The sequence below is a fragment of the Roseivivax sediminis genome (genome assembly GCF_900112685.1).
GTDB classification, from domain to species: Bacteria; Pseudomonadota; Alphaproteobacteria; order Rhodobacterales; family Rhodobacteraceae; genus Roseivivax; species Roseivivax sediminis.
This window is the reverse complement of sequence record NZ_FOMS01000012.1, coordinates 53,580-108,967: the sequence shown is the minus strand read 5'-3', so window position 1 is coordinate 108,967 and position 55,388 is coordinate 53,580. Positions and strand designations below refer to the sequence as shown.

General features: G+C 69.4%; 55 protein-coding genes (2 of these 55 cut by a window edge). 28 read left to right on the top strand and 27 right to left on the bottom strand.

All coding sequences use genetic code 11. The features are described from left to right. The 6 genes from betB to F3H57_RS17645 all read right to left on the bottom strand — a co-directional run. A protein-coding gene (gene betB / locus F3H57_RS17670; RefSeq protein ID WP_149757486.1) for a betaine-aldehyde dehydrogenase crosses the window boundary here: on the bottom strand, positions 1–452 show its 5' portion. The gene continues 1,006 nt to the left of window position 1, outside the view; the window shows 452 of its 1,458 coding nt (coding positions 1–452); its start codon is at positions 450–452; its stop codon lies off the left edge, out of view. 3 nt (positions 453–455) lie between these two features. Further along, a complete protein-coding gene (gene betC, locus F3H57_RS17665; protein ID WP_149757484.1) occupies positions 456–1,964 on the bottom strand; it encodes a choline-sulfatase in 1,509 nt (502 codons plus the stop codon). 149 nt (positions 1,965–2,113) lie between these two features. Further along, positions 2,114–4,186: a phosphatase PAP2 family protein gene (locus tag F3H57_RS17660; RefSeq protein ID WP_149757482.1), complete on the bottom strand. Its 2,073-nt coding sequence runs from the start codon at positions 4,184–4,186 to the stop codon at positions 2,114–2,116. 216 nt (positions 4,187–4,402) lie between these two features. Beyond that, complete coding sequence (locus tag F3H57_RS17655) at positions 4,403–4,600, bottom strand: hypothetical protein (protein WP_149757480.1); 198 nt, start codon at positions 4,598–4,600, stop codon at positions 4,403–4,405. 111 nt (positions 4,601–4,711) lie between these two features. Beyond that, on the bottom strand, positions 4,712–5,572 hold the full coding sequence (locus F3H57_RS17650; protein ID WP_149757530.1) for a DMT family transporter: 861 nt from the start codon (positions 5,570–5,572) through the stop codon (positions 4,712–4,714). A gap of 308 nt (positions 5,573–5,880) precedes the next feature. Beyond that, positions 5,881–6,489, bottom strand: coding sequence for a LysE/ArgO family amino acid transporter (locus F3H57_RS17645; RefSeq protein ID WP_149757478.1), 609 nt, complete (start codon positions 6,487–6,489; stop codon positions 5,881–5,883). A gap of 118 nt (positions 6,490–6,607) precedes the next feature. On the opposite strand from F3H57_RS17645, the gene map reads away from it, so the two are divergent. Next, positions 6,608–7,357 (top strand): type I methionyl aminopeptidase, encoded by a 750-nt coding sequence (gene map / locus F3H57_RS17640; RefSeq protein WP_149757476.1) that lies wholly within the window; start codon positions 6,608–6,610, stop codon positions 7,355–7,357. A gap of 106 nt (positions 7,358–7,463) precedes the next feature. Next, complete coding sequence (locus tag F3H57_RS17635; protein WP_149757474.1) at positions 7,464–8,204, top strand: YebC/PmpR family DNA-binding transcriptional regulator; 741 nt, start codon at positions 7,464–7,466, stop codon at positions 8,202–8,204. 183 nt (positions 8,205–8,387) lie between these two features. Here the strand turns inward: F3H57_RS17635 and mltG are convergent, their stop codons facing one another. The 5 genes from mltG to argE form a co-directional block, all read right to left on the bottom strand. After that, positions 8,388–9,551, bottom strand: coding sequence for an endolytic transglycosylase MltG (gene mltG, locus F3H57_RS17630; protein WP_149757472.1), 1,164 nt, complete (start codon positions 9,549–9,551; stop codon positions 8,388–8,390). A gap of 4 nt (positions 9,552–9,555) precedes the next feature. Further along, entirely contained in the window at positions 9,556–10,815 is a 1,260-nt protein-coding gene (gene fabF, locus F3H57_RS17625) for a beta-ketoacyl-ACP synthase II (RefSeq protein WP_149757470.1), read from the bottom strand. Between the two features lie 114 nt (positions 10,816–10,929). Continuing rightward, the gene (locus tag F3H57_RS17620) at positions 10,930–11,727 is read right to left on the bottom strand and encodes a glycosyl transferase (protein ID WP_149757468.1); all 798 of its coding nucleotides are present in this window, start codon (positions 11,725–11,727) and stop codon (positions 10,930–10,932) included. A 184-nt stretch (positions 11,728–11,911) separates the two neighbouring features. Then, positions 11,912–13,255 (bottom strand): NAD(P)/FAD-dependent oxidoreductase, encoded by a 1,344-nt coding sequence (locus tag F3H57_RS17615; protein ID WP_149757466.1) that lies wholly within the window; start codon positions 13,253–13,255, stop codon positions 11,912–11,914. Then, on the bottom strand, positions 13,252–14,415 hold the full coding sequence (gene argE / locus F3H57_RS17610) for an acetylornithine deacetylase (protein ID WP_149757464.1): 1,164 nt from the start codon (positions 14,413–14,415) through the stop codon (positions 13,252–13,254). Before argE ends, F3H57_RS17615 begins: the two co-directional genes overlap by 4 nt. Positions 14,416–14,563: 148 nt before the next feature. Between argE and F3H57_RS17605 the strand changes: the two genes are divergently transcribed. Continuing rightward, complete coding sequence (locus F3H57_RS17605; protein ID WP_149757462.1) at positions 14,564–15,727, top strand: M20 aminoacylase family protein; 1,164 nt, start codon at positions 14,564–14,566, stop codon at positions 15,725–15,727. Positions 15,728–15,736: 9 nt separating this feature from the next. On the opposite strand, the gene F3H57_RS17600 is transcribed toward F3H57_RS17605, so the two are convergent. Continuing rightward, positions 15,737–17,104, bottom strand: coding sequence for an aminotransferase-like domain-containing protein (locus tag F3H57_RS17600; RefSeq protein WP_149757460.1), 1,368 nt, complete (start codon positions 17,102–17,104; stop codon positions 15,737–15,739). 258 nt (positions 17,105–17,362) lie between these two features. Between F3H57_RS17600 and F3H57_RS17595 the strand changes: the two genes are divergently transcribed. The 7 genes from F3H57_RS17595 to F3H57_RS17565 all read left to right on the top strand — a co-directional run bounded on the left by F3H57_RS17595 (position 17,363) and on the right by F3H57_RS17565 (position 23,092). Further along, positions 17,363–17,845 carry an MSMEG_0572/Sll0783 family nitrogen starvation response protein gene (locus F3H57_RS17595; RefSeq protein WP_149757458.1) on the top strand — a complete coding sequence of 161 codons (483 nt, stop codon included), beginning with the start codon at positions 17,363–17,365 and terminating at the stop codon, positions 17,843–17,845. A 73-nt stretch (positions 17,846–17,918) separates the two neighbouring features. Continuing rightward, positions 17,919–18,893, top strand: a complete 975-nt coding sequence (locus F3H57_RS17590) for a Nit6803 family nitrilase (RefSeq protein WP_149757456.1) — start codon at positions 17,919–17,921, stop codon at positions 18,891–18,893. After that, positions 18,886–20,010: an MSMEG_0568 family radical SAM protein gene (locus F3H57_RS17585; protein WP_149757454.1), complete on the top strand. Its 1,125-nt coding sequence runs from the start codon at positions 18,886–18,888 to the stop codon at positions 20,008–20,010. Before F3H57_RS17590 ends, F3H57_RS17585 begins: the two co-directional genes overlap by 8 nt. Next, complete coding sequence (locus F3H57_RS17580) at positions 20,007–20,561, top strand: MSMEG_0567/Sll0786 family nitrogen starvation N-acetyltransferase (RefSeq protein WP_149757452.1); 555 nt, start codon at positions 20,007–20,009, stop codon at positions 20,559–20,561. The genes F3H57_RS17585 and F3H57_RS17580 overlap by 4 nt, the downstream gene beginning before the upstream one ends. Further along, positions 20,558–21,538, top strand: a complete 981-nt coding sequence (locus tag F3H57_RS17575) for a sll0787 family AIR synthase-like protein (RefSeq protein WP_149757450.1) — start codon at positions 20,558–20,560, stop codon at positions 21,536–21,538. Before F3H57_RS17580 ends, F3H57_RS17575 begins: the two co-directional genes overlap by 4 nt. After that, entirely contained in the window at positions 21,531–21,830 is a 300-nt protein-coding gene (locus tag F3H57_RS17570) for an MSMEG_0570 family nitrogen starvation response protein (protein WP_149757448.1), read from the top strand. The genes F3H57_RS17575 and F3H57_RS17570 overlap by 8 nt, the downstream gene beginning before the upstream one ends. Continuing rightward, positions 21,827–23,092, top strand: coding sequence for an MSMEG_0569 family flavin-dependent oxidoreductase (locus F3H57_RS17565; RefSeq protein WP_149757445.1), 1,266 nt, complete (start codon positions 21,827–21,829; stop codon positions 23,090–23,092). The genes F3H57_RS17570 and F3H57_RS17565 overlap by 4 nt, the downstream gene beginning before the upstream one ends. A 119-nt stretch (positions 23,093–23,211) precedes the next feature. On the opposite strand, the gene kduD is transcribed toward F3H57_RS17565, so the two are convergent. Together kduD and kduI are read right to left on the bottom strand one after the other, a co-directional pair. Then, positions 23,212–23,952: a 2-dehydro-3-deoxy-D-gluconate 5-dehydrogenase KduD gene (kduD, locus tag F3H57_RS17560; RefSeq protein ID WP_149757443.1), complete on the bottom strand. Its 741-nt coding sequence runs from the start codon at positions 23,950–23,952 to the stop codon at positions 23,212–23,214. Further along, complete coding sequence (gene kduI / locus F3H57_RS17555; protein ID WP_149757441.1) at positions 23,949–24,773, bottom strand: 5-dehydro-4-deoxy-D-glucuronate isomerase; 825 nt, start codon at positions 24,771–24,773, stop codon at positions 23,949–23,951. Before kduI ends, kduD begins: the two co-directional genes overlap by 4 nt. 345 nt (positions 24,774–25,118) lie before the next feature. Between kduI and F3H57_RS17550 the strand changes: the two genes are divergently transcribed. The 10 genes from F3H57_RS17550 (at position 25,119) to F3H57_RS17505 (ending at position 37,235) form a co-directional block, all read left to right on the top strand. Further along, positions 25,119–25,949: an IclR family transcriptional regulator domain-containing protein gene (locus F3H57_RS17550; protein ID WP_223163121.1), complete on the top strand. Its 831-nt coding sequence runs from the start codon at positions 25,119–25,121 to the stop codon at positions 25,947–25,949. A 223-nt stretch (positions 25,950–26,172) separates the two neighbouring features. Then, positions 26,173–27,222, top strand: coding sequence for a C4-dicarboxylate TRAP transporter substrate-binding protein (locus F3H57_RS17545; RefSeq protein ID WP_149757437.1), 1,050 nt, complete (start codon positions 26,173–26,175; stop codon positions 27,220–27,222). 78 nt (positions 27,223–27,300) lie between these two features. Further along, positions 27,301–27,810, top strand: coding sequence for a TRAP transporter small permease (locus F3H57_RS17540; protein WP_149757435.1), 510 nt, complete (start codon positions 27,301–27,303; stop codon positions 27,808–27,810). Positions 27,811–27,813: 3 nt separating this feature from the next. Beyond that, on the top strand, positions 27,814–29,151 hold the full coding sequence (locus F3H57_RS17535; RefSeq protein ID WP_149757433.1) for a TRAP transporter large permease: 1,338 nt from the start codon (positions 27,814–27,816) through the stop codon (positions 29,149–29,151). A 10-nt stretch (positions 29,152–29,161) separates the two neighbouring features. Beyond that, positions 29,162–29,992 (top strand): IclR family transcriptional regulator, encoded by an 831-nt coding sequence (locus F3H57_RS17530; RefSeq protein ID WP_149757431.1) that lies wholly within the window; start codon positions 29,162–29,164, stop codon positions 29,990–29,992. 26 nt (positions 29,993–30,018) lie between these two features. Further along, a complete protein-coding gene (locus F3H57_RS17525; RefSeq protein WP_149757429.1) occupies positions 30,019–32,130 on the top strand; it encodes a 3-hydroxyacyl-CoA dehydrogenase NAD-binding domain-containing protein in 2,112 nt (703 codons plus the stop codon). Further along, positions 32,127–33,302 (top strand): acetyl-CoA C-acyltransferase, encoded by a 1,176-nt coding sequence (locus F3H57_RS17520; RefSeq protein ID WP_149757427.1) that lies wholly within the window; start codon positions 32,127–32,129, stop codon positions 33,300–33,302. The genes F3H57_RS17525 and F3H57_RS17520 overlap by 4 nt, the downstream gene beginning before the upstream one ends. A gap of 17 nt (positions 33,303–33,319) precedes the next feature. Further along, the gene (locus tag F3H57_RS17515; RefSeq protein ID WP_149757425.1) at positions 33,320–34,516 is read left to right on the top strand and encodes an acyl-CoA dehydrogenase family protein; all 1,197 of its coding nucleotides are present in this window, start codon (positions 33,320–33,322) and stop codon (positions 34,514–34,516) included. Between the two features lie 2 nt (positions 34,517–34,518). Then, positions 34,519–35,634 (top strand): acyl-CoA dehydrogenase family protein, encoded by a 1,116-nt coding sequence (locus tag F3H57_RS17510; RefSeq protein ID WP_149757423.1) that lies wholly within the window; start codon positions 34,519–34,521, stop codon positions 35,632–35,634. A 71-nt stretch (positions 35,635–35,705) separates the two neighbouring features. Then, positions 35,706–37,235 carry a class I adenylate-forming enzyme family protein gene (locus tag F3H57_RS17505; protein ID WP_188129730.1) on the top strand — a complete coding sequence of 510 codons (1,530 nt, stop codon included), beginning with the start codon at positions 35,706–35,708 and terminating at the stop codon, positions 37,233–37,235. 9 nt (positions 37,236–37,244) lie between these two features. On the opposite strand, the gene F3H57_RS17500 is transcribed toward F3H57_RS17505, so the two are convergent. The 4 genes from F3H57_RS17500 to F3H57_RS17485 form a co-directional block, all read right to left on the bottom strand. Then, positions 37,245–38,525: a TRAP transporter large permease gene (locus F3H57_RS17500; protein WP_149757420.1), complete on the bottom strand. Its 1,281-nt coding sequence runs from the start codon at positions 38,523–38,525 to the stop codon at positions 37,245–37,247. 1 nt (position 38,526) lies between these two features. Then, the gene (locus F3H57_RS17495) at positions 38,527–39,033 is read right to left on the bottom strand and encodes a TRAP transporter small permease (protein ID WP_149757418.1); all 507 of its coding nucleotides are present in this window, start codon (positions 39,031–39,033) and stop codon (positions 38,527–38,529) included. Positions 39,034–39,142: 109 nt separating this feature from the next. Beyond that, positions 39,143–40,120 carry a C4-dicarboxylate TRAP transporter substrate-binding protein gene (locus F3H57_RS17490; RefSeq protein ID WP_149757416.1) on the bottom strand — a complete coding sequence of 326 codons (978 nt, stop codon included), beginning with the start codon at positions 40,118–40,120 and terminating at the stop codon, positions 39,143–39,145. Between the two features lie 2 nt (positions 40,121–40,122). Further along, positions 40,123–40,848: a GntR family transcriptional regulator gene (locus F3H57_RS17485; protein ID WP_149757414.1), complete on the bottom strand. Its 726-nt coding sequence runs from the start codon at positions 40,846–40,848 to the stop codon at positions 40,123–40,125. Positions 40,849–40,958: 110 nt separating this feature from the next. Here F3H57_RS17485 and uxuA point away from each other — a divergent pair, with 110 nt between their 5' ends. Then, positions 40,959–42,155: a mannonate dehydratase gene (gene uxuA, locus F3H57_RS17480; protein WP_149757413.1), complete on the top strand. Its 1,197-nt coding sequence runs from the start codon at positions 40,959–40,961 to the stop codon at positions 42,153–42,155. Between the two features lie 172 nt (positions 42,156–42,327). Here the strand turns inward: uxuA and rplT are convergent, their stop codons facing one another. The 4 genes from rplT to pyk all read right to left on the bottom strand — a co-directional run bounded on the left by rplT (position 42,328) and on the right by pyk (position 44,786). Continuing rightward, positions 42,328–42,693, bottom strand: coding sequence for a 50S ribosomal protein L20 (rplT, locus tag F3H57_RS17475; RefSeq protein ID WP_149757411.1), 366 nt, complete (start codon positions 42,691–42,693; stop codon positions 42,328–42,330). Between the two features lie 22 nt (positions 42,694–42,715). Next, entirely contained in the window at positions 42,716–42,916 is a 201-nt protein-coding gene (rpmI, locus tag F3H57_RS17470; protein ID WP_149757409.1) for a 50S ribosomal protein L35, read from the bottom strand. A 129-nt stretch (positions 42,917–43,045) separates the two neighbouring features. Continuing rightward, positions 43,046–43,270 carry a hypothetical protein gene (locus F3H57_RS17465; RefSeq protein WP_149757407.1) on the bottom strand — a complete coding sequence of 75 codons (225 nt, stop codon included), beginning with the start codon at positions 43,268–43,270 and terminating at the stop codon, positions 43,046–43,048. Between the two features lie 70 nt (positions 43,271–43,340). Then, positions 43,341–44,786, bottom strand: a complete 1,446-nt coding sequence (pyk, locus tag F3H57_RS17460) for a pyruvate kinase (protein ID WP_149757405.1) — start codon at positions 44,784–44,786, stop codon at positions 43,341–43,343. Between the two features lie 196 nt (positions 44,787–44,982). On the opposite strand from pyk, the gene F3H57_RS17455 reads away from it, so the two are divergent. Genes F3H57_RS17455 through F3H57_RS17445 form a run of 3 tightly spaced genes read left to right on the top strand, consistent with a single transcriptional unit; the run spans position 44,983 to position 46,694 of the window. Then, positions 44,983–45,717 (top strand): N-formylglutamate amidohydrolase, encoded by a 735-nt coding sequence (locus tag F3H57_RS17455; RefSeq protein ID WP_149757403.1) that lies wholly within the window; start codon positions 44,983–44,985, stop codon positions 45,715–45,717. Positions 45,718–45,741: 24 nt separating this feature from the next. After that, a complete protein-coding gene (locus tag F3H57_RS17450; protein WP_149757401.1) occupies positions 45,742–46,056 on the top strand; it encodes a DUF1244 domain-containing protein in 315 nt (104 codons plus the stop codon). Between the two features lie 2 nt (positions 46,057–46,058). Continuing rightward, the gene (locus F3H57_RS17445) at positions 46,059–46,694 is read left to right on the top strand and encodes a DUF5671 domain-containing protein (protein ID WP_149757399.1); all 636 of its coding nucleotides are present in this window, start codon (positions 46,059–46,061) and stop codon (positions 46,692–46,694) included. 37 nt (positions 46,695–46,731) lie between these two features. Here the strand turns inward: F3H57_RS17445 and F3H57_RS17440 are convergent, their stop codons facing one another. From F3H57_RS17440 to dgcN, 3 genes are all read right to left on the bottom strand, one after another. After that, positions 46,732–47,589 carry a D-amino-acid transaminase gene (locus F3H57_RS17440; RefSeq protein WP_149757397.1) on the bottom strand — a complete coding sequence of 286 codons (858 nt, stop codon included), beginning with the start codon at positions 47,587–47,589 and terminating at the stop codon, positions 46,732–46,734. A gap of 65 nt (positions 47,590–47,654) precedes the next feature. Continuing rightward, positions 47,655–48,620 carry an N-acetyl-D-Glu racemase DgcA gene (dgcA, locus tag F3H57_RS17435; protein ID WP_149757395.1) on the bottom strand — a complete coding sequence of 322 codons (966 nt, stop codon included), beginning with the start codon at positions 48,618–48,620 and terminating at the stop codon, positions 47,655–47,657. 72 nt (positions 48,621–48,692) lie between these two features. After that, positions 48,693–49,694, bottom strand: a complete 1,002-nt coding sequence (gene dgcN, locus F3H57_RS17430) for an N-acetyltransferase DgcN (protein WP_149757393.1) — start codon at positions 49,692–49,694, stop codon at positions 48,693–48,695. A 235-nt stretch (positions 49,695–49,929) separates the two neighbouring features. On the opposite strand from dgcN, the gene F3H57_RS17425 reads away from it, so the two are divergent. From F3H57_RS17425 to F3H57_RS17410, 4 genes are all read left to right on the top strand, one after another. Further along, positions 49,930–50,793, top strand: coding sequence for a LytS/YhcK type 5TM receptor domain-containing protein (locus F3H57_RS17425; RefSeq protein WP_149757391.1), 864 nt, complete (start codon positions 49,930–49,932; stop codon positions 50,791–50,793). 64 nt (positions 50,794–50,857) lie between these two features. After that, positions 50,858–51,814, top strand: a complete 957-nt coding sequence (locus F3H57_RS17420; protein WP_149757389.1) for an L-malyl-CoA/beta-methylmalyl-CoA lyase — start codon at positions 50,858–50,860, stop codon at positions 51,812–51,814. Positions 51,815–52,009: 195 nt separating this feature from the next. Then, positions 52,010–53,398, top strand: a complete 1,389-nt coding sequence (locus F3H57_RS17415) for a trypsin-like peptidase domain-containing protein (RefSeq protein WP_149757387.1) — start codon at positions 52,010–52,012, stop codon at positions 53,396–53,398. Next, positions 53,398–54,714, top strand: coding sequence for a replication-associated recombination protein A (locus tag F3H57_RS17410; RefSeq protein WP_149757385.1), 1,317 nt, complete (start codon positions 53,398–53,400; stop codon positions 54,712–54,714). Before F3H57_RS17415 ends, F3H57_RS17410 begins: the two co-directional genes overlap by 1 nt. Positions 54,715–54,732: 18 nt before the next feature. Here the strand turns inward: F3H57_RS17410 and F3H57_RS17405 are convergent, their stop codons facing one another. Together F3H57_RS17405 and F3H57_RS17400 are read right to left on the bottom strand one after the other, a co-directional pair. Beyond that, entirely contained in the window at positions 54,733–55,125 is a 393-nt protein-coding gene (locus F3H57_RS17405) for a DUF805 domain-containing protein (protein ID WP_149757383.1), read from the bottom strand. A 118-nt stretch (positions 55,126–55,243) separates the two neighbouring features. Continuing rightward, positions 55,244–55,388, bottom strand: the 3' portion of a protein-coding gene (locus F3H57_RS17400) for a DUF2256 domain-containing protein (RefSeq protein WP_188129729.1). Its footprint extends 26 nt past the window's final position; only the last 145 of its 171 coding nucleotides appear in the window; its start codon lies beyond the right edge, outside the window; its stop codon occupies positions 55,244–55,246.

Below are 55,388 nucleotides of genomic sequence, written 5' to 3'. Positions count from 1 at the left end.
CCGATGCCGACGCAGACGCCGAGCGGCTCGCGGATCGTGTAGGCCCAGTCCTCACCCAGCGGAATGTGCTCGCCGGTCAGGCCCGCCGCGATGCCGCCGAAATATTCCAGCGCATCGGCGCCCGAGGTCGCGTCCGCGACCAGCGTTTCCTGCAGCGGCTTGCCGGTGTCGCGCGTCTCCAGTTCCGACAGCTCGCGGTTGCGCTCGCGCAGGAGCTGCGCGGCGCGGGTCAGCACCCGGCCGCGCTCGCGCGGCGACGTTGCCGCCCACGCTTCCTGCGCGGCGCGCGCGCTTTCGAAAGCACGCTCGATCACGGCGTCGGTCGCGGCGTGCACGGTCGCGATCACCTCACCGGTGGCGGGATAGATCACCTCGATCGGCTCGCCGTCCGTGTCCTCGACGTATTGGCCGTCCACGAAATGGCTGGCATTCGGCTTCGTGTCGTAGCTCATCATTCACTCGCCGCGCGGGAAGCGCTGGCTCTCCTCGACGATGTTCAGATCCATGTGGTTGCGCATGTACCGCTCGGAGGCGGTCTTGAGCGGCTGGAAGTCCCACGGGTAATAGCCGCCCTGGCGCAGCGCGTCGTAGACCACCCAGCGGCGCGCCTGGCTCTGCCGCACCTCGCCGTCGAAACGTTCGAGATCCCAGCGCAGGGCCGCCATCTCGCGGAAGCGCTCCAGCACCGCGGCATGTTCGGGATCCTCGGCGAGGTTGGTCAGCTCGTGCGGATCGGCCTCGAGGTCGAAAAGCTGCTCGGGGTCGAGCGCGCAATTGGTGTATTTCCACCGCCCCTCGCGCAGCGCGATCAGCGGCGAATAGGAGGCCTCCGCGGCGTATTCCATCGCCACCGGGCTCTTCCGCGCGCCGCCCTGCCCCAGCTTCACCAGGCTTTCGCCCTCGGTCCAGGGCATCACCTCGGCCATCGACACGCCGGCGAGATCGCAAAGCGTCGGGCAGACGTCGATGGTCGACACCGGCGCCTCCACCAGTCCCGGCTCCATGTCCGGGGCGGAGATCATCAGCGGCACGCGGGCGGAACCCTCGTGGAGCGACATCTTGAACCACAGCCCCCGCTCGCCCAGCATGTCCCCGTGATCGGACACGAAGACCACGATCGCCTCCTGCCGCGTGCGCTCCAGCACGTCGAGGATCTGGCCGATCTTGTCGTCGAGATACGAGATGTTGGCGAAGTAGGCGCGGCGCGAGCGTTCGATATCGGTCTCGGTGATGTCGAACTTGCGCCAGTCGTTGGCGTCGAAGATGCGCTTGGAATGCGGGTCGTGGTCCTCGTAATCGAAGGCCGGCACTTCCGGCTGCAGGTGCTCGCACTCCGCGTAGAGATCCCAGTACTTGCGGCGCGCGACGTAAGGATCGTGCGGATGCGTGAAGCTGACCGTCAGCATCCAGGGCCGCGCATCGTGATCGCGCGAGAGGTCATAGAGCTTGCGCTCCGCCTCGTAGGCAACCTCGTCGTCGTATTCCATCTGGTTGGAGATCTCCGCCACGCCCGCGCCGGTGACCGAGCCGAGGTTGTGGTACCACCAGTCGATCCGCTCCCCCGGCTTGCGGTAATCGGGCGTCCAGCCGAAATCGGCCGGGTAGATGTCGGTGGTCAGACGCTCCTCGAAGCCGTGCAGCTGGTCCGGCCCGACGAAATGCATCTTGCCCGACAGGCACGTCTGGTACCCCGCGCGCCGCAGGTGATGGGCATAGGTCGGAATGTCCGAGGAGAACTCGGCGGCGTTGTCGTAGACCCGGCTGACGCTCGGAAGCTGGCCGGACATGAACGACGCCCGCCCCGGCGCGCAGAGAGGGGAGGCCGTGTAGGCGTTCCGGAACCGGGTGGAGCGCGCCGCCAGCCGCTTGAGGTTCGGCGCGTGAAGCCAGTCGGCCGGCCCGTCGGGAAACAGCGTCCCGTTCAGCTGATCCACCATCAGAACGAGGATGTTGGGCTTCGCCATGCCGGCCTCCCTTGTGCGCATGTCCGTCCTCGGCAGCGTTACAGGTCGCTGATTGACTCGTCAATCAATAGCGCCTTGCAAAGACGAACGAGAAACGCCGCGGCCCTTTCGGGTCGCGGCGCGGGCCGGTGGTGTCGTGCGTTCCGGCGTCAGTGCTGCGGCAGCGCCAGCGTCCCGTCGGAGCGGATCACGATCTCCTCGACCACGTCGTCCGGCTTGATGTCGGACCCGCCGAGCAGCACCGCCGGCAGCCGCCGCGGCACGAAGAGCGGCAGCGTCATCGACACCTTTTCCTCGGGATCGTAGGTGCACATCTGCTCGCGCAGGATGCCGATGGTAATCGCCTCACCCAGAAGCAGCGACTCGATGTAGTCGGTGTAGTAATGCACCCCGGCGATGTTGCGCGCGTTGGAGATGTTCCAGGCCAGCTTGTTGAGCTCACCCACCAGCGTCAGCCCGCAAGGGATCTCCAGCGCCTTCAGCCGCGCGTGCGGGTCCTGAGCGTTCGCCGCCACCGGCACGTAGGCGACATTGGCGTCGGTCTCCGTGTCGGCGGGATCGACGAAGAGCTTGCGTCCGGTCTTCTTCCCGCTGTCGTCGTAAGCGTTCATCTCGAAGAACGCCTTGAGCACCGTCACGCAGGCCCCCGCCACGGTCGCATGGCCCGCGCCGTAGGCCGGGTGCATGGGCGATCCTTCGGGGAAGGCCATGGGCAACAGCCAGCTCGGGGCATGCCCCGTCGCCCCGTTGTGCTCGCGCACCTTCTCGAGGATCTTGTAGAGTCCGGGCTCGCGCGGTGGCTTGTCGGTCGGATGGGTGTAGGGCGCGATCTTGTCGGCCAACTGCGCCCGCGCCGTCCGCCGCAGATCGGTGTCGTCGTCGCCACCGAATTCGTCCGCCCCGTTCGGCGTGTAACCACTCAGCACCATGTGGAAGAGCCCGCCGAGCGCCTCGGGCCGCAGCCGGCGATGGATGGAAAACTTGTTGGCCCGGACCGCGCGCAGCGCCCGGCTCGACACTTCCGTCACCAGCGTGAGCAGGTGCGGCCCGCCGAAGACGGCAAAGGGCGCCTGGTTGCCGCCGAACAGGTTGTGCGCGGAGCCGTGGTAGGGAATGCCCCGGTCCGTCTCAGCCCCTTCAGACAGCAGGATGAGCGCGGCGTTCAGATACGCCTGGTAGAGCGCATCGTCGTGCACGTAGGTCGCCAGATCCCGAAGCGTCGCGATCGGCCGGTGCACGATACCGTCCGCGTCGGTGACGAATTCCGACTTGCCCGTCAGCTCGTTCAGGCGGCGCGCATGCAGCCCGTTCTGTACGTCCAACCAGTCGCCCCAGGCGGTCATGTAGTCTACGTGGGGATGGGCCATCCGGACAATCTGCGGCAGGACCTGGTTGCCGTACCGCACCTTGCCGCTGGCCCTGCCGGGCCTGTCGGCCTTCGGGGCCCTGGTGCCCACCACCATGAACTGCGACACGAACGGGCCGTCCTGCGTGCCCTCGCCCACGCCGCGGAACAGCGAGGCCGGGGTCTGCGCCTGGCCGCAGCGGCGGTGCGCGGCGACCTCCGGCGTCAGCGCCACGTCCGGTGCGCCGTCTCCGAACTCCGTCTTGCCGGCGAACCAGCGCAGGGTCGAGAGGGTCCCGCTCGCCGCCTCCACCGCGCCGAAAGAGGCGCTGGCGAAAGGATCGTCGAGCGCGTCGACGAGGCTCTCCTCCATGTAGGCCGCGACCGGAAGATCCCGGTGCAGCGCCATCTGGTAGACTTCGGCCATCTCTGCGGCAAGCTCGTCGCTGCCGGCGGCCGGCGCCGGCGGCATCTTGATCGCCTGCGGATCGGGGCCCTGCAGCACGTAGCAAAAGCCGGCGGTCGGGCTCTCCCACTTGCGCACCGGATCGCCGAAGGCGTCCGGGAACGCGCCGTGGCCGGGAAAGACCTCCTTGCGGTTCACCAATGGCACCTGCTCGAAGATCTTGGGATCTGCCGACAGCGTGCCGGTGCGGAACGCGGCGAAATGCGCGTCGTCGATGAGAAGGCCGTGCGCGTCGTGTTCGAGCCCCTTGGTGAAGCTGAAAAGGTACGGCGCGGCCTCGTCGCCGTTCGGCTGTTCGGGTTCGAAGGCCCCGGCATTGTGAAAATCGGCCACCTTCTCGCGGACGCGCTTGGCCGTGGCGTGGCGGTCGGTCGGCAGGATTGGCGTGCTGCTCCGCATATCTTCAGGCATGATGACTTCTCCGAAATCTGGATTTCAAATAAAGTGACGTCGCGTAAAGTGCCGTGAGTATCCAGTGCGAAGGAAAACACGTCAAGCGTGCATTCCTGACTTGACGCAACCTATCGGAGAAAAAAGGCGCCCGGATCGCCGGTTGTGGAAACAGCAAACCCGGCGCGATCCGCGCGGGACCGGCCGGGCTGTCAGGTCCGGACTGTCATGTGGCGGTCAGGCGTCGATCACGCCAAGCACCTCGCCCCGCGACAGCCGCGCCACTTCGTAGCCGCGCTCGGTCTTGTTCAGGCGGTAGCCGTAGCCGCGCAAGCGGAAACTCCATTCGCGATCCGACACGGTCTTCTCGCGCTCGGCGAGGATGAAGGCACGCACGTCGCGAAAATTGTCGGTCAGGGTATTGTCGGCAAACATCTCGGTCCACTCCTCCGCAAGTTGGTGTAACTGAGACAATCCACCGGAAATGCGGCAGCACCTTGCGCTCCACGCGGCGATTTTCCGGATCGGAAACAACAATTGTGTCGATCAGTACTTTGTTGCGTGGATCGGCGGCATGACCTGCCGCCGGCGCGCCCGCGCCTCGCGCCAGGTGATGAAGGTCACCGCGGCGATGATGAGGCCGCCGCCGGCGATCACGAAGGGGTCGGGCGGCTCGGCGAAGAACAGCGCGCCGATCGCCACCGACCAGACGAGCTGCAGGAAGGTCACCGGCTGCGTCACCGTGACCGGCGCGGCGGCGAAGGCGCGCGTCATCGTGTAATGCCCGGCGGTGGCGAAACAGGCGACCCCGAAGAGAAGCGCGAGCTCGCCCCAACCCGGCGTGACCCAGTCGGCAATCGCGAAAGGGGCAAGGCCGACGGTCACCGTGATCGACATCATCGCCACCACCACGGCCGCCGAATGCCGCCCCGACAGGATCTTCATCACGAGATACGATCCCGCGAAGAAAAGCGCGGTGAACAGCATCGCGATGTGCCCGGGATCGAGCGTCCGCACCCCCGGCCGCAGGATCAGCAGCGCACCGGCCAGCGCCGCGCAGACCGCCAGAATGCGCCGCGCCGCCATGCGTTCGCCCAGAAAGACCACCGCGAGGATCGAGACATAGACCGGGTTGAGATAGTTCATCGCCGTGACCTCGGCGAGCGGGATGCGCGTCATCGCATAGAACCAGCAGATGACCGCCGCGGTGTGGAATACCCCGCGCAGCGCGAAAAGACCGCCCTCCCGCCGCGTCAGGCGCAGCGCGGCCAGCTGGCGCCAGGCCGGCACGAGAAACACCAGCCCGAGGAGGTAGCGCAGGAAAGCGCTTTCGGCGGCGGGGATGCGCCCGCCCAGCGTCTTGACCAGCGCCGTGACCATCACGAAGCACATGCCCGTGACGGCCATCCACAAGATACCCTCGAGCGGCCGGCCCGCCGGGGTCGCCGCCGCCTCCTCCGCCGTGGCAGCCGGCCCCGCAGCTTGCGTCATCCCTGTCTGTCCCGCCTGTGTCATGCCGCGCATCAAGCGCGCGCCCGGCCCGACATGCAAGTCGATTGCCCCGGAAGCACGCGGCGCACGCTCACCCCTTCCCGATGTCCCCCGCTGCCCCGCCGGCGCGTGTGCGCCCGCCCCCGGATTTCATCTGCCCCGAAATATCCCGGGGTCCGGGGCAGCGCCCCGGTCCGTCCCGCGACGCCCGCACCCGGGACGGCTCAGTGAAGCAGCAGGGACGCCGCGATCGCCCACATGGTCACCCCGACGACGGCGTCGAGCGCCCGCCACGCGGCCGGTGCGGCAAAGAGCGGCGCCAGTGCCCGTGCCCCGTAGCCAAGCGCGAAGAAGAACACGAAGGACGCCGTGACGGCCCCGATCCCGAAGGCGAGACGGTTGTCGTAGCCCGCCGCCACCGCCCCCAGCAGAACCACGGTATCGAGGTAGACATGCGGGTTCAGCCAGGTGAGCGCGAGGCAGGTCAGAAGCGCCGCGCGCAGCGACTGCGCCGCGCCCCCTGCCTCCATCGTCATGCCGCCGCGCCAGGCCGTGTGCAGGGCGCGCGCGCCGTACCAGAGCAGGAACGCCGCCCCGCCGAGGCGCATCGCCGGCGCGAACCACGGCAGGCGCGCGCCGAGCGCGCCCATCCCGGACACCCCCGCGGCGATCAGTGCCGCGTCCGAGGCCGCACAGGTCAGCACCACCGCCAGAACGTGGCGCCGCACCAGCCCCTGCCGCAGCACGAAGGCGTTCTGCGCCCCGATGGCGAGGATCAGCGACAGCCCGAGCGTGAAGCCGGCCAGCGCAGCGGTGAGGTCCGGTCCTGGCATGGGCGCGACCTATCCCGCCGCCGCGGCGCAGGCCAGCACCATCGGTGCGATCGGTGGCAGACATCCCCGGACAACCGGTCTAGCGTGCCGACGGGGGACGTTCGGGAAAGGGCAAGAGATGACCATCGGCAACGAAGACGAGCTGCGCGGCATGCGGGAGATCGGCCGCATCGTCGCCAACACCCTGCAGGCGATGGCCCATGCGCTCGAGCCGGGCATGACCACCGCGGAACTGGACGACATCGGGCGTGCCCTGCTTGACCGCTCGGGCGCGGAACCTGCGCCCGAGTCCACCTACGGCTTTCCCGGCGCAACCTGCATCAGCGTGAACGAAGAGATTGCCCACGGCATCCCGGGCGACCGGACGATCGCTGCTGGGGACCTCGTGAACATCGACGTCTCCGCGTCGAAGGACGGCTATTTCGCCGATACCGGCGCCAGCGTCCGCGTGCCGCCGGTGCGCCCCTCCATCGACCGGCTTTGCCGCGACGGGCGGCGCGCGATGCAGATCGGCATCGCTCAGGTCCGCGAGGGACGGCCGGTGGCCACTATCGGCCACGCAATCGGGCGCTTCGCCTCGGATCGGGGCTACACGCTGGTGCGCAACCTCGCCAGCCACGGCGTCGGCCGAGCGCTGCACGAATATCCCGAGGAAATCGCCACCTGGCCGACACGCGGCGACCGGCGGCGCATCACCGACGGCCTCGTGCTGACGGTGGAGCCGTTCCTGTCCACCGGCGCGCTCTGGGCCGCGCAGGAGACGGACGGCTGGACCCTGACGGCCGAGCCCGTCGCCCCGGTCGTGCAATACGAACACACCGTTGTCGCGACCGCGGGCCGCGCCATCGTCCTGACGCTTCCGGGCTGATCCGCGGCCGCGCCAGGAGGCATCGTAGCGTAGGCTTGCTCCGCCCCGCCGCCCTGCCCTATAGAGACGGGCGATTTCAGGACATCCGATCTGACGAGGCACGATCATGGCCGGCCATTCCAAATGGGCGAACATCCAGCACCGCAAGGGGCGGCAGGATGCGGCGCGCTCCAAGCTCTTCTCGAAACTCTCGAAAGAGATCACCGTCGCCGCGAAGATGGGCGATCCCGACCCCGAGAAGAATCCGCGCCTGCGGATGGCGGTCAAGGAAGCCAAGGGGCAGTCCATGCCCAAGGACAACATCGACCGCGCCATCAAGAAGGCGACCGGCGGTGACGGCGACGCCTACGAGGAGATCCGCTACGAAGGCTACGGGCCGAACGGTGTTGCGGTGATCGTCGAGGCGATGACCGACAACCGCAACCGCACCGCGTCCAACGTCCGATCCACCTTCTCCAAGAACGGCGGCAACATGGGCGAGACGGGCTCCGTCGGCTTCATGTTCGACCGCAAGGGCGAGATCGTCTACCCGGCCGAGGTCGGTGGCGCCGAGGACGTGCTCGAGGCAGCCATCGAGGCCGGGGCGGAGGACGTCGAGAGCTCCGAGGACGGGCACGTGATCTGGTGCGCGGACACCGATCTCAACGATGTCTCGACAATGCTGGAAGAGCAGCTCGGCGAGAGCCAGTCGACAAAACTGGTCTGGAAGCCGCAGAACACGACCGAGCTTGACCTCGAGGGCATGCAGTCTCTGATGAAGCTGATCGACGCGCTGGAGGACGACGACGACGTGCAGCGCGTGACGACCAATTTCGAGGCCTCCGACGAGGTGATGGAGCAGCTCTGAGCGCAGGGCGCCGACCGCGCCCCGTGCGCGGGGCGGCCCGGGGCGCAGTGGGGGCCAGCCCCCACACCCCCGGGATATTTCCGGGCAGATGAAAACAGGGGCGACGCCCAGCCGGCGCAGGGCGCCGTGCCGGGGCCGATCTCGTTTGGGAGGGACCGAGCGCGCCCGCGCCCGGCGTCGCGCTCAGTTGGCCTGCGTCTCCTCGCCGCGCTCCGCCTCGATCTGGCGCCAGCGGGCGACGTTCTCGTTGTGCTCGTCGAGGGTTTCGGCGAAGGCGTGCCCCCCGGTGCCATCGGCGACGAAGAAGACGTAGCGCGTCTCGGCCGGATTGAGCGCGGCCTCGATCGCCGCGCGGCCCGGATTGGCAATGGGCGTCGGCGGCAGGCCCTCGATCACGTAGGTGTTGTAGGGCGTCGCCGCGCGCAGCTCCGATTGGCGGATGCCGCGTCCGAGCACACCCTCCCCCTCGGTGATGCCGTAGATCACCGTCGGGTCGGTCTGCAGGCGCATGCCGCGGCGCAGGCGGTTGACGAAGACGCTTGCCACCTGCGGGCGTTCCTCGGCGACACCGGTTTCCTTCTCGACGATGGAGGCGAGGATGAGCGCGTCGGCCGGCGACTCCAGTGGCAGATCCTCGGCGCGGTTCGCCCAGGCCTCGGCCAGGATCGCCTCCTGCGCGCGCTGCATCCGGTCGATCAGGTCCGCGCGGTCGTCGCCCGGCGCGATCTCGTAGGCGTCGGGCGCGAGCGAGCCTTCCTCGGGCACCTCCACCTCGCCGTCGAGAACGTCGACCGACTTCAGTTCCTCGACCACCTGCCAGGAGGTCACACCCTCGGCGAGAGCGACACGAAACCGGGTATCGGCGGCGTCGCGCACGCGGGCATATTCCTCGGGCGTCTCGTCGGCGGCCGGATCGAACTCCACCACCTCGGCGAAGCGACCGGTGGCCGGGTCGAGCTCTCGCACCTCCACCTCGGCGGCGTTGATGCCGATGCGGTAGATCACTTCGGTGCCGCAGGTCGACGCGCCGCCGCGGGTGACGATGTCGACGATCTCGGCCATCGAGGCGCCTTCGGGCACGAGGTAGGAGCCGGCCTTCAGCGATCCCGCCTTGTCGTTGTAGTCGGCGCCCAGGCGGAACAGCATGGCCGAGCTGACCGCGCCTTCGCCGGCAAGGTTCTCGGATACCGCGCCCATGTTCGTGCCGCGCGGCACATCGAGACAGATCGCCTGGGCCAGCGGGCCCGGATTGTCGTATTCGGACTTCGCCCAGATCAGCACACCCCCGACGAGGAAGACGGCGACGACCAGAAAGGTCAGGGCGTTGGAGGCGATGTGTCGCCACATGAGGTCAGGCCACCTTTCCGAAGAGGACGCTGGCATTGGTGCCGCCGAACCCGAAGGAGTTCGACAGCGCGTAGGTGATCTCGCGCTCGCGCTTTGCGTTGGGAGCGAGGTCGATGGCGGTCTCCACCGCCGGATCGTCGAGGTTGATGGTCGGCGGCGCCACCTGGTCGCGGATCGCGAGGATGGAGAAGATCGCCTCGATCGCGCCGGCGGCGCCCAGAAGGTGCCCGGTCGCGGATTTCGTCGACGACATCGTGACCTTGCCGGCGGCGTCGCCGAGCATCCTCTCCACCGCGCCGAGCTCGATCACGTCGGCCATGGTCGAGGTGCCGTGCGCGTTGATGTAGTCGAGATCGCCCGGCTCCAGGCCCGCGCGCTTGAGCGCCGCGCGCATGGAGCGTTCGGCGCCGTCGCCGTCCTCGGACGGGGCGGTGATGTGGTAGGCGTCGCCCGACAGACCGTAACCGATCACTTCGGCGAAGATGGTCGCGCCGCGGGCCTTGGCGTGTTCGTATTCTTCCAGAACGACGACGCCCGCGCCCTCGCCCATCACGAAGCCGTCGCGGTCGCTGTCATAGGGGCGCGAGGCGGTCTCGGGCGCGTTCCCGCGCTTGGTGGAGAGCGCCTTGCAGGCGTTGAAGCCGGCGATGCCGATCTCCGAGATGGCGCTTTCGGCGCCGCCGGCGATCATCACGTCGGCATCGTCGTCGCGGATGAGCCGCGCCGCATCGCCGATGGCGTGCGCACCCGTAGAGCAGGCCGTCACCACCGAATGGTTCGGCCCCTTGAAGCCGTAGCGGATCGACACCTGACCGGAGATCAGGTTGATCAGCGCGCCGGGGATGAAGAACGGCGACACGCGCCGCGCGCCCTTGTCGCGGATGAGGTAGGCGGTCTCGGCGATGGAATTGAGCCCGCCGATCCCCGAGCCGATCATCACGCCGGTGCGCAGCCTGGCCTCTTCGGACACATCCTTGTAGCCGGCCTGCGCCACCGCCTGTTCGGCGGCGGCGATGCCGTAAAGGATGAAATCGTCGACCTTGCGCCGCTCTTTCGCGGAGAGCCAGTCGTCGGGATTGAAGCTGCCGTCCGAACCGTCGCCATAGGGCACTTCGCACGCATAGGTGGTGGCCAGATGGCTGGCGTCGAACCGCGTGATGGTCCCGGCGCCGGACTTGCCGTCCAGGATCCGCGTCCAGCTTTCCTCCAGCCCGCAGGCGAGCGGGGTGACAAGGCCCATTCCGGTGACCACGACTCGACGCATTTCGGCTGCCCTTCCTCGCGTTATCGACGGCGACGGTCTTATCCCGCGGCGGGGGACAGGAGCAAGAGCGACCGGGCCTCGAGCTGATCGGATTATCGCCGAGAGGGCGGGTCTTTAGGCCCAGTCGGGGCCGAGATCGGCGCGCGCCCGGTCGATCCAGTGCTCGCGCAGCCAGCCGCAGGGCCGCGAGCGGCGGATGAGGGAGCCGGAATAGCCCTCGATCGCCTCCGGCATCTTCGGGCGGCCGTGGAAGCAGACGACGCGGGCGTCCTCCGGCAGATGCGGCGGACGCAGCCAGTTGCCCGGAAACGGGTTGCAGTCATACTTGAAGGACACGACCCAACGCTCTGGAATATAGGAAAAACGACCCCGGTCCATCGCCTTGTGACTGGTGTAGCGCTGCTCCGAGCCGCGGGCCTTCTCGGTCTCGGCGTAGGGGGCGGCGGCGAGGTCGTCGTAGAGAAAGCCGTGCACCGAAGGATCGAAGCGGAAGACCGACCCGTGGCCGGTCGGGCGCCCCTTGCGCTTCTCGGTCCAGTCGTGACGCATCGCGACATGGCCCGGCGCCAGATCGAGGATCGGATCGAGCGCGCCGGTGATCACCACGTCGAGATCGAAGCCCAGCACCGGACCGGTCAGGTTCGGGATCGCGCCGGGACGGAACAGGGACACCTTGCGCATCGCCCCCTGCCGGTTGGCGACGGCCAGCGCGGCGTCCATCTCGGCCCGGAAGGGTTCGGTCGGCAGGTCGAGGACCTCCACGTCCGGGTGCAGGCCTTCGGGATGCTCGGTCATGCAGACGAAGCGCACCGGGCGCGAGAGGTTGCGGCGCACGCCGGAATAGAGCCGGTTCACGTAATCCGCCCCGAACAGGGTGCCCCACTTGATGCAGACGATCGTCGCGCGCTCCATGCCGCGTCGATTACCCGGCGGGCCGGGGCGCGGCAAGGGCGGTCGGTGCGGACCGTCGGCCAACGCGAGCGGCAACCGGCGGAGCGAGGGGCCAGCCCCTCGCGCTCCCCGGGGTATTTGAGGGCAGATGAAGACAGGGGCGCCGGCTTGTCCGGGGCGGCGTGACCCTATCGTCGGCGCGGCCTCAGAAGCCGGGGCCGGGGCGCATGGGGGAGCCGTCGGTGAAGCGCGTGAGGCGGAAGCGCGAGAGGTCGTGGCCCGGCGCCGCGCCGCGGATCAGGTCGGCGGCGACACGGCCGAAGGCGGGGCCGATGCCGAAGCCATGGCCGCTCATGCCGGTGGCGATGGTCAGGCCGGGCAGAGCGGCGGTGCGGTCGACCACCGGGACGACGTCGGGCATGGTGTCGATCATGCCGGCCCAGGCGGTGCGGGGCCGGACCGTGCCGACCTCGGGGAAGGTCCGGGCGAAGGCGGCGCAGGCGGCCTCCGCCTTGGTCATGTTCGGCGGAGGCGTGAGGATGCGCTTGCGCTCGAACGGGGTCTCCTCGTCCTCCGCCCATCGTCGCGGGGTGCCCCAGGCATCGGGAAAACCGGAAGGGGCGCGCGGGTGCAGGCGGATGTCGAAGCCGATCTCGCGCAGCACCGTCCAGTACTTGCGCGCGGCGCGGAGCGCGTCGGGGCCGACATAGATCTCGGACGCGGTCGAGGGGGCGAGCGTGTAGCCGCCGTCCGCACGTGGGCGGAAGGCGAGATGACGGTCGACCCCGGCGGTGCCGGTGACCTGCGGCAACGGCCCTGTCTCCAGCGCCGTGGCGCGCACCGAGAGCTGCGGGATCGACACGCCCTGCCGGCGCAGGAACAGCGAGGACCAGGCGCCGCCCGCGACCAGCACCTCTGCCGCGCGGATGCGGCCGCGTTCGGTGATCACGCCGGCCACGCGCCCGGCCTCGATGTCGAGCGCGCGGACCGCGCAGGCTTCGCGGATCGTGGCGCCCGAGGCGGCGGCGAGGCGGGCCAGCTCGGGCACCGCCACCCAGGGCTCGGCCTTCATGTCGGTGGGCGTGCAGAGCGCCCCGGCCCATCCCGCCTGCGCGCCGGGAATGTGGTCGGCCAGCGCCTCGCGGCCGAGGATGTGGCTGGAAACGCCGAGGGGTTTCGCCGAGTCGAGCCAGGCTTCGTACTTCGCGACCTCGGCCTCGCTGTTGGCGAGGTAGTTCACCCCGATCCGGCGCAGGCCGAGCCGGCCCTGGCACTCCGCCTCCAGGTCCTGCCAGAGGCGCTGCGCCTCGAGCGCGAGGGGGATCTCGGCCGGGTCCCGGCCCTGCACGCGGATCCAGCCCCAGTTGCGGGAGCTCTGCTCCGCGGCGACGCGGCCCTTTTCGAGGAGCACCACGGAAACCCCGGCGCGCGCCAGCCAGAGCGCGGCGGACACGCCGATCACGCCGCCGCCGATGACCACGACATCCGCGGCCTCGGGCAGCGCGCCGCCATGTTCGGGCTCGGCGGGCATCGTGAAGGGGAAGGTCATGCGGACAGCTCCTCGATCAGGCGGTGCATGAAGGCGTGGCCGGCTTCGAACTGGGCGACGGTGATGAACTCGTCCGGCTGATGCGCGACGGCGATGTCGCCCGGCCCGCAGACCACCGTCGAGTAGCCGGCGGCCTGGAAATGGCTCGCCTCCGTGCCGAAGCTGACCGCCCCGGCCGGGCCGTTGTCGCCGGTCAGGCGGCGCACCAGGGCCTCGGCCGCACCGCCCGCTTCGGGCACCAGCGGGGGCAGCGCGAAGGTTTCGGTGATCTCGATGCCGGTCTCGGGGCGGACCGCGCGCATGTCGGTGGAAATGGCTGCCGCCGCGCCCCGGATCCGCGCGCGCCAGTCGTCGGGCGACTCGCCCGGGACGACCCGCGCGCCGAGCGAAAAGGTGCAGTCCTTCGCGGTGATGTTGTGGGCGGTGCCGCCGGAAATCTGCCCCACATGCAGCGTGGTGCACGATGGCTCGAACGGCGCGGCCAGTGCGCTGGGCTCCGCCGCGAAGCCGGACTCGTTTACCCCGTTGGCCCAGTCGATCAGCTTCGCACCCCACATGATCGCCGACACGCCGCGGTGCTGCATGGAGGAATGTATTTCAAATCCAAGGACATGGACGGCGAAGCTCACGCCGCCCTTGTGGCCGGTTACGGGGCGCAGCCCCGTCGGCTCACCGACGATGACCGTGCCCGCGCGCGGCAGCCTCGCCATCGCGGCGATGAGCGGCGGCGCGCCGGCGCAGCCGATCTCCTCGTCGTAGGACAGGGCAAGTTGCAGGGGGCGCGAAAGGCGCGCGTGCCGAGCCTCCACCAGCGCCCAGATTGCCAGCGCGTCGAAGCCCTTCATGTCGGTCGTGCCGCGCCCGATCAGTTTCCCGTCCCGCTCCGTCACCGTCCAGGGATCGACGGTCCAGTCCTGCCCGTCGACCGGCACCACGTCGCTGTGCCCGGACAGGATGACGCCGCCGGGCACATCCGGCCCGACATGGGCGTAGAGCGCCGCCTTGTCCCCCGCCTCGTTCCAGTGGCGGTGCGCGGCGATGCCGTGCGCGGCGAGGTAGCGCTCGACCCAGTCGACGAGCGCAAGGTTGCTGTCGCGGCTCACCGTCGGGAAGGCGACGAGCGCATCGAGGATTTCGCGGGGGGACAGGCGGGCGGTCATGGCCCCAGCGGTAGCGCGTTGCGGCGCAAGGGGCCAGAGCCTGCCCACCGCGCCGCCCGGCACGGGGCCCGGAGCCGGCGGCGACCTTGCAGCCCGGCGTGCGCTCGGGCAGTGTCGCGGAAACCTGATCAAATCCTTCGGAGCCTTCATGCCGGTCAAGAACCGCTTTGCCGAACTGCACGGCGACATCACCGCCTGGCGCCGCGACCTGCACCGGCACCCCGAGATCCTGTTCGAGACGCACCGCACCGCCGGCATCGTGGCCGAGAAGCTGCGCGCCTTCGGCTGCGACGAGGTCACGACCGGCATCGGGCGCACCGGCGTCGTCGGGGTGATCCGAGGGCGCTCCACCGCCTCGGGGCGGACGATCGGGTTGCGCGCGGACATGGACGCGCTGCCGATCCACGAGACCACGGGGGCCGATCATGCCTCCACGGTCGACGGGGCGATGCATGCCTGCGGCCATGACGGACACACGGCGATGCTGCTGGGCGCGGCGCAGTACCTGTGCGAGACGCGCAATTTCGACGGCACCGTCGTGGTGATCTTCCAGCCGGCCGAGGAGGGCGGCGGCGGCGGGCGCGAGATGTGCCGCGACGGGATGATGGACCGCTGGGGGATCGAGGAGGTCTACGGCATGCACAACTGGCCCGGCGTGCCGGTGGGCCAGTTCCAGATCCGCCCCGGTCCCTTCTTCGCCGCCACCGACCTCTTCGAGGTCGAGGTGGAGGGCCGCGGCGGCCATGCCGCCAAGCCGCACGAGACCATCGACACCACGGTCGTCGCCGCGCAGATCGTCACCGCGCTCCAGACCATCGCCAGCCGCAACGCCGACCCGGTGGCGCAAGTGGTGGTGTCGGTCACGTCGTTCCGGACCTCGTCCTCGGCCTTCAACGTGATCCCGCAGAAGGTCCACCTGAAGGGCACCGTGCGCACCCTGTCGCCCGAGGTGCGCGACCTGGCCGAAACGCGGCTCACCGCGATCTGCACCTCCGTGGCGGAAGCCTTCGGCGCGCGGGCGAGCGTCGATTACATCCGCAACTACCCGGTGATGGTGAACGCCGAGGAACAGACCGCCTTTGCCGCCGAGGTGGCGCAGGCTGTCGCGGGAAGCTGCGAGGATGCGGACCTCGTCATGGGCGGCGAGGATTTCGCCTTCATGCTGGAAGAGCGGCCCGGCGCCTACATCCTCGTCGGCAACGGCGACACCGCGTCGGTGCATTCGCCCGATTACGACTTCAACGACGAGACGATTCCCGCCGGCTGTTCGTGGTGGGCCGAGATCGTGGAGCGGCGCCTGCCGGCCCGCTGAGGGCCACCCCTACCCGATGAAGGCGGGCGCGCCACAGGCGTTCACGAGGTGGCGCAGGTTCTCGCGCAGCGCCTCGCGCCCGATCGGACCGCCGAGACAGACGCGCAGCCGTTCGGCCGGCGGCCCCTCCACGGTGAAGGTGTCCGAGGGCATCAGGCCGAGCGGCCGGCGCGTCATGCGCGCCACCACCTCCGCGCGGCTGACGCCTTCGGGCAGGTCGAGCCAGAGGTTGAAGGCGTGGTCCGCGGCGCGGAACCGCAGGGCGCTCAGGACCTCCGCCGCGATGTCCTGCCGCGCGGCGCTTTCGGCGCGGATGAAGCGGCGGATGCCGTCGGCGGTGCCGTCCTCGATCCACTGGGTTGTCAGCGCCATCGACAGGGGCGAGGGCATCACCGACAGCGCCCGGATCGCCTGGAACAGCCGATGCGCGCAATCGGGCGTCGGTGCGATGGTGAAGGCGAGGCGCAGCCCCGCCCCGATGCACTTGGCCAGCCCGCCGATATGCCAGGTCAGCTCCGGCGCGGCGAGCGCGATGGGCGCCGGCGCCTTGACCGGGATGAAGCCGTAGGCGTCGTCCTCGATCAGACGCAGGCCATGGCGCAGCAGGATCTCCGCCACAGCCTCGCGCCGCGCCGGCGGCATGGTCAGCGTCGTGGGGTTCTGGAGTGTCGGGTTGAGATAAAGCGCCTTCGGCCCATGCGCCCGGATCTCCGCCTCCAGCGCCTCGGGCACAATGCCGCAATCATCCATCTCGATCCCGACGAGCCGCAGGCCGAAACGGCCCGCGACGTTGCGAAAGCCGGGATAGGTGACGGCCTCGCACAGCACGGTATCGCCGGGGCGGGTGACGATGGAGAGGATCGCGGCCATGGTCGCGTGCGCGCCGGGCGTGACCGCCACCCGTTCGAGGCTCGGCACCATGCCGCGCATGGACAGCCAGCTCGACGCCGCGGCCTTGTCGCGGTCCGAGCCCAGCGGCGCCTGGTAGCGCAGCAGCGCGACGAGGTTTGCCGACACGTAGCCCAGCCCCTCCTGCATCCGACGGCAAAGGGCGGGGTCCGCCGGCTCGGGTGGCATGTTCATGGAGAAATCCGCCTCACCCGTCCGCGCGGGATCGGGCCGGGTCGACACGACGCTGCCGCGCACGAAGGTGCCGCGGCCGACATGCCCCTCGACGTGTCCTCGCGCCCGCGCCTCCGCGTAGGCGCGCGAGACGGTGGTGAAGTCGATGCCCAGCGCTTCGGCAAGCTGGCGCTGCGGCGGCAGGCGCATCCCGTCCGATAGCCGGCCGTCCCTTATGTCGCGGGCGATGGCGTCCGCGATGGCGATGTAGCGCGGCGCGCCGCGCTCGAGCGTCCCCGGTATCCAGTCCGTCACGAATCGTCCCCCGTGTTGTCAGGTTCTACGTGACCCGCATGGCCGATTGAACCCAATTTGTATGCAAAATTGAATGCTCCATGCCCTCCGCTTGGTTTTACGTTCTGCTCCTCAAGGCAGCTTATGCACGCGCTTTATGCGTTTGTAACGCCTGCAGCCATCAAACCGGGGCAATTATTGTATGCATATTACACTGCCATTTGATCGGATCAATCGCAGCAGGCTCCATCCGACTCACGTAACCAACAGGAGTGGAAGATGCCTGCAGTCACCGCGGAAGCGCACAAGGACGGCGACTACTTCGTCGACTACGAGGACAAGGTCTTCGAGGACGTGAAGGCCGAGGGAGGGGAGAAGGCGCTCGTCACCTTCCACACGGTGGCCTTCGAGGGGTCCATCGGGCTCGTGAACATCCTCAACGCCATCCGGCTCAACCGGAAGGGCTACGAGACGTCGATCCTGCTCTATGGGCCGGGCGTGACGCTGGGCATCCAGCGCGGGTTTCCGACGCTCGGGGACGAGGCGTTTCCCGGCCACCAGAATTTCGCCGCCAACCTCAATAAGTTCATGGGCGAAGGCGGCAAGATCTATGCCTGCCGCTTCGCGTTGCAGGCGCTCTATGGCCACGGGGAGCCGTCGCTGTTGCCCGGGATCACGCCGATCGCGCCGCAGGACGTGCTCGACTGCATCCTGCTGCACAAGAAGGCCGACGCCGTGATCCTCGACACCTGGACGGTGTGAGAGCCGCCGCCCGTCGCCGGGCCGCCGCGCGTTGGCGGCCCGGGCCATTCCCTTCCCCGGAAAGGCCACGAGAATGAGAACCGACACCGTCCGCGCCGCCGCCGTCCAGATCGCGCCCGACCTTTCGGGCCGCGCCGGCACAATGGAGCGTGTGCTGAACGCCATCGCGGAAGCCGGCGACAAGGGGGCCGAGTTCATCGTCTTCCCCGAGACCTTCGTGCCCTACTATCCCTACTTCTCCTTCGTGCTGCCGCCCGTGCAGCAGGGCAAGCCGCATCTGGAGCTGATGGCAGAGGCCGTGGTCGTCCCCTCGCCCGAGACTCAGGCGGTGGCCGATGCCTGCGCCAAGCGCGGCGTGGTGGTGGTGCTTGGCGTGAACGAACGCGATCACGGATCGCTCTACAACACGCAGCTCATCTTCGACGCGGACGGCATGCTGGCGCTGAGGCGTCGCAAGATCACGCCGACCTACCATGAGCGCATGGTCTGGGGCCAAGGCGACGGCGCCGGGCTTTCGGTGGTCCAGACCCGCGTCGGCCGCGTCGGCGCGCTGGCCTGCTGGGAGCATTACAATCCCCTCGCCCGCTACGCGCTGATGACCCAGCACGAAGAGATCCACGCCGCGCAGTTCCCCGGATCGCTCGTCGGCCCGGTCTTCGGCGAGCAGATCGAGGTGACCATGCGCCACCACGCGCTGGAGGCGGGCTGCTTCGTGGTCAACGCCACCGGCTGGCTGAGCGAAGAGCAGATCGCCGCGATCCACCCCGACCCCGCGCTTCAGAAGGGCCTTCGCGATGGCTGCATGACCTGCATCGTCTCCCCCGAGGGCCGGCACCTGGCCGAGCCGCTGACGCAGAACGAAGGCATCCTGATCGCCGATCTCGACATGCGCCTGATCGCCAAGCGCAAGCGGATGATGGACAGCGTCGGCCATTACGCCCGGCCCGAGCTTCTGAGCCTGTCGCACGACACGCGCCCCGCCCGGCCGAGGCACGCGACTACATTTCCCGATCCCCTTCCAGCTACGGAGGAAGAGCAGGATGTCTGAACTTTCGCACTCCGGCCTCATCAACGAATTGCAGACGCGGGGGATGCGGCTCGTCGATCCGCGTGCCGGGCACGACAGCCGGCGCGGCGGCGCGGGCCCGTCGGACCACAAGGCGATCACCATCGGCGAGAGAACCGTGATGATCCCTGTGCACACCGCGCCCAGCTTCGACAGCCCCTACCTCGTCGATGCGCCCGACGACACCGGCGCGGCCCGCGTGACCTGCGAGGGGCGCGAGGTCGCGACGGTTCGCTTCCCCACGCGGGCGAAGTTCTACGCGCTGCGCACCGCGGACGGCATCCCCTATAGCCATATCGCCGCGCTCCATTCGCGCGACGTGCTGGCGACCACCGTGCTGCAGACCTGCATCCGCTACGAAAGCCGCAAGAAGACATGCCAGTTCTGCGCCATCGGCCAGTCGCTCGCCGCCGGCCGCACCGTCGCGCACAAGACGCCCGCGCAGCTTGCCGAGGTCGCGAAGGCGGCGGTGGAGCTTGACGGTGTCAGGCACATGGTGCTGACCACCGGCACGCCCCGCGGCAAGGACCGGGGCGCGGCGGTGATGGTCGACAGCGCCCGCGCCATCCGCGCCGCCGTCGACCTGCCGCTTCAGGCGCAGGTGGAGCCGCCCGAGGACGATGCCTGGCACGCCCGCATGGCCGAAGCCGGGATCGACAGCCTCGGCATGCATCTGGAGGCGGTGACGCCCGAGGTCCGCCAGCGCATCATGCCGGGCAAGGCGTCGGTGCCGCTCGAGAAGTACTGGAGCAGCTTCGAGGCGGCGGTGCGCGTGTTCGGCCGCGGGCAGGTCTCGACCTACATCCTCGCCGGGCTCGGCGACACGCGCGAGGCGATCCTGTCGACCGCCGAAAGGCTCTGCGCGCTCGGCGTCTATCCCTTCGTGGTGCCGTTCGTGCCGATCTCCGGCACGCCGCTGGAAAGCCACCCGGCGCCGACGCCCGAGTTCATGGCCTCGCTCCTGCGCCCCCTGGGCGAGATGATCGTGCGCGCCGGCATCCGGTCGGAGGACATCAAGGCCGGCTGCGGCCGCTGCGGCGCCTGTTCGGCCCTTGCCTCCTACGAGACGCTGCGCGTGCCGGCGGAGGGCGCGGCATGATCGAGGTCGAACCGCGCCAGTTCCAGTGCCCGGGCTACTACATCCGCGCCGCCTCGACCCCGTTCGAGGCGCGCGGCGCGGCGGCGCTGCGTCACCGCGTCTTCGTGACCGAGCAGCGCATCTTCGAGGGCCACGACCGCGACGAGATCGACCTTGTGGCCACGCATCTCGTCGCGCTGTCGACCTATGCCAGCGAGGCCGACGAGATCGTCGGCACCGTGCGCATCCACGAGGACGCGCCCGGCCTCTGGTGGGGCTCGCGCCTCGCGGTCGACCGCGATTTCCGCGCCATCAGCCGGCTGGGGGTGGAACTTATCCGCCTCGCTGTCCGCACCGCGCGGGCGCGCGGCTGCACGACGTTCCTGGCGCATGTGCAGATGCAGAACGTGCCGATGTTCCGCCGCCTCCACTGGCAGGACATCCAGGAGGTGTCCCTGCACGGCGTACCCCACATGCGGATGCAGGCAGACCTCGCGGCCTACCCGCCCTGCCCCGACCCGGTCGCCGGCTGGTATCACCGCTGCCCGCCGCGCGAAGAGGCGGCGCGATGAACGTGAACACGGCTCTGTCGCCCCTGGCCGCGCTTGCCGAAGAGCTGCGCGCGCATCCCGCGATCCGCTCCAAGCTGGCAATCGGGTCGGCAGTCCGCGCGCTCGGACTCGACGCGGGCAGTGCCGGGGCGCCCGGCGACGACGCCGCGGTGCTGCCGCGCGAGGGGGGCTTCGACCTTCTCGCCGGCGAAGGGTTCATCCCCGGCTTCGTCGCGGACGATCCGTGGTTCGCGGGCTGGTGCGCGGTCATGGTCAACCTGTCGGACATCGCCGCGATGGGCGGCCGCGCCAGCGCCATCCTCAGCCAGGTCTGGGCGCCGGGCGCCGAGGCTGCCGCACCGCTCCTGCAAGGTCTGCGGGACGCGTCGGCCGCCTACGGCGTACCGCTCGTCGGCGGGCACACGAATTTCGCCGCCGGGGAACTGGGCCTCGCCGCCTCCGTCTTCGGCCGGGCGACACGGGTCATCACCAGTTTCGACGCGACCCCGGGCGACGTGTTGATCGCCGCCATCGACCGGCGCGGCGCGTATCGCAGCTTCGACAATTTCTTCGCCGCCGGGGAGGCACCGGCGGCACGGCTCCGCGCCGATCTCGCGCTCCTGCCCGAACTGGCCGAGGCGGGGCTCGTGCGCGCCGGCAAGGACATCAGCCAGGGCGGGATCGCCGGAACGGCGCTGATGCTGGCGGAATGCTCCGGCGTGGGGATGGTTCTGGACGTGTCCGCGCTGGCGCCGCCCGGCGGCGTGCCGGTGACGCGCTGGCTGCGCAGCTTCCCCAGCTTCGGTTTCCTGCTGTCGGTGACGCCAGAAGACGCCGCCGCCCTCTCGGCCCGTTTCGATGCGCGCGGCATCGACGCCCGCGCCATCGGCCACGTCACGCATGGCAGCAAGGTGGCGCTGACCGACGGTACCGACACGGCGCTTTTCTGGGATCACGCCGCAACCCCCTATCTCGACCTCGGAGGCCGCGTTGCCTGAGACATACTGGACCGTGCGCTGGCCCGACGGGGCCGAAGAGGCGCTGTATTCTCCTTCCTCCGTGGTGGCCGAACTGTTCGAGCCGGGCCGGAGCTACCCGGCGCCCGAATTCCGGCGCCGCGCCCGCACCGCTCTCGAACGCGCGTCGGAGCGGGTGCGGCAAAGCTACGGCTTCGCCTGCAGCGCGGCGATGGAGGAACTCGGCCGGATCGAGACGCGGCTCGACCGCCTGGACGACCCCGGGGCCGAGATCCTCTGCCTGACCCTCTCCACCGGAGGACCCCGCACATGACCCGCCCCCAGCACATCCCCGTCGCCATCGTCGGCGGTGGGCAGGCCGGCCTGTCCACAGCCCATTGCCTGCGCCAGCATGGCATCGACAGCGTGATCTTCGAGCGGCACCGCGCGTTCCACTCCTGGAAGCGCAACCGCTGGGACAGCTTTTGCCTCGTCACGCCGAACTGGCAGTGCCGCCTGCCGGATTTCCACTACGGCCGCGACTATGGCGGCACCGACCCGCACGGTTTCATGCCGAAGGACGAGATCGCGGACTATCTCGACGCCTTCGCCGAAAGGGTGCGGCCCGACCTGCGCGAAGGCGTCGAGGTCACGCGCGTGGCGCAGCGCCTCGGCGGCGGCTTCGTGGTGGAGACCTCGGATGGCCGCTGGACGGCGGAGGCGGTTGTAATCGCCACCGGCGGCTACGACAAGCCGATCGAGCCTGGGTTCGCGCAGCGCCTGTCGCCGGAGATCGCGCAGATCCATTCCGCGGACTATCGCAACCCCGGCCAGTTGCCGGAGGGCGGCGTGCTGATCGTCGGCACCGGCCAGTCGGGCGTGCAGATCATGGAGGATTGCATCCGCGACGGGCGCGACGTGCACCTGGCCGTCGGTCCCGCGCCGCGCAGCCCGCGGCACTATCGCGGGCGCGACGCGACCGACTGGCTCTACGATGCCGGGCATTATTCCGTGACCATCGACGCCCATCCGGACCCGGAGAAGGCGCTCGGCCAGACCAATCACTACATGTCCGGCCGCGATGGCGGCAAGGAGATCGACCTGCGCCGCTTCCACGTCGATCACGGGCTGTCGCTCTACGGCTCACTCGCGGACATGGACGGCACGCGCGCAGGTTTCCTGCCCGATCTGGCGAAGAACCTCGACGACGCCGATCGCTCCTATCTCGGGATCCGCGAGCAGATCGATGCCCATATCGCCCGCGAAGGCATCGACGCGCCGGAAGAGCCGCCCTTCGAGAAGGTCTGGGAGCCCGCGGAGGAAGCGACCGATATCGATCTGGCGGAGGCGGGCATCACCTCGGTTATCTGGGCGATCGGCTTCCGGCCCGACTACGGCTGGATCGAGGCGGACGTCTTCGATCCGCACGGCAAGCCGGAGTACCACCGCGGGGTGACGGCGGTGCCGGGGCTCTGCTTCATCGGGCTCGGCTGGCTGAACACCTGGGGATCGGGCCGCTTCCTCGGGATCGAGGAGGACAGCCGCTACCTCGCCGCCCGCATCGCCGAACAGCTCGAGGCCCGCGCCGCATCGTGAGGAACCGGTCGCGGCGTGGCGCTGAGCCGCGCGGGGACAGCGTTTCGACCGGGCCAACCCTCGTCGATCTGCCGACGTTCACCCGTGCAGACCGCCTTTCCAGTGCCGACCGCCAGCGCTCAGCGCGCCAGCCAACCGCCGTCGACGTTGATGACCGCGCCGTGCACGTAGTCCGAAGCCGGCGCCGACAGGTACACCGCCGTTTGCGCGATGTCCTCGGCCGCACCCCAGCGGCCGGCGGGAATGCGGTCGAGGATCGCCTTCGACCGCTCGGGATCGCTCCGCAGCGCCTCGGTGTTGTTGGTGGCGATGTAGCCCGGTGCGATGGCGTTCACGTTCACGCCCTGCCCCGCCCATTCGTTGCACAAGACCTTGGTCAGCCCCGCCACCGCGTGTTTCGACGCGGTGTAGGACGGCACCCGGATGCCGCCCTGGAACGACAGGAGGGAGGCGATGTTGACGATCTTGCCGGCGCCGCCGCGCGCCATCACCGCCCTGGCGAAGGCCTGGCAGGTGAAGAACACCGCCTTGGCGTTCACGTCCATGACCTCGTCCCAGTCGGCCTCGGAGAAGTCGACGGACTCCTCGCGCCGGATGATCCCGGCATTGTTGACCAGAATGTCGATCTCGCGCTCCGCGAAAAGGCCTGTCGCTGCCATCGGGTCGGAAAAATCGAGCCGCATGTCCTCGGCCGCGCCGCCCGCATCGGCGATCTCGGCCACCGTCGCCTCGCAGGAGCGGCGGCCGGCGCACAGGACCCGCGCGCCCGCCCCGGCCAGAGCCACCGCGATCGCCCGGCCGATCCCGGTATTGGCGCCGGTCACCAGCGCGGTTCGTCCATCGAGCGAAAAGGCGGTCATCTCATCTCCTTCGGCTGCACGAAATCCATGTCGGTGAAATCCTTGTTGTCCCCGGCCATGCACCAGATGAAGGTGTATTCCCCGATGCCCGCGCCGGAATGGATCGACCAGGGCGGAGAGATCACGGCCTGTTCGTTGGCCACGAACAGATGGCGTGTCTCCTGCGGCTCACCCATGAGATGCAGAACCCGCGCCTCGTCGTCCATGCCCCAGTAGAGATAGGCCTCCATCCGTCTATCGTGGACGTGGCTGGGTATCGTGTTCCAGACCGAGCCCGCCTCGAGCGCGGTGTAGCCGAGCGTCAACTGGCAGCTGTCGATCACCTCGGGATGGATGAACTGTCGGATGGTGCGCTTGTTGGAGGTCTCCGCGGCGCCCATCGTCACCTCCCTGGCGCCCTCCACCGTCACCAGAGCGGTCGGACAGGAGCGGTGCGCGGGGGCGGAAGCGACGTAGAACCGCCCCTGTCCCGCGAAAGACACCGGCCCGGTGCCCATGCCGAGGTAAAGCACGTCGCCGCGCTTCATCTCGTGCGTGGTGCCGTCCGCGGTCACGCTCCCGGCGCCGCCGATATTCACGACCCCCATTTCCCGGCGCTCCAGGAAGGTGGCGGTGCGCGTCTCCTCCACCGTCTCGAGCGTCAGCGCCTTGCCGTCCGGCACCACGCCGCCGATCACCATGCGGTCGTAATGCGTGTAGCACAGGCGGATCTCGCCGGCGGCAAAGAGCCCGGGTGCGAGGAAATGGTCGCGCAGCGCGGTGGTGTCCATGCTCCGCACGTGATCGGGATGCACCGCGTGGCGGGTCTCAACTGTTTGCATGGGAAACTCCTTGATCGGTTCGGGACGTCAGGGATCAGGGGCCGAGGCCGCGCCCAGCCCGAAGGTGACGAGGCAGATCAGCGGGCGCATGTCCCAGCGGGCGCCTGTCCGAACCCCGAATCCGGGCGGCGACTGCACTGCGATCTCGTCCCTGTCCCGCTGCATCAGTTTTTGAAACAGCATTTCGGAAATAAGGGAACATGGTTTCCGGAGTGGATCAACCAAAATTGGAACGACGCTCCATTTCGCATATAAAAGATCGATACCAACGCACTATGCCACACATCTCAGACACGTTGACTCGCCTGTCGCCAGATTTCAGACTCCAATTCCAGAAAACACGGGATGTCCATGTCCAGCCAGCACTCCCCGAAGACGGAAAACGTCGCCGCGGTCCTGAAGGTCTTCTCGGTGCTGGAGGCACTCGTCGAGGAGCGCAGCGCCGGGCTGGCCGACCTCGCGCATACGGCGATGACATCCAAGAGCACCGCGCACCGTCTGCTGCAGACCATGGCCGACCTCGGCTATGTCGCGCAGGATCCCGACACCGAGAAATACCACCTGACGCTGAAGCTCTTCAGCCTGGGCGCCAAGTCCCTGCGCGGGCAGGAGGACGTCCTGCGCGTCGCGGACCGGGTCATGGGCGGGCTGTCCCGGGCCACGGGCGAAGCGATCAATCTCGGCGTGATGGACGGTCACGACCAGCGCGTCACCTACATTCACAAATACGACAGCACCTACAGCCTCGCGATGCAGTCCAAGCTGGGCTACCGCAACCCGCTGCACTCGACGTCGCTCGGCAAGGCGCTGCTGGCCTTTCGCGCCGATGACGAGGTGAACGACCGCCTGGCGCGGATGCAGTTCGTGAAGCTCGCGCCGCGCACCATCACCGATGCCGCAACGCTGCACACAGAGCTCATGCAGGTCCGCGCCACCGGCATCGCCGAGGAGATCGAGGAAAGCGAGGCCGGTGTGCGCTGCATGGCGACGCCGGTGCTCGACCACATGGGCACCTCGGCGGCGGCGATCAGCGTGGCCTTTCCGCTCTTCCGCTTCGACGAGGCGAAGAAACCCGAGATCGCCGCCCAACTGCGCGCGGCCGGACTCGAGGCGTCCCGCGCGCTCGGCTATAGCGGCGCCGCCATCGGCACGGCGTCGCCGGTCGGAGCCGGCTGAGGCGCTTCGGGCCGGATCGGCAGGCCACCGGCCCGGCGCGCGGCATCGGCAGATGCGCCCGTATTCCCGCGCCTGAGCAGGCGCATCCTACAGCCGCGTCCTTACGATGAAATCCGGCTCGGCAAGACCCCGCGCCCCTGGCGCGGCCCCGGTTGACGTTTTCTGCGACCTGAGTTTCACTTGGCAAAAATAAATTCTGCATAGTGGAAAAGGGAGGACCACCATGACCATGCTGAGATCCGCGCTTGCGGGCACTCTGATGCTGTCGGCCGGAGCCGCCGGCGCGCAGACGTTCTTTGTCGGGGAGGCCGGCCCGAACCGCGGCGCCCGCGGCGAGGCGCTGTCGTATTTCGCCGAGCAGGTGGACACACTGTCGGACGGTGAAATGAATCTCGACATCCAGTGGGGCGGCGCGCTCTTCAAGGCGAGCGCAGCCCTGTCGGGCATCGCCGACGGCGTGGCCGACATGGGCACGATCATCGCGGTGTACTTCCCCAAGGAAATGGCCCCCTACCGCATCGCCGACATGCCGCTGGAGAACGCCGACGCCTGGGTCGGCATGAAGGCCACCGACGAGATGATGCGCACCCATGACGGCCTCAAACAGGCGATGGCGGCGGAAAACCTCGTCTATCTCGGCACCTTCACCACCTCGGCGGTGCATATCGCCTGTCAGGGCGCTGCGATCCGGTCGGTCGAGGATATCGAGGGGCTCAAGGTCCGCGGCGTGGGGGCCTACGGCGACACCTTCGCGGATTTCGGCGCCAACCTCGTGCCGATGTCGATCTACGACGCCTACCAGGGGCTCGACACCGGCCTGCTGGATTGCTCGCAGACCTATTCCTACGCCACGGCGGCGCTGAAGCAGCAGGAGGTGATCGACAGCTACACGCTCCTCAACTGGGGCCAGACCGGCGCGCTCGGCGTATTCATGAACAAGGACGCCTTCGACCGTCTGGAGCCGCCGAAGCAGGAAATCCTGCTCGAGGCCGGCGATAAGATGTCGGACGAACTCGGCCGGCTCATCACAGCCGACAACGAGGCCGCGATCGAGACCATGCGCGAGGCCGGTGTCGAGATCATCGAACTGCCCGAGGAGGACCGCGCCCGGCTCGTGGAGGCCGGCGCCACCTATGTCGACGAATGGGTGGACCAGGTCAACGGCATGGGGCTCGACGGCGCCGACATCCTGGAGACCTACAAGAGCCTCTTGGACAAGTACGCCGGGCAACGCGACAGCGACGGCTACCCTTGGGAGAACGGCGACGGCTGAGCCCGCGCCATCCGCCTCCTCGCGCGCGCCGTGCCGCGGCGCGCGCTCCGATCCGTCTTACCTGAACGAGGGTTCCACATGCTGCGCCGCGTCGAGATGCTGCTGGTGCAACTGGCCATCCTGTCCGTGCTCGGGCTCGGCCTGCTGATCACCGCGACCGTGCTCCTGCGCATTCTCGTGAACGGCAGCGTGCCGGACGCGATCGTACTGGTGCGCGAGCTGATGGTGGCGGCCATCGTTCTGCCGATGGCCGCCACCACCGCGAACCGCGCGCATATCGTGGTGGAGGTGTTCTCCAACCGGCTGCCCGAAAGGGGCCGCGACGCGCTGGTGATCTTCGGGTCGGTCTTCGGGCTTCTGGCGCTGGCGCCGCTGATCTGGGCCGGCTGGCGCGAGACGACCGGCGCCCTCGCCTCCGGCGCCTATTTCTTCGGCGACCTGACCCTGCCGAAATGGCCCGGGCGGGCGATCTTCCTTCTCGGCGTGTCGATCTGCTGGCTGCGGCTGGCGCTGATGGTGGCGGGCGATCTGCGCGCCCTGCGCCGAGGACAGCCGCTGGCACCCACCGGATACGGCGAGGTGCGCTGAGCAATGGACGGAACACTCATCGGCCTTGTCGCCTTCGCCTCTGTCATCGGGCTGCTGGCCCTGCGCGTGCCCATCGCCTTCGCGCTGGCGGGCGTGGCGAGCCTCGGCACCTTCGTGATCTTCGCCCTGCGCACCGGAGAGTTCCTGCCCGAGCGCGCCTGGACCCCGACGGCGAGCCTCGTCTTCTCGAACTCCTTCGACCTCATCCATTCCTACGACCTGTCGATGATCCCGCTGTTCGTGGCGCTTGGGCACATCGCCTACCGGGCCGAGATCACGACGCGGATCTACCACGCCGCGCGGGTCTGGCTGGTGCGCGTGCCCGGCGGGGTGGCGATGGCCTCGGTCATGGGGTGCGGCGGTTTCTCGGCGATCACCGGATCGTCCATCGCCTGCGCCTCGACCATGGGGCGGATCTGCAGCCCGGAAATGCTGCGGCTGGGCTACGACAAGCGACTGGCCACGGCGTCAGTTGCGGCAGGCGGCACGCTGGGGTCGCTGATCCCGCCGTCGGTCCTCTTCATCATCTACGGTATCTTTACGGAAACCTCGATCTCCGCGCTGTTCCTCGCCGGGATCATTCCGGGGCTTCTGACCCTCGCGGGGTTCCTTCTGGTGATCTTCGTCTGGGTCAAGCGCGACCCGGAGGCGGCGCCGGCCTTCACGGGCACCGTGACAGCGGCCGAGCGCTGGCACGCGGCGCGCGAGGCCTGGCCGGCCGCGGCGCTCTTCGCCATCATCGTGGGCGGCATCTACGGCGGCTTCTTCACCGCGACGGAGGCCGCCGCGGTCTGCGTCAGCGCGGCGGTCCTGATCGGCTTCGCCCAGCGCAAGCTGACCTTCGCGGGCCTGTGGGAGAGCCTGCGCGAGACAGTGATCCAGACCACGTCGATCTTCCTCATCGCCGCCGGCGCGAAGATATTCGTGGCGTTCATCGCGCTGACCGGCGTGGCCAACGACATCGTCGCGGCGGTGTCGGCGGCAGAACTGTCGACCCTGGTCCTGCTGGTGGCGATCGGGGCGATCTACATCCTTCTCGGCATGTTCCTCGACCCGATCGGGATCATGGTGCTGACGCTGCCGCTGATGGTGCCGCTGGTGGAAAGCTACGGCTGGGACCTGATCTGGTTCGGCGTGGTGGTCATCAAGCTTCTGGAGATCGGGTTGATCACGCCGCCGGTGGGGCTAAACGTGTTCGTCATTTCGGGCGTGGTCGGCCGCGACGTGCCCATCGACCGGATCTTTGCCGGGATTCTGCGGTTCCTGGGCGTGGACATGGTCGTGCTGGGCCTGCTGATGGCTTTCCCGATCCTGTCGCTGTTAATCCCGTCGAGCATGTGAAGAGGACGCGATGACCGAGACCGGCCAGACCGACACCCCGCCCGCGCCGCAGCGCGACCGCCGCTTCGCGGAGACGCTGGCGCGCGGGTTGGCGGTGCTGCGGGCCTTCCGCGCCTCGGACGACGGGCTCGGCAACGGCGAGATCGCCGAGCGGACGGGCCTGCCGAAATCCACCGTCTCGCGGCTGACCTTCACGCTGCAGAGCCTCGGCTATCTCACCCATGCCGGGCGCCACGACCTCTACCGGCCCGGCCCGGCGCTTCTGGCGCTCGGCAATGTCGCGGCGGCGTCGATCACCTTCGTGGAGATCGCCGGCCCGATCATGCAGCGGCTCGCGGACGAGACCGGGACGCTGGCGCTGATGCTGGTGCGCGACGGGCGCAAGATGCTGATCGTGCGCACCTGGCGACCGCGCGGCGTGTCCTCGCTCTGGCTCGAGGTCGGGCACCGGGTGCCGTTCAACGGCTCGTCCTCGGGTCACGCGATGCTCGCGGCAATGGATGCGCGGCTCTTCCGCGAGACGCTGGCGGCAGTGGACGGCGACCGCGGCCTCACCCGCGAGAGGGCGGAGGCGGTGCGCCGCCACGCCTGGGGACAATTGCTCGGCCAGGGCTACGTGCTCACCGACCCGGGCGAGTACTTCGCCCCGTCCATCCACGCCGTCGCCCGGCCCTTCCGGTCGCGCGATCTGTCCGAGCCGGTGATCTTCACCTGCGGGGCGCTGCCGCAGGACCTAAGCGTCGAACGGATGCGCGAGGATCTCGGCCCGAGGCTGGCCGAGGCGGTGGAAGACCTCGAACGCATCATGGGCCAGGGATCGAGCCTGGCGACCCGAGACTGAACGAGACGATTGAGAGAGGCGCAGACGTGACCACCCCCGTGTCCTACGAAATCGAGGACGGCATCGCCGTCATCACCATCGACAATCCCCCGGTCAACGCGCTCGGCCATGCCGTGCGCGAGGGGCTCTGGCAGGCCATCGACCGCTTCGCCGGCGACGACGCCGCGAAGGCCGCGCTGGTGCTGGGGGAAGGCAAGCTGTTCCTCGGCGGCGCCGACATCTCCGAATTCGGCAAGCCGCCGAAGGAGCCGAGCCTGCCGGACCTCGTCGGCCACATCGAGGCCGCGCCGAAGCCGGTGATCTGCGCCATCCAGGGCGCGGCGCTCGGCGGCGGGCTGGAGGTCGCGCTCGGCTGTCACTACCGCGTCGCGATGCCGGGCGCCAAGCTCGGCCTGCCCGAGGTGACGCTCGGCATCATTCCGGGCGCGGGCGGCACTCAGCGGCTGCCGCGCCTCGTCGGGTTGAAGAAGGCGCTGGAAATCATTCCCGCCGGCGGATCGGTCGCCGCCGAAGAGGCGGTCGAGATCGGCCTCGCCGACCGGCTCGGCGAGGGCGCGCCGAAGGCGGCCGGCCTTGCCTACGCGCGGGACCTGGTGGCGGACGGCGCCGCGCCGCACCCGGTCGGCACCCTGCCCTGTCCCGAGGCGGACGACGCCGCGCTGGAAGAGGCGCGCGCCCACTGGGCCAGGCGCAACCGCGGAGAGGTCGCGCGCCTCGCCGCCATCGACGCGATCGAAGCCGCCTGTGCGCGCGACATCGCGGACGGCATGGCCGAGGAGCGGCGCATCTTCCAGGAGATGATCGACACGCCCCAGCGCGCCGGGCTGATCCACGCCTTCTTCAACGAACGCAAGACCGCCAAGCTGCCGGAGCTGAAGGGCGTGACCCCCCGCGACGTGTCCCGGATCGGCGTGATCGGCGGCGGCACGATGGGATCGGGTATCGCCGCCTCGGCGCTGCTCGGCGGGCTCGACGTGACGCTGATCGAACGCGACGACGCGGCGGCGGAGAAGGCGCAAGCGACCGTGACCCGCACGCTCGACGGCGCGGTCAAGCGCGGCAAGCTCGCTGAGGACAAGCGCGACGCCATCCTCTCGGGCGCCTTCCGCACCGCGACGGAGTATGACGCGCTTTCCGACGCCGACCTGGCCGTCGAGGCGGTGTTCGAGGACATGGACGTCAAGACGGAGGTCTTCGCCACGCTCGACCGGGTGATGAAGCCGGGCGCGGTGCTGGCGACGAACACCTCCTACCTCGACGTGGCGGCCATCGCGGCGACCACCTCGCGGCCCGCCGACGTGATCGGTCTGCACTTCTTCTCGCCCGCGCACGTGATGAAGCTGCTGGAAGTCGTCGTGCCCGACACCACGGCGCCGGAGGTGACCGCCACCGCCTTCGCGCTCGCCAAGAAGATGGGCAAGACCGCGGTGCGCGCCGGGGTCTGCGACGGGTTCATCGGCAACCGCATCCTGTCGGCCTACCGTGCCAGCGCCGACCGCATGGTGCTGGCCGGCGCCAGCCCCTACGAGGTCGACCGCGCGGTGCGCGCCTTCGGCTGGCCGATGGGCCCCTACGAGATGGGCGACCTGGCCGGTCTCGACATTGGCTATGCCACCCGCCAGCGCCGGGCCACGACGCGCGATCCGCGCGACATCGTGCCGACCTGGGCGGACGAGCTCTACCATCTCGGCCGGCTCGGCCAGAAGACCGGGCGCGGCTATTACATCTACGAGGAAGGCGCCCGCGGCGGCACCGAGGATCCGGAGGTGCTCGACCTGATCGAGAAAGCCCGCGAGGCGCAGGGCGCCAGCCGCCGCGAGTTCACCGAGGCCGAGATCCAGCGCCGCTACATGGCCGCGCTGGTGAACGAGGCCGCCCGCGTGCTCGAGGAGGGCATCGCGCAGCGCCCGCTCGATATCGACGTAACGTTCCTTTACGGCTACGGCTTCCCGCGCTGGCGCGGCGGGCCGATGCACTGGGCCGACAGCGAAGGGCTGCCCGCCCTTCTGGCCGATATCGAACGCTACGCCGAGGAAGACCCCTTCTTCTGGCAGCCCGCCCCGCTTCTGAAGCGCCTCGTGGCCGAGGGCCGCAGCTTCCAGGATCTCAACGACGCACAAACCGGAGATGCCGCATGACCGACGCCGTCATCGTATCCGCCGCCCGCACCGCCATCGGCAAGGCCGGGCGCGGCACGTTCAACATCACCCACGGCGCGGACCTGACCGGCCATGTCGCTGCCGAGGCGGTCAAGCGCGCCGGCATCGACCCCGCGTTGATCGAGGACTCGATCTGGGGCTGCGGCTATCCGCAGGGAGTGACGGGCCGCAACGTCGCGCGGCAGGCGGTGATCCGCGCCGGCCTGCCGGTCAGCATCGCCGGCACCACGGTCAACCGCTTCTGCGCCTCGGGCCTGCAGGCCATCGCCATGGGCGGGCACATGATCGGCGCCGAGGGCGCGCGCGCGGTGCTGGTCGGCGGGGTCGAGTCGATCTCGGGCGTGCAGCCGCCGCCCGACGATGCGCCCAACGACTGGATCCTCGAACACAAGCCCGACCTCTACCTGCCGATGATCGACACCGCCGACATCGTGGCCGAGCGCTACGGCGTCTCGCGTCAGGCGCAGGACGAGCTGGGCTACCAGAGCCAGATGCGCACCGCCGCCGCGCAGGAGGCCGGCCGCTTCGACGACGAGATCGTGCCGATGACGGTCACCAAGGCCGTGAAGAACAAGGAGACGGGCGAGGTCACGCACGAAGAGGTCACCATCGACCGCGACGAGTGCAACCGCCCCTCCACCACGCTCGAAGGGCTCGAAAAGCTCCAGCCGGTGCGCGGCGAGGGCAAGTACATCACCGCCGGCAACGCATCGCAGCTCTCGGACGGGGCCGCCGCGCTGGTGATGATGGACGCGTCCGAGGCCGAGCGCGCGGGGCTGGCGCCGCTGGGCCGCTTCCGCGGCTTCGCCGTCGCCGGGTGCGAGCCCGACGAGATGGGCATCGGCCCGGTCTTCGCGGTGCCGCGCCTGCTGGAACGTCACGGGCTCTCGGTCTCCGACATCGACCTGTGGGAGCTGAACGAGGCCTTCGCGAGCCAGGCGCTTTACTGCCGCGACCGGCTGGGGATCGACAACGACATCGTCAATGTCGACGGCGGGTCGATCGCGGTCGGCCACCCGTTCGGCATGACCGGCGCACGGATGACCGGGCATCTTCTGATCGAGGGGCACCGCCGGGGCGCCAAGCTTGGCGTCGTGACCATGTGCATCGGCGGCGGCCAGGGCGCCGCCGGCCTGTTCGAGATCTTCTGAAAGGAAGGGGGCCGCCCATGGACCTCAGCTATACCGACGACCAGATCGCCTTTCGCGACGAGGTGCGGGCCTTTCTTGCCGAAAAGCTGCCCCGGCGGCTGGAGGACAAGGTGCGCACCGGCAAGCGGCTGGAAAAGGCCGATTACGAGGAATGGCACGCGATCCTCAACGAGCGCGGCTGGCTCGGCGTGACATGGCCCGAAAGCTTCGGCGGGCCCGGCTGGGACGCGGTGGAGCGGCACATCTTCGAGGAAGAGACCACGCGCGCCCACGCCCCGCGCATCGTGCCCTTCGGGATCAACATGCTCGCGCCCGTGCTGATGACCTTCGGCAGCACGGCGCAGCAGGACCATTACCTCCCGCGCATCCTCGACGGCACCGACTGGTGGTGCCAGGGCTATTCGGAGCCGGGCGCCGGCTCCGACCTCGCTTCGCTCAAGACCACGGCAGAGCGCAAGGGCGACAGCTACGTGGTCAACGGCCAGAAGACCTGGACGACGCTCGGCCAGTACGCCGACAAGATCTTCTGCCTCGTGCGCACCTCGAAAGAGGGCAAGCCGCAGGCGGGGATCTCCTTCCTGCTGATCGACATGGACAGCCCCGGCGTGGAGGTCCGCCCGATCGTGCTGATCGACGGCGAGGCGGAGGTGAACGAAGTCTGGTTCGACAACGTGGAGGTCCCGGCCGAGAACCTCGTGGGCGAAGAGAACCAGGGCTGGACCATCGCCAAGTACCTTCTGACCCATGAGCGCACCAACATCGCCGGCGTCGGGTTCGCCCGCGCGGGGCTGGAAAACCTGCGCCGCATCGCCGGGCTGGAACGGGCGGGCGGCCGGCCGCTGATCGAGAACCCGATCTTCGCTGCGAAGATGGCGCAGGTGGAAATCGACCTGATGGCGATGGCCACCACCAACCTGCGCACCCTCGCCGCCGCCGCCGCGGGCCAGGCGCCCGGCGCGGAATCGTCGATGCTCAAGATCAAGGGCACGGTGATCCGGCAGGAGATCAACGCGCTCACCCGGCAGGCGGTTGGCCCCTACGCCCTGCCCTTCGTGTCCGAGGCGCTGGACGAAGGCAGCAATGTCGAACCGGTGGGCCCCGACTACGCGATGCCCGCGACACAGACCTATTTCAACAACCGCAAGCTTTCGATCTACGGCGGCTCCAACGAGGTGCAGCGCCAGATCATCACCAAGGCGATCCTGGAGCTCTGACGATGAATTTCGAGCTGACCGACGAACGGCGCATGCTCTCCGACAGCCTGCGCCGCTACCTGGGGGACACCGCCTCGCACGAGGCGACCGCCAAGGCGACCGAGGGTGAGACAGGATTCGACCCGGGCCTCTGGTCTGGGCTGTCGGAGATGGGGGTGATCGGCGCGCTCCTGCCCGAGGACGCGGGCGGTTTCGGCGGCGCCGGCTTCGATATCTCGGTGGTCTTCGAGGAAATCGGCCGCGCCGGCGCCGTGGTGCCCCTGATCGAAAGCGGCGTACTCGCCGCGGGGCTCCTGGCGGAGTTCGGCGAGACTGAGGCGGCCGAGGCCGCCATCGCCGGCACGGTCCTGACGCTCGCCCATGCCGAGCCCGGTTCGCGCTACACGCTGGAGCATGTGGAGACGCGGGCCGAGCAGCACGACGGCGGCTGGCGCCTTTCGGGCCGCAAGAGCGTCGTCGGCTTCGCCGCGGCGGCAGAGACGCTGATCGTCTCGGCCCGCACGGGCGGAGAGGCAGCGGACACGGACGGCATCTCGCTCTTCCGCGTGCCGGCGGAGGCCGAGGGGCTGACGCTTCGCGACTACCCGATGAACGGCGGCGGCCGCGCGGCGGAGGTGGCGCTCGACGGCGTGCCCGCCGAGGCGCTGATCGGCCCCGAGGGCGGCGCCTTCGACGCGCTCGAACGCGCCCATGCGCGCGCGACCTGCGCCCTCTCTGCCGAGGCGCTGGGGCTGATGGAGACGATCCGCGCGCTGACCGTCGACTACCTGCGCGGGCGCAAGCAATTCGGCCAGCCCATCGGCAAGTTCCAGGCGCTGCAGCACCGCATGGCCGACGTGCTGATCGAGATCGAGCAGGCGCGCTCTGCCGTCATCAACCTCGCCGGGCACCTCGGCGCGGACCGGGCGGAGCGCGAGCGGCACGTGAGCGCGACCAAGAACCTGATCGGCCGCGCCGGGCGGCTCGTGGCCGAGGAAGCGATACAGATGCATGGCGGGATCGGCATGACGCAGGAATACGCGTTGGGTCACTTCGCCAAGCGGCTGATCATGGTCGACCACCGCTTCGGCGATGCCGACCACCACCTCGAACGCTTCATCCGGCTGAGCGCCGCCTGAGGCGGCTTCAACGACGGACCGGGGTCGCGGCGGCGGAGGGGGGCCCCGTGTCCTGGAGGGAGGACATCCGCATGAGCCACATCACCCGCATCCACGAGATGCTCGCCCCGCATGTCGCGGCCCGGCCGGACGCCTGCGCCGTCATCGATATCGGCGGCGCAGCGATAGGCTGGAGAGACTACGACGCCTGCATCGCCGAAGCGGCCGGGATGCTGGCGGACGAGGGCGTCGGCCCCGGCGACCGCGTACTGATCGTCGCTGAGAACTGCCTCGCGCTCGCCGCGCTGATCTTCGCAGCCAGCCGGCTCGACGCCGTTGCGGTACCGGTCAACGCGCGCCTGACGGCGGCAGAGATCGACCGGGTGGCACAGCACGCCGATCCGCGCTGCATCCTCTACGCCGCGCACGTCTCCACCGATGCCGCCGCGCATGCCGAGGCCGCCGGCGCCCGTCCCTGCCCCTTGCGCGCCGGGGAGCTGCGCCTCTCCCCCGGCACCGGCGCGGCCTCGCCCGATCCGGTCGCCGAGGGGCCGGAGCAGGTGGCGGCGATGCTCTATACCACCGGCACCACCGGCACGCCCAAGGGCGTCATGCTGAGCCACGCCAATCTGGCCTTTGCCGCCGGCGCCTCGCGCGATCTGCGCGCGCTCACGCCGGATGACCATGTCTACGGCGCGCTGCCGATGACGCATGTCTTCGGCCTCGCCTCCATGCTCATGGCCTCCGCGCTGACCGGCTGCACGGTCGAGTTTTCCGCGCGCTTCTCGGCAGAAGCGCTGTTCGCGGCGCTGAGCCGCGGGGTCACGGTCTTTCCCGGGGTGCCGCAGATGCACGCGCTCCTGATGGCGCATGCCGCGACCGCCGGACACGACAGGCTCGGCCCCGAGGCGCGGCTGCGCTACGTCTCCTCCGGGGCGGCACCGCTGGACCCTGCGTGGAAGCGCAAGGCGGAGGCGTTCTACGGCCTGCCGCTCCAGAATGGCTACGGCATGACCGAGACGACCGCCGGTGTCAGCGGCACGCGCAACGCCATCGGCGATCCCGACATCTCCGTCGGCCCACCGCTGCCGGGGGTGGAGGTGACGCTCGACGACAGCGTCGGGGCGGAGCCAGACGTCGGCGAGGTGCTGACCCGCGGGCCGCACGTGATGAAGGGGTATTACCGCGCGCCCGAGGCGACCGCGGCGGCGATCACGCCCGAAGGCTTCATGCGCACCGGCGATCTCGGCCGGATCGACGCAGGCGGCCGGCTGCACATTGTCGGCCGCGCCAAGGAGTTGATCATCCGAGGCGGCTTCAACGTCTACCCGCCGGAAGTGGAGGCAGCGTTGAACGACCATCCCGCCGTGGTTCAATCGGCGGTGATCGGACGCGCGGCGGACGGCGACGAGGAGGTGCTCGCCTTTTGCCAGCCGGTCGCCCCCGGTGCGGTCACGTCCGGGGAACTGGCCCGATTTGCCGCCGACCGGCTGGCAGGCTACAAGCGCCCCGGGCGGATCTTCGTGGTGGAGGCCCTGCCCGCCGCATCGACCGGCAAGATCCTCAAGCACGCGCTCATGACACATTTTGCGGATCTTCTGGACGACACGCCGGCGGGCTGACCGGCGCCTTCAGCCGAACATGAGGTTCGGCAGGAAGAGCGTGAGGCCCGGGAAGAACAGCAACACCAGGATCAGCGTGACAATGGCCACGAAGAACGGCAGGCTGTCGCGGATGTAGTCCTCGATCGGGGTATCGAGCAGGCTGCACACGGTGAACATCGCCACGCCCACCGGCGGTGTCATGCCGCCGAGCGTGACGATGCTCATCATCAGGATGCCGAAATGCACCGGGTCGACGCCCACGTCACGCACCACCGGCACCAGGATCGGTGTCAGCAGCAGCACCAGAATCGTGCTTTCGATGAAGAGCCCGGCGAGGAACAGCCCGATCAGGATCACCGCTATAATCACCAGGGGGTTCGAAAGACCGCCCAGCAGCAGGTCCGCGACCTCCTGCGGCACGCGCAGGAAGATGATGGCAAAGCCGAGCATCCCCGACATCAGGATGATGAGCATGATCATCCCGATATCCGACAGCGCGAAGGCGAACGCGCGGGTGACCCTCTCCCACGTCATCACGCGGTGGCCGACCGTGCCGACAAGCAGCGCATAGACCACCGCGAAGGCGCCGACCTCGGACGGCGTAAAGACCCCGCCGCGAATCGACACGATCAGCAACACCGGAAACAGAAGCGCCCATTTCGCGTCCCACGCGGCACGGCCCAGCGCGCCGGGCTCGGGCGGTTCGGGGCTGGCGACACCGTAGCCGCGACGCTTGGCCACCGCCCAGGCCGCGACCATCAGGAACAGCATCATCAGCACGCCCGGCACGATCCCGGCCATGAAGAGCCGCCCGATGGAAACCTGCCCGACATAGCCGTAGAGGATGAGCCCGATCGACGGCGGAATCGTGGCGGTGATCAGCGAACTGAGCGCGATCACCGCGGCGGTGTAGCCGCGCGCGTAACCCTGCGCGATCATCTGCGGGCCGACCACCCGGCTCTGCATCGCGGCGTCGGCGACGGCCGAACCGCTGACCCCGCCCATCAGCGTCGACAGGATGATCGATACCTGCGCCAGACCGCCGGTCATCCAGCTCACCGCGACGCGCGAGAACCGGAAGAGCCGGTCGGTGATGTCGCTTTCGTTCATCAGGTGCCCGGCGAGCACGAAGAACGGCACCGCGAGCAGCGGGAAGCTCTGGCTGACCGTCGCGATCTTCTGCACGCCGATGGACAGCGGCATGACCGGAGAGGTCAGGAAGAAGGTGAAGCCGGCCATGCCGATGGCGATGGCCACCGGCGCGCCGATCAGCAGCAGCACGAGGAAGACGACCGAGATCAGACCCATGTCAAAGCTCCGAGGGCGCGGTCTCGCGCACCGGGTTGCGGGCGAAGATCAGCTCGTCGGCGGAGCGCCAGGACTGCACCAAGTTCCTCACGATGGCGACCGAGAGCAGGACGCAACCGACCGGCACGGCGATGGTGACCCAGGCATAGCTCAGCCCGCTGTCGCCGAACTGGCGTTCGAGGTTCATCATCGTCAGCCCGTAGCCCTGCCAGGCGAGGATGCCGAGAAAGACCAGCGTGGCGAGCGCGATGACCGTCTCCACCCAGCGCCGCGCGGCGAAGGGCAGAAACCGGATCAGAAGGTCCACGCCCAGATGCGCGCGTTCGCGCAGCGCGCGGGTGGCGCCGATGAAGCACAGCCAGATGAACAGAAGCTGCGCCATGTCCACCGACCAGATCAGCGGCTGGCCGAAGAAGCGCATGACCGCCGCCACGAAGACGAGCCCGGTGATCACCGCAAGGATGGTGGCGCCGACGGCGAATTCCGCCCGGCGGTAAAGCTGTGGCATGTGTCAGATCCTCCTCGGGTGCGGCCGGCGGGGAGAGGGTCCGCCGGCCGCCTTGGCGCGACGCGACCCGCCGGCGCGCGCACCGCGCCGGCGGGCAAGGCGCCGTGCATCACTCTTCGGCCATCGCCCGCAGCTCGTCGCGCAGATCGCCGTAGCCGAGATCGTCGTAGACCCCCGCCGTCGCCTCGCGGAAAGGCGCGGTGTCGACTTCGGACACCGTCACGCCGGCCTCCGTCAGCTGCTCCTCGATCTCGGCGAGGCTGTCGCGCGTGCCGTAGGAAGCGATGTCACCCGCCTCCAGCGCCTCGTCGCGCAGGATGGTCTGCAGATCCTCCGGCAGGCTGTCGAACCAGCCGGCCGAGGTCACGAGCCCGGTGATCAGGTTGATGTGCCCGGTCTTGGTGACGTGGCTGATCACCTCCTGCAGGTTGGCACCGACGATGGCGGGCATCTGCGCCTCTGCCCCGTCGATGACGTTGGAGCTGAGGGCCGAGTAGACCTCGCCCCAGGGCAGCGGGGTCGGCGTCGCGCCCATGGCCGAGATCGTGCCGGTCCAGACCGGGGCGCCCGGCGTGCGCATGCGGATGCCGTCGAGGTCGGCGGGCTCCTCCACCGGCACGTTGGTCAGAAGGTGCCGCTCGCCCTGCCACCAGTTGAAGCTGAGGACCTGAAGGCCGGCCCCCTCGGCCATCTCGTCGACCCAGCCCTCGAACATGTCCGAGGTCACGACCTTGCGGATGCCGTCGTAGCCCGAGGCGAGGAACGGCGCGCCGAGGACGCCGAATTCGTCCTGGTAGGCCGCCAGCCGACCGCCGTCCACGACCACCGCGACCGGCGCGCCGGCGCGCGCCTGTTCGAGCACGTCCTCGTCCGGGCCGAGCTGGGAATTGGGGTAGAGCACGATGGCCAGCCGCCCGTCCGACGCCTCGGCCACGTTGTCGCGCATCGCCTCGAGCCCGGCATAGAGCGGATCGCTCTCGGCCAGCGCGGTGTTGATGTTGAGCGTATGCTCCTGCGCCGCGGCGCCGCCGGCAAGAAGCGCGGCGAGTGCAGTGGCGAGCGTGGTGGTTCTGGTGAAATCGAGCATGGTTATCCTCCCTTTGGTGTCTGGAACGACGCGCCGTCCGGCGCATCCTCGAAGTAGTCGGCGTGGGCACGGGCCACGGCCGGCAGATCGGCGTTGATGAGTTGCAGGTGCCGGCGCATCGCCGCCTCCGCGGCGGCGGGGTCGGCGCGGCGGATCGCGTCCGTCACCTCGGCGTGCTGCGACAGGATCGCGGCGCGGGGAAACTGCGCGACGCTGAGATAGCGAACCCGGTCTAGCTGCGCCTTCAGCGCCTCGATGACGTGCCAGGCATGGGCCCGACCGACGCCATCCGCCAGCATCCGGTGAAAGCGGTCGTCGAGGTCGATGAAGGCGCGCACGTCCTCGGTGCGGTGCTGTTCGTCGAGCAGCGATTCGAGCCGCGATTTCTGCGCGCCGTCGAACCGTTCGGCGGCAAGCCGCACCACGTCCGCCTCGACCGCCTCGCGCACGAAGCGGGCATCCTCGACCATCGCGACGGAGATCTTCGGCACCACCGTGCCGCGCTGCGGGCGAACCTCCAGAAGGCCCTCCTCGGACAGCTTGATGAACGCCTCGCGCACCGGCTGGCGGCTGATCTGGAACTCGGCCGCGATGCCGGCCTCGGACAGGCGCATGCCCGGCGCGATCTCGCCCCGCACGATCCGGCCGCGCAGCATCGCGAACAGCTGCGATCCGATCGGGCGGCTCGCGTCGAGGCGCGGCGCGGCGTGATGTGACGAGGCTTGCATCGGCGTTCTCCCTCGGGCAAACCTGCCCCATACTACCATACCAGTCAACAGGTCGTCTTCGATGGAAGAGCATGATCTGATGGCGGACGCGAAAATCGACGGAGGACGCGATGCAGGAAAGCTGGCGCTGGTTCGGGCCGAAGGACCCGGTGACGATCGACGACGTGCGCCAGACCGGGGCGCGCGGCATCGTCACCGCGCTGCACCACATCGCCCCCGGCGCGGTCTGGAGCCCCGAGGAGATCGCCCGCCGCCAGCGCGAGGTCGCCGGCCCGGCCGGCACGCCGACGGATCTTACCTGGAGTGTGGTCGAAAGCCTTCCGGTCTCCGAGGACATCAAGCGCCAGAGCGGGGCGTGGCGCGAGCACGTCGCCGCCTGGGTGCAGAGCCTGCATCACATCGCCGCCGCCGGGATCGAGGTGGTGTGCTACAACTTCATGCCGGTGCTCGACTGGACGCGCACCGATCTCGACTGGGCGGTGCCGGGCGGGGCGACCTGCATGCGCTTCGACCTCGTCGATTTCGCCGCCTTCGACCTGCACGTGCTGGAGCGACCGGGCGCCGAATACGCCGAGGACGTAACGGAGGCCGCCGCCCGCCGCGCCGCCGCAATGACGGATGCGGACCGCGTTGCACTGACCCGCAACGTGGTCTTCGGCCTGCCCGGCGCGGCGGAGGAAATGTCGCTTACGGACGTTCGCGCGCATCTCGATCTCTACCGCGACCTCGGCGAGGAGCGGCTGCGCCGCAACCTGATCGACTTCCTGGAGATGGTCGCGCCGGAAGCTGAACGACTCGGCCTGCGCCTGTGCTGTCACCCCGACGACCCGCCCTTCCCGCTTCTGGGCCTGCCGCGCATCATGTCGACGGAGGCCGACTACGCCTCGGTCCTGGAGGCGGTCGACGTGCCGGCGAACGGGGTGACGCTCTGCTCGGGCTCGCTTGGCGCGCGGGCCGACAACGACCTGCCGGGGATGATGGCCCGGCTCGGCGACAGGGTGCATTTCCTGCACCTGCGCAATGTCCGCCGCGACAGCGATGCGCGCCCCTGCTCGTTCTACGAAAGCGGGCATCTCGACGGCGACGTGGACATGGTCGCGCTGCTCGCCGCAATCCGCGCGGAGGAAGGGTCGCGCCGCGCCGCGGGCCGGGCCGACCATTCGATCCCGTTCCGCCCCGATCACGGCCTGCACATGGTCGACGACCGGCGGCGGCAGGGCCAGCCGGGTTATCCGCTGGTCGGCCGCCACGTGGGGCTGGCGGAGCTGCGCGGGGCGATCGCCGGGCTGGACTTCGCCTACGCCTGAGGCACCGGGGATACCGCGCGCCGGCCTCATGCGCGCCAAGACGGCGTGGGCCAAACCGCCCCCCCGCAAGTTCAGCACGACCTGGCAGGGTGGCAATCTGCCCACCCCGGAAACAGAAAAAAGGCGCGCCGCCCAAGCGACGCGCCCTTTCAAACCGGTTCGCTGGGCCCGATCAGGCCGCCAGCGCGCCTTTCGCCTTCTCGACGATGGCGCCGAACGCCTCGGGCTCGTGCACGGCGAGATCGGCCAGCACCTTGCGGTCGACCTCGATACCGGCCAGCGACAGGCCGTTGACGAAGCGCGAATAGGTCAGCGCCTCGTCATGTGCGCGCACGGCCGCGTTGATCCGCTGGATCCAGAGCGCGCGGAAATTCCGCTTGCGGTTCTTGCGGTCGCGCGTGGCGTACTGGTTCGCCTTGTCGACCGCCTGCGCCGCCACCTTGAAGGTGTTCTTGCGCCGGCCGTAATAGCCCTTGGCCGCCTTGGTGATCTTCTTGTGGCGCGCGTGGGTGACGGTTCCGCCTTTGACACGGGACATGATCTATACTCCTTGGGTCAGTTCAGCGGTCGTAGGGCATGAAGCCCTTGACGATCTTCGCGTCCGGCTTCGACAGCGTGGTCGTGCCGCGCGCGTCGCGGATGAACTTGTTGGTGCGCTTGATCATGCCGTGGCGCTTGCCGGCCTGGGCGGCGATGACCTTGCCCCCCGCCGACACCTTGAAGCGTTTCTTGGCGCTCGACTTCGTCTTCATCTTCGGCATTTGATGTCTCCTGACGATCAGAGATGTCACGCGACTCGGCATACCGATCCGGCCGGCCGCGCGCTGTTGTGCTGCGAGCCGTCCCCGTAGACGAGGCGCGGCGCGATTGCAAGGGCGCGCCGGGCCGGTTCAGGCGATGAAGGTGGCGATCACGCGGATCATCGTGTCGGGGACCTCGCGCAGGGTGTAGCCGCCCTCCTTCACGCGCATCGCGTGCGCGACGAGCGCGCCCGAGACGACAAGGACCAGCGCGGAGACGCGGGGGCTGCGTGCGTCCGAAAACGCGGACACGATCGAGGGGATGGCGAAGACGGCCAGGATCAGGCCGAGGGTGAGACTGAGGTCCGGGCTCATGAACGACACCGCTTTTCATGCGGCGGCCCGGTAACGGCCGCCGGGAACACCCCTACCCGATCATCCGAGGTTACTCCGGATCGGTATTGTAGATCAAACGCTCGTTGCAGGGCGCGACACGCAGAATGTTGGTCGTGCCGGCGGTGTTGAACGGCACGCCCGCGGTCACGACGATCTGGTCGTTCTCGTCGGCGTAGCCGAGGTTGCGCGCCGCGCGCGCGGCGTTGACCACGGCGCTCTTGAACCGGTCGAGCGGGCCGGTCATCACGCAGTTCGTCCCCCAGCTCATCGCCAGCCGCCGCGCCGTCGCCTGTTCGGAGCTGAGCGCGAGGATCGGCACCGGCGGGCGTTCGCGTGCCACCAGCAGCGCCGTCGTGCCCGACTGGGTATAGCAGCAGATCGCCTTCACGTCCGTCGTCTCGGTGATCTCGCGCGCCGCGGCGACGATGGCGTCCGCCACGGACTGCCGCTCCGCCCCCCGCTGGGCGTTGATGATCTGGCGGTAGTTGGGATCGTTCTCGACCTCGCGGGCGACGTTGTCCATCGTCGTCACCGCCTCGACCGGGTACTGCCCGGCAGCCGATTCCGCCGACAGCATGATCGCGTCGGAGCCTTCGTAGATCGCGGTGGCGACGTCCGAGACCTCGGCGCGGGTGGGGATCGGGCTTTCGATCATCGATTCGAGCATCTGGGTGGCGACGATCACCGGCTTGGCGGCGGCGCGGCAGGCGCGCGTCATGCGCTTCTGCAGCGGCGGGACGTTCTGCACCGGCAGCTCGACCCCGAGATCGCCACGGGCGACCATGATCCCGTCGGACGCCTCGAGAATGGCGTCGAATTCCTTGATCGCCGCGGGTTTCTCGATCTTCGACATCACCGCCGCGCGGCCGCGCACGAGGTCACGCCCCTCGGTCACGTCCTCGGCCCGCTGAACGAAGCTGAGCGCGAGCCAGTCGACCCCGAGGTCGCAGGCGAATTCCAGGTCCTCGCGGTCCTTGTCGCTGAGCGCGGCGAGCGGCAGGATCACGTCCGGCACGTTCACGCCCTTGCGGTCCGAGATCGTGCCGCCGACGCTGACGACGCAATTGGCGTGTTCCGGGCCGCAATCCTCGACCTTCAGCCGCACCTTGCCGTCGTTCACCAGGAGCGTCGCCCCCGGCTCGAGCGCCGCGAAGATCTCCGGATGCGGCAATTGCACGCGGCTGAGGTCCCCCGGCTTGTCCTCGAGGTCGAGCCGGAAGGCCGCGCCCTCCTGCAACTCCTGCGGGCCGTCCGCGAAGGTGCCGACACGCAGCTTCGGCCCCTGAAGGTCCGCGAGGATGGCGATGGTCGAATCGAGATCGCGCTCCACCTGCCGGATGATCTTGTGGCGCGCGGCGATGTCCTCTTGCGTGCCGTGGCTCATGTTGAGCCGGAAAACATCGGCCCCGGCCTCGTGCAGCGCCCGGATCGTCTCGTAGGTCGACGATGCGGGGCCGAGCGTGGCCACGATCTTCACATTGCGCATCCGTCTCATAGGCGGGGCCTCCCTCAGGTCCGTGTTGGCCCGGCCGCGCGCCGGGCGTGTGGTGTCGCGCGGGCCAGACCGGGGCCGCTATCGCTAACGACGCGCCGGGCTTATGACGGATTTCCGTCCGCGCCGCAATTGCCCTATGGGTGCGCGGGCCCGCTTGAGCGTGCAACACCTGATCGGGCAGGAGAGTGACACCCCAATGACATACGCACCCTACCGGATCGTTGGCGCGGACCGGCCCGGCCGGGTACTGGTGCTGTGCGACCATGCCACGAATACCGTGCCGCCGGACCTCGGGACACTGGGACTGAGCGATGCGGACATGGCGCGTCACATCGCCTGGGATCCCGGCGCGGCCGGCACGGCGCTGGCGCTCTGTGCGGCGCTGGGGGCTCCGGTGGTGCTGTCGAACTTCTCGCGCCTCGTGATCGACCCCAATCGCGGAGAGGATGATCCGACCCAGCTCATGCGGATCTACGACGGCTCGGTGATCCCCTCGAACCGCCATGCCGGCCCGGAGGAAAAGGCCCGCCGGCAGGCGGTCTACTGGCGCCCCTACGACGACGCGGTCGCGGCGCTGGCGGCACGGCACAGCGACACCGCGCTCGTCTCGATCCATTCCTTCACACCGCAACTCCGCGGCCGTCCGCCGCGCCCCTGGCATGTCGGCATCCTGCACGGCCGCGACTCGCGCCTGTCGGACCCGCTGCTGAGGCTGCTGCAGACGGAGGCGGATCTCTGCGTCGGCCGCAACGCGCCCTATCCGGGCCACCTGCCCGGCGACACGATGGACCGTCACGGCTTGCGCCACGGCCGGCACAACACGCTGATCGAGCTGCGCAGCGACCTCATCGCGACCGAAGCGGCGCAGGCGGTGTGGGGCCAACGGCTCGCCCCGCTCCTTGAAGAGGCGCTGGAAAAGGCCGATCTCTGAGACGGACAAGCGAGAGGACACACCATGGACGACCAGACCCGCATCGAGCTCGAGGCCGCCGCCTTCCGCCGCCTGCGCCAGCACCTGATGGAAGAGCGCACGGACGTGCAGAACATCGACATGATGAACCTCGCCGGGTTCTGCCGGAATTGCCTGTCGCGCTGGTACCAGGAGGCCGCGAACGCGCGCGGCATCGACATGGGCAAGGAAGAGGCGCGCGAGATCTTCTACGGTATGCCGATGTCCGAGTGGAAGGCGAAATACCAGACCGACGCGAACGACGGCCAGCAGAAGGCCTTCGAGAAGAGCTTCGCGGAGAACGTCGGCGACAAGAGCTGACAATGCGCGCCTCCCAGCGACTCACAGCCTTCGTCGCTGAGGCGCTGCGCGCCGGCCACAGTCATACCGAGGTCGCCGGCGCGCTGACCGCGGCCGGCTGGTCGCGCGGCGAAGCCAACAAGGCGCTCGCGGACTGGGCCGAAGGGCCGTTCCCGATCCCGGTGCCGCGCCCGCGGCCGGCCGTTTCAGCGCGCGAGGCTTTCGTTTACGGGCTGATGTTCGTCGCGCTTGCCGTCAGCGTGATCCAGGGGCTGTCGCTCGGCTTCGAGGTCATCGACCTCTGGCTCGATCCGCCGCCCGAGGACCGGCCGGACTATGTCCGCCGCGCCCTCCACCGGGAGATCGCCAGCGTCATCGTGTTCTTCCCGATCTTCCTTGTGCTGAACGCCCGGGTCGCCCGCGCCGCGCGCGCCGACGGGCTGGTGCGCCGCTCCGCCGTGCGCGATTGGCTGGCCCATATCGCGATGTTCGTGGCGGCGCTGACCGTCGTGATCGACCTCGTCTCCGTGCTCGCGGCCTCGCTCGGCGGCGGCGCGGATCCGGCCTTCCTGGTGAAATCGGCGCTGGTCGCCGTGGTCGCGGCGGCGGTCTTCGTCTACTTCCGCGGCTTCACCCGCGATCCGGGGGCCGCCAGTTGACCGGCGGCGGGGCGGTCACCGCCCCGCCCTGCGCGGCTCAGACCGCCGTCTTGCGGCTCTCGTCGAGGTAGATCTCGCGCAGCCGCGCGGTCCGCGCCCCCGGCGTGCCGTCCCCGATGGCCGCGCCGTCGATCTCCACAACCGGCATCACGAAGGCCGAGGCCGAGGTCACGAACGCCTCGTCGGCCGCCTGAGCCTCTTCGATCGTGAACGGCCGCTCCTCCACCTTCATCTGCGCCTCGCGGGCGAAGCGCAGCACCGCCGCGCGGGTGATCCCGTGCAGGATGTCGTTCGACAGGTGCCGCGTGATGATGGTGTCGCCCTTGATGATGTAGGCGTTATTCGAGGTGCCTTCCGTGACCGCGCCGTCCTCCACCATCCAGGCGTCGTCGGCGCCGGCCTTCTTGGCCATCATCTTGCCCATCGAAGGGAACAGCAGCTGCACGGTCTTGATGTCGCGCCGACCCCACCGCTGATCCTCGATGGAGATGACCTTGATCCCCTCCTTCGACTGCGCGCTGTCCGCGAGACCCGGCTTGGACTGGGTGAACAGCACCACCGTCGGCGGCGTGTCCGGATCGGGATAGGCGAAATCGCGGTCGCCGGGCGCGCCGCGGGTGATCTGCAGGTACACCAGCCCGTCCTCGATCTCGTTCTCGCGCACCAGCTCGCGGTGGATCTCCAGAAGCTCGTCCTTGGTCAGCGGCGCCTTCATCTCCAGCTCGCCCAGCGACCGGTCGAGCCGGTTGGCGTGGCCGTCGAAGTCGATCAGCTTGCCGCCGAGAACGCTCGTCACCTCGTAGACGCCGTCGGCCATCAGGAAGGCGCGGTCGAAGATCGACACCTTGGCCTCGGTCTCGGGCAGGTACTCTCCATTCACGTAGACGGTCCGCATCGGCGATCTCCTTGAAGCTTGCGGCAGAGGTCGTGCATTCCGCAGGCGCGGTCAAGCGTGCCCGCTCAGCCCCAGAGCGCGGCCTCCGGCGGATGCACGCCGGCGGCGTCGTAGACCAGCGGCGGATCGCGGTCCTCGGCCAGAAGGAGCGGCCCGTCGAGGTCGGTCACCGCCGCGCCCTGCGCCAGAAGCACCGCGGGTGCCATCGCCAGCGACGAGCCGACCATGCAGCCGACGAAGACGGCATAGCCCTGCCGCTCCGCCTCGGCCCGCAGCGCCAGCGCCTCGGTCAGCCCGCCGGTCTTGTCGAGCTTGACGTTGACGATGTCGTAAAGCCCCGTCAGCGCCGGCAGCGAGGCGCGGTCGTGGCAGCTTTCGTCGGCGCAGATCGGCACCGGGCGGTCGAGCCCGCGCAGCGCCTCATCCTCACCAGCGGGCAGCGGCTGCTCCACCAGCTCGACGCCGAGGCGCTTCAGATGCGGGGCGAGGTCGGCATAGACCTCCGCGCTCCAGCCTTCGTTGGCATCGACGATGATCCGCGCGTCCGGCGCGCCCGCGCGCACCGCCTCCAGCCGCGGCATGTCGTCGGGGGTGCCCAGCTTGACCTTCAGAAGCGGCCGGTGCGCGTGTTTCGTCGCCGCCGCGCGCATCGCGTCGGGCGCCTGCAGCGACAGCGTGTAGGCGGTGATCTCCGGCCCCGGCGCCGACAGCCCGGCCAGTTCCCAGACCCGGCGGCCCGCGCGCTTGGCCTCCAGATCCCACAGCGCGCAATCGACGGCGTTGCGCGCGGCGCCCGCCGGCAGCAGGTCCTGCAGCGCGCCGCGCTCCAGATCCTCCGGCAGAGCGGCGATCTGGGCCTCCACGCTCTCCAGCGTCTCGTCGTAGCGCGCGTAGGGCACGCATTCGCCCCACCCGGTCACGCCGCCTTCCGTCACCCGCACCGTCAGCACCCGCGCCTCCGTGCGCGAGCCGCGCGCGATGGTGAAGGCCTCGGCCAGCCGGAAGACATCGCGCGTCACCTCGATCCGCATGAAACCGCCCCTCGCTTCTTCTCGTTCCAAATACTCAAAAAAAGGCCGTCGCGCGCCGCCCGGCCCCGCCGGTCACATGGCGCGCAGCGCCTCCACGATCGGCGCCGTGCCGTGCCGGTAGGGATCGACCGCCGGCAGGCCCATCCGGTCCTCGACCTGGCGCAGATACGCCTCCGCCTCGCTGTCGCCCAGCGCCGCGGTGTTCACCGACACGCCGACCACCTGGCAGTTCGGGTTCGGCACCCGCGCCAGCTCCAGCGCCATGTCGCGCAGCGCCTCCAGCGACGGCAGCGCGTAGCCGGGCAGCCCGCGCATATGGGTGCGCGTCGGCTCGTGGCAGAGGATCAGCGCATCGGGCTGGCCGCCGTGGATCAGCGCCAGCGTGACGCCCGAATAGGACACGTGGAAAAGGCTCCCCTGCCCTTCGATCACGTCCCAGTGGTCGTCGTCGTTGTCGGGCGTCAGCCATTCCACCGAGCCGGCCATGAAATCGGCGACCACGGCGTCGAGCGGCACGCCCTCGCCGGTGATCAGGATGCCGGTCTGGCCGGTCGCCCGGAACGACGATTTCATCCCCGCCGCCTTCATGTCGCGGTCGAGCGCGAGCGCGGTGTACATCTTGCCGATCGAGCAATCGGTGCCCACGGCCAGCACGCGCTTGCCGCGCCGCTTCTCGCCGTTGGCGATCGGGTACTCGACCTCTGGGATACGCACGTCGTGCAGCGTACGGCCGGTCTCGGCCGCCTTGTCACGCAGGTCCTTCTCGTTGCGCAGAAGGTTGTGCAGGCCCGAGGCGAGGTCGAAGCCCTGGTCGAGAGCCGCCATCAGCACCTCTTTCCAGGCGGCGGAGATCTTGCCACCGCGATTGGCCACCCCGATCACCAGCGTCTTCGCGCCGGCGGCCTTCGCTTCCTCCAGCGTCATGTCGGGCAGCTTCATGTCGGCGCGGCAGCCCTCCATGCGGAACTGGCCGACGCAGTTCTCGGGTCGCCAGTCCTTGATCCCCTGCGCCACCTTGGCGGCCAGCGGGTCGGGCGCGTCGCCCAGAAACAGCAGATACGGTGTCTCGATCATCACGGGCCTCTCGGCATTACGGTTCGCGCGAACCTCGCGCGCCTCCGGCGGGAGTGTGTCGCGAATCCGGTCGGTTTCCAGTGCGCACCGGCGGATCTTTCGGCATTCTCGCCTAATTGCCGAAGAATCGTGCAAATCGAACGGGACCGGGCGGGGCCCGCGTTAACACCCTCTTCTCACCTGCGACGACAAAGTGACCGGGAATGGAACACGGGGACCTCACAGGGGCTGGGGCATGGGCATCGTCACGACTTTCCTGCACCACGCGCTCGACCTTGCCGATGCGTTCGCAATGCTGGCGCTCGCGGCGCTCGCCTACGCGCCGGCCATGCGGCTGTTCGGGCGGTCCGTGGCGCGCTGGCTGGGTGGCGTGGCCTTCGGCGTCGTCGCAGCGCTGCAGTTGATGACGCCGGTGATGCTGCCGATCGGCGCGCTGATCGACATGCGGGCGCTGCCAGTGGCGCTGGCCGCGGCGTTCCTGGGCTGGCGTGGGGCGCTGCCGTCGCTGGCGATCGCCGCCGCCGCGCGCAGCTGGACCGGCGGTGGCGGGGCCGAGGCGGGCTTCGCCGCGCTGGTCCTGGCTGCGGGCGCCGGGCTGCTCTGGCGCCGGCTGACCGACGAGCGCGACCGGCGCGGGCTGCCCGCGCTCGAATGCCTCGGCCTGCTGATCTGTCTGCACCTCTTGCCGGTCTTCGCCGCGGCGGACGGGCTGCGCCCGGCGCTCATGGCGGGGGTGGTGCCGGTGCTGGCGGTGCTGAACATCGCCGGTGCCGTCACGGTCGGCTGGCTGCTGGAGCAGGCGCGCTGGGACAGCGAAGCGCCGGCCGAGACCTTGGCAAGCGCATCCGGCCGGATCCCGGACGCGGGCACCGGCTTCGCCCGGCCCCGGTCCGACGCCGCGGCCGAGACCGTCTGCGACCTCGCACCGGTCTGGGTGTCCGCTGGCACCCAGAACGGCCCGCCCGAGGCGCTCGGCGCCGAAGCCCTGCCGGATCCGGGCGCGGATGGCGAGGTCTACGGCGTGGTCGCACGCTCGCTCTTCGACCGGACAGACAGCATGATGACGCGCCGGGACAGCACTGCCGACAAACCGGCTTGAAACGCTTCGCGCAAACTCATATCCCCACGCGCAGTCACGGCGAAACTTTATTGCGCGAGGTCTCATGTCGTTCCGTCTCCAGCCCGCCCCGGTCGCCCGCCTGAACCGCTGCCAGTTGTTCGGCCCTGGCTCGCGCCCGCAGATCTTCGAGAAGATGGCCACGTCCGAGGCGGACGTCATCAACCTCGACCTCGAGGATTCGGTGGCGCCCGACGACAAGGCCACCGCGCGCGCCAACGTGATCACGGCCATCGGCGACATCGACTGGGGCCAGAAGACGCTTTCGGTGCGGATCAACGGGCTCGACACGCCGTGGTGGTACCGCGACGTGATCGACATCGTCGAACAGGCGCCCGAGAGGCTCGACCTCATCATGATCCCGAAGGTGGGCAACGCCGCCGACCTCTATGCCGTCGATGCGCTGGTCACCGCGGCGGAGCGTGCGACGGGCCGGGCGCGCCCGCTCGGCTTCGAGATCATCATCGAGAGCGCGGCCGGCATCAGCCACGTGGAGGAGATCGCGGCGGCGACCCCGCGGCTGCAGGCGATGAGCCTCGGCGCGGCGGATTTCGCCGCCTCCATGGGCATGGCCACGACCGGGATCGGCGGCACGCAGGAGAACTACTACATGCACCGCGAGGGCCAGAAATACTGGTCCGACCCGTGGCACTGGGCGCACGCGGCGATCGTCGCGGCCTGCCGCACCCACGGCGTTCTGCCGGTGGACGGGCCGTTCGGCGATTTCTCCGACGACGAGGGGTTCCGGGCCCAGGCGCTGCGCTCGGCGACGCTGGGCATGGTCGGCAAGTGGGCGATCCATCCCAAGCAGGTGGCGCTGGCCAACGAGGTCTTCACCCCGACCGAGGCGGCCGTGAGCGAGGCGCGCGAGATCCTCGCGGCGATGGAAGAGGCCACCCGGAGCGGCCAGGGCGCGACGGTCTACAAGGGCCGGCTGGTCGACATCGCCTCGATCAAGCAGGCCGAGGTGATCGTGCGGCAGGCGGAGATGATCGGGCTCTAACCCGAGGCGGGGTTGGCAGATTACCCACCCTACGGGGGTGCGCGGGGCTTCGGCGGGGCGCGGGGCGGCTTTCGTCCGGCGGCGAGGGGCCAGCCCCTCGCGCTCCCCGGGATATTTGCGGGCAGATGAAAGCCGGGAGCAGTTCTTGCCAAGGGGCGCGGCGGGCGACATATCGGGGACCGGAGGATTGCGTCCATGTTGCGTGTTGCCATCGCTGCGCTTCTGATCGCCGCCGGGCCGCTGGCGGCCCCCGTTGCGGCAGAGGAGCGCATGCCGCAGAGCCGGGCCGAGATTTCGCTGAGTTTCGCACCTCTCGTGCGCGAGGCGGCGCCGGCGGTCGTGAATATCTACGCGCGGCGCGTGGTGGAGCGGCGCTCGCCCTTCGCGGACGATCCGGTCTTCGGCGACTTCTTCCGCAATTTCGCGCCGGGGCGGCCGCGGGTTCAGAACTCGCTCGGCTCCGGCGTGATCCTGTCGGCGGACGGGATCGTGGTGTCGAACTACCATGTCGTCGGCGAGGCCGAGGATATCCGCGTCGTGCTGAACGACCGGCGCGAATACGCTGCGCGCGTGCTCCTCGGGGACGCGGAGTCGGATCTTGCGATCCTGAAGCTGGAGGGTGCGTCGGACATGCCGCATCTGGACTTGCGCGGCAGCGACGGGGTCGAGGTGGGCGAGCTGGTGCTGGCCATCGGCAACCCGTTCGGCGTGGGGCAGACCGTGTCGTCGGGGATCGTGTCGGGGCTGGCGCGGTCCGGCACGGCGACGGGCAACGGGCGCGGCTACTACATCCAGACCGACGCGCCGATCAATCCGGGCAATTCGGGCGGCGCACTGATCGACGTAACCGGACGGCTGATCGGGGTGAACACTTCCATCCTGTCGCGCTCGGGCGGGTCGAACGGGATCGGCTTCGCCATTCCGGCCGACCTCGTCGCGCAATTCGTGGCGCAGGCGGAGGCGGGCCGGGACAGTTTCGCGCGGCCCTGGGCCGGTCTGACAGGGCAGCCCGTCGATGCGGACCTGTCGGAAAGCCTCGGCCAGGGGGTGCCGCAGGGGGTCCTGATCTCGGCGGTGCATCCCGAAAGCCCCTTCGCCGCGGCGGGGTTGGAGCCCGGGGCGCTGATCGTGGAGGTGGACGGGCTGCCGGTGAACACGCCGGCGGAGATGATCTACCGCCTTTCGGTGCGGGGGATCGGCGCCGAGAGCACCGTGACCGTCGCGCGGCGCGGCGAGACGCGCGAGATCACCGTGCCGCTGATCGCCGCACCGGAGCGGCCGCCGCGCGAGACCGTGAGCCTCGGGGAGCGCGAGGTGCTGCCGGGCCTGCGCGCGGCCCGCGTGAACCCAGCGCTGATCGAGGAGATGGACCTGCCGCTCACGAGCGCGGGGGTCGTGGTGCTCGACCCCGGCCGCTGGGGTGCGCGGGCGGGCCTGCGCGCGGGCGACCTGATCCGCGGCGTGAACGGCGCGCCGATCGAGCGGCCGGGCGAACTTGGACGCGCGCTGCGTAGCGCCGCGCCCCGCATCGCGATAGAGCTGGAGCGCGGCGGGCGCACGCGCATCTTGCGGTTCCGCCTCTGATGGCGGACCTGTTCGATCCGACCCCGGGCGATCCGCCGCCCGCCTCGACCGCGCCGCGACCGCTGGCCGACCGGCTTCGGCCGACGCGGCTGGCCGAGGTGATCGGCCAGGCCAAGGTGATCGGGCCGGACGGCCCCCTGGGCGTGATGCTGGCCTCGGGCGCGCTGTCGAGCCTGGTGTTCTGGGGGCCTCCGGGGGTCGGCAAGACGACCATCGCGCGGCTGCTGGCCGACGAGACCGACCTCCATTTCGTGCAGATCAGCGCGATCTTCTCGGTGGTCGCCGAGCTCTTGAAGGTGTTCGAGGCCGCCAAGCAGCGCCGTCGCGCCGGCCAGGGCACGCTGCTGTTCGTCGACGAGATCCACCGCTTCAACAAGGCGCAGCAGGACAGCTTCCTGCCGCACATGGAGGACGGGACGATCCTGCTTGTCGGGGCGACCACGGAGAACCCCTCCTTCGAGCTCAACGCCGCGCTTCTGAGCCGCGCGCAGGTGCTGGTTCTGGAGCGCCTGTCGGCCGAGGAACTGGAGCAGCTTGCCCAGCGGGCGGAGACCGAGATCGGTCGCCCCCTGCCCCTTGCCCCGGATGCGCGGCGCGCGCTCCTGGAGATGGCGGACGGCGACGGGCGCGCGCTTCTCAACCTCGTGGAGCAGGTGGCGGCCTGGCGGGCCGAGGGCGATCTCGACACCGAGGCGTTGCGCACCCGGCTGATGCGGCGCGCCGCGCAATACGACAAGTCGGGCGACGGGCATTACAACCTGATCTCGGCGCTGCACAAGTCGGTGCGCGGGTCGGACCCCGACGCCGCGCTCTACTGGTTCGCGCGGATGCTGGAGGCGGGGGAGGATCCGCGCTACCTCGCCCGCCGGATCACGCGCATGGCGGTGGAGGATATCGGCCTTGCCGACCCCGAGGCGCAGCGGATCTGCCTGGAGGGATGGCAGACCTACGAACGGCTCGGATCGCCCGAGGGGGAACTGGCGCTGGCGCAGGCGCTGGTCTACCTCGCGCTCGCACCGAAATCGAACGCGGCCTACGTCGGCTACAAGGCGGCGCGACGGGCCGCGAAATCCACCGGATCGCTGATGCCCCCCAAGCACATCCTGAACGCGCCGACGGGGCTGATGAAGGATCAGGGCTACGGCGCGGGCTATGCTTACGACCACGACGCCGAGGACGGATTCTCGGGGCAGGACTACTTCCCCGAGGACATGGACCGGGCGGAGTACTATGTCCCGGTGGAGCGTGGGTTCGAGCGGGAGTTGAAGAAGCGGGCTGATTATTTCGCGCGCTTGCGGAAGGAGCGGATCGGCTGACGCCAGTCGTCCGCGGGATCAGGCCGGAACGCCGGAGCCGGAGACCGGGTCGGGACCGTACCGGTTCGCGCCGTCCGTGCCCTTCTGGACGAAGAAGAAGATCAGGATCAGCGTGCCGATCACCGGGATCAGCACCAGCAGATACCACCATCCCGTCCTGTCCAGATCGTGCAGCCGACGCACGCCCGCGGCGATCGAGGGCAGAAAGACCGCGAGCCCGAAGAGCGCGCCGAGGATGGAGACCGTATGACCGGAAGTCATCCATCCGAACAGCAACGAGTCGAGCAGGCTGGCGATGACGTTGCCGACGACGATGAAGAGCACGAACCACCAGAACTCGGAGCGTCGTGCCCGGCCGGTGAAGGTCACGTATTTGGAAAAGCATGTCTGAACGGCAACCTTGAAATCCATCTGTTTCTCCAATGGCAGACGGGCCGGTCCGGCCCTGGGCGAAAATGCCCGCGATCGTGGTTTGCCAATCAAAGATGCACGTTCGCCGTGCTCGCCGCAACCGTGCCGGCGCGCGCGCTCAGGTCCGCGGCCACCGCGTGGCAGCAGGATCAGCCGGCCGTTTCGTCCGCCGGCACCGTTCGGAGCAGCAGATCACGTCGTCCCAGACCCGCGCCCATTTGCGGCGCCAGGTGAAGGGGCGGCTGCAGACCGGGCAGGTCTTG

Excerpts from the sequence above, each read along its gene's own strand:
- betC (WP_149757484.1), bottom strand. The coding sequence starts at position 1,964 with ATGGCGAAGCCCAACATCCTCGTTCTGATGGTGGATCAGCTGAACGGG.
- F3H57_RS17660 (WP_149757482.1), bottom strand. The coding sequence starts at position 4,186 with ATGCCTGAAGATATGCGGAGCAGCACGCCAATCCTGCCGACCGACCGC.
- F3H57_RS17655 (WP_149757480.1), bottom strand. The coding sequence starts at position 4,600 with ATGTTTGCCGACAATACCCTGACCGACAATTTTCGCGACGTGCGTGCC.
- F3H57_RS17650 (WP_149757530.1), bottom strand. The coding sequence starts at position 5,572 with ATGGCCGTCACGGGCATGTGCTTCGTGATGGTCACGGCGCTGGTCAAG.
- F3H57_RS17645 (WP_149757478.1), bottom strand. The coding sequence starts at position 6,489 with ATGCCAGGACCGGACCTCACCGCTGCGCTGGCCGGCTTCACGCTCGGG.
- map (WP_149757476.1), top strand. The coding sequence starts at position 6,608 with ATGACCATCGGCAACGAAGACGAGCTGCGCGGCATGCGGGAGATCGGC.
- F3H57_RS17635 (WP_149757474.1), top strand. The coding sequence starts at position 7,464 with ATGGCCGGCCATTCCAAATGGGCGAACATCCAGCACCGCAAGGGGCGG.
- mltG (WP_149757472.1), bottom strand. The coding sequence starts at position 9,551 with ATGTGGCGACACATCGCCTCCAACGCCCTGACCTTTCTGGTCGTCGCC.
- fabF (WP_149757470.1), bottom strand. The coding sequence starts at position 10,815 with ATGCGTCGAGTCGTGGTCACCGGAATGGGCCTTGTCACCCCGCTCGCC.
- F3H57_RS17620 (WP_149757468.1), bottom strand. The coding sequence starts at position 11,727 with ATGGAGCGCGCGACGATCGTCTGCATCAAGTGGGGCACCCTGTTCGGG.
- F3H57_RS17615 (WP_149757466.1), bottom strand. The coding sequence starts at position 13,255 with ATGACCTTCCCCTTCACGATGCCCGCCGAGCCCGAACATGGCGGCGCG.
- argE (WP_149757464.1), bottom strand. The coding sequence starts at position 14,415 with ATGACCGCCCGCCTGTCCCCCCGCGAAATCCTCGATGCGCTCGTCGCC.
- F3H57_RS17605 (WP_149757462.1), top strand. The coding sequence starts at position 14,564 with ATGCCGGTCAAGAACCGCTTTGCCGAACTGCACGGCGACATCACCGCC.
- F3H57_RS17595 (WP_149757458.1), top strand. The coding sequence starts at position 17,363 with ATGCCTGCAGTCACCGCGGAAGCGCACAAGGACGGCGACTACTTCGTC.
- F3H57_RS17590 (WP_149757456.1), top strand. The coding sequence starts at position 17,919 with ATGAGAACCGACACCGTCCGCGCCGCCGCCGTCCAGATCGCGCCCGAC.
- F3H57_RS17585 (WP_149757454.1), top strand. The coding sequence starts at position 18,886 with ATGTCTGAACTTTCGCACTCCGGCCTCATCAACGAATTGCAGACGCGG.
- F3H57_RS17580 (WP_149757452.1), top strand. The coding sequence starts at position 20,007 with ATGATCGAGGTCGAACCGCGCCAGTTCCAGTGCCCGGGCTACTACATC.
- F3H57_RS17575 (WP_149757450.1), top strand. The coding sequence starts at position 20,558 with ATGAACGTGAACACGGCTCTGTCGCCCCTGGCCGCGCTTGCCGAAGAG.
- F3H57_RS17565 (WP_149757445.1), top strand. The coding sequence starts at position 21,827 with ATGACCCGCCCCCAGCACATCCCCGTCGCCATCGTCGGCGGTGGGCAG.
- kduD (WP_149757443.1), bottom strand. The coding sequence starts at position 23,952 with ATGACCGCCTTTTCGCTCGATGGACGAACCGCGCTGGTGACCGGCGCC.
- kduI (WP_149757441.1), bottom strand. The coding sequence starts at position 24,773 with ATGCAAACAGTTGAGACCCGCCACGCGGTGCATCCCGATCACGTGCGG.
- F3H57_RS17550 (WP_223163121.1), top strand. The coding sequence starts at position 25,119 with ATGTCCATGTCCAGCCAGCACTCCCCGAAGACGGAAAACGTCGCCGCG.
- F3H57_RS17545 (WP_149757437.1), top strand. The coding sequence starts at position 26,173 with ATGACCATGCTGAGATCCGCGCTTGCGGGCACTCTGATGCTGTCGGCC.
- F3H57_RS17540 (WP_149757435.1), top strand. The coding sequence starts at position 27,301 with ATGCTGCGCCGCGTCGAGATGCTGCTGGTGCAACTGGCCATCCTGTCC.
- F3H57_RS17535 (WP_149757433.1), top strand. The coding sequence starts at position 27,814 with ATGGACGGAACACTCATCGGCCTTGTCGCCTTCGCCTCTGTCATCGGG.
- F3H57_RS17530 (WP_149757431.1), top strand. The coding sequence starts at position 29,162 with ATGACCGAGACCGGCCAGACCGACACCCCGCCCGCGCCGCAGCGCGAC.
- F3H57_RS17520 (WP_149757427.1), top strand. The coding sequence starts at position 32,127 with ATGACCGACGCCGTCATCGTATCCGCCGCCCGCACCGCCATCGGCAAG.
- F3H57_RS17515 (WP_149757425.1), top strand. The coding sequence starts at position 33,320 with ATGGACCTCAGCTATACCGACGACCAGATCGCCTTTCGCGACGAGGTG.
- F3H57_RS17510 (WP_149757423.1), top strand. The coding sequence starts at position 34,519 with ATGAATTTCGAGCTGACCGACGAACGGCGCATGCTCTCCGACAGCCTG.
- F3H57_RS17505 (WP_188129730.1), top strand. The coding sequence starts at position 35,706 with ATGAGCCACATCACCCGCATCCACGAGATGCTCGCCCCGCATGTCGCG.
- F3H57_RS17500 (WP_149757420.1), bottom strand. The coding sequence starts at position 38,525 with ATGGGTCTGATCTCGGTCGTCTTCCTCGTGCTGCTGCTGATCGGCGCG.
- F3H57_RS17495 (WP_149757418.1), bottom strand. The coding sequence starts at position 39,033 with ATGCCACAGCTTTACCGCCGGGCGGAATTCGCCGTCGGCGCCACCATC.
- F3H57_RS17490 (WP_149757416.1), bottom strand. The coding sequence starts at position 40,120 with ATGCTCGATTTCACCAGAACCACCACGCTCGCCACTGCACTCGCCGCG.
- F3H57_RS17485 (WP_149757414.1), bottom strand. The coding sequence starts at position 40,848 with ATGCAAGCCTCGTCACATCACGCCGCGCCGCGCCTCGACGCGAGCCGC.
- uxuA (WP_149757413.1), top strand. The coding sequence starts at position 40,959 with ATGCAGGAAAGCTGGCGCTGGTTCGGGCCGAAGGACCCGGTGACGATC.
- rplT (WP_149757411.1), bottom strand. The coding sequence starts at position 42,693 with ATGTCCCGTGTCAAAGGCGGAACCGTCACCCACGCGCGCCACAAGAAG.
- rpmI (WP_149757409.1), bottom strand. The coding sequence starts at position 42,916 with ATGCCGAAGATGAAGACGAAGTCGAGCGCCAAGAAACGCTTCAAGGTG.
- F3H57_RS17465 (WP_149757407.1), bottom strand. The coding sequence starts at position 43,270 with ATGAGCCCGGACCTCAGTCTCACCCTCGGCCTGATCCTGGCCGTCTTC.
- pyk (WP_149757405.1), bottom strand. The coding sequence starts at position 44,786 with ATGAGACGGATGCGCAATGTGAAGATCGTGGCCACGCTCGGCCCCGCA.
- F3H57_RS17455 (WP_149757403.1), top strand. The coding sequence starts at position 44,983 with ATGACATACGCACCCTACCGGATCGTTGGCGCGGACCGGCCCGGCCGG.
- F3H57_RS17450 (WP_149757401.1), top strand. The coding sequence starts at position 45,742 with ATGGACGACCAGACCCGCATCGAGCTCGAGGCCGCCGCCTTCCGCCGC.
- F3H57_RS17445 (WP_149757399.1), top strand. The coding sequence starts at position 46,059 with ATGCGCGCCTCCCAGCGACTCACAGCCTTCGTCGCTGAGGCGCTGCGC.
- F3H57_RS17440 (WP_149757397.1), bottom strand. The coding sequence starts at position 47,589 with ATGCGGACCGTCTACGTGAATGGAGAGTACCTGCCCGAGACCGAGGCC.
- dgcA (WP_149757395.1), bottom strand. The coding sequence starts at position 48,620 with ATGCGGATCGAGGTGACGCGCGATGTCTTCCGGCTGGCCGAGGCCTTC.
- dgcN (WP_149757393.1), bottom strand. The coding sequence starts at position 49,694 with ATGATCGAGACACCGTATCTGCTGTTTCTGGGCGACGCGCCCGACCCG.
- F3H57_RS17425 (WP_149757391.1), top strand. The coding sequence starts at position 49,930 with ATGGGCATCGTCACGACTTTCCTGCACCACGCGCTCGACCTTGCCGAT.
- F3H57_RS17420 (WP_149757389.1), top strand. The coding sequence starts at position 50,858 with ATGTCGTTCCGTCTCCAGCCCGCCCCGGTCGCCCGCCTGAACCGCTGC.
- F3H57_RS17415 (WP_149757387.1), top strand. The coding sequence starts at position 52,010 with ATGTTGCGTGTTGCCATCGCTGCGCTTCTGATCGCCGCCGGGCCGCTG.
- F3H57_RS17410 (WP_149757385.1), top strand. The coding sequence starts at position 53,398 with ATGGCGGACCTGTTCGATCCGACCCCGGGCGATCCGCCGCCCGCCTCG.
- F3H57_RS17405 (WP_149757383.1), bottom strand. The coding sequence starts at position 55,125 with ATGGATTTCAAGGTTGCCGTTCAGACATGCTTTTCCAAATACGTGACC.